Source organism: Aequorivita soesokkakensis (assembly GCF_001641085.1).
GTDB classification, from domain to species: domain Bacteria; phylum Bacteroidota; class Bacteroidia; order Flavobacteriales; family Flavobacteriaceae; genus Aequorivita; species Aequorivita soesokkakensis.
Genome location: NZ_LXIE01000036.1, coordinates 1 through 41,279, shown reverse-complemented (window position 1 = coordinate 41,279; position 41,279 = coordinate 1). Strand labels below are relative to the sequence as shown.

At 36.9% G+C, this 41,279-nt stretch carries 43 protein-coding genes, 1 tRNA gene and 1 pseudogene; 23 read left to right on the top strand and 22 right to left on the bottom strand.

Features of this window, described 5'->3' with window-relative positions; genetic code table 11:
* A pseudogene (locus tag A7A78_RS15315) lies at positions 1-110 on the top strand (anti-sigma factor); the annotation flags it as partial.
* 244 nt (positions 111-354) lie between these two features.
* On the opposite strand, the gene A7A78_RS11775 reads toward A7A78_RS15315, so the two are convergent.
* From A7A78_RS11775 to A7A78_RS11765, 3 genes are all read right to left on the bottom strand, one after another.
* Complete coding sequence (locus tag A7A78_RS11775; protein WP_068762660.1) at positions 355-1,632, bottom strand: tetratricopeptide repeat protein; 1,278 nt, start codon at positions 1,630-1,632, stop codon at positions 355-357.
* Positions 1,633-1,729: 97 nt separating this feature from the next.
* Positions 1,730-2,356: a DUF4331 family protein gene (locus A7A78_RS11770; protein ID WP_242649275.1), complete on the bottom strand. Its 627-nt coding sequence runs from the start codon at positions 2,354-2,356 to the stop codon at positions 1,730-1,732.
* A 27-nt stretch (positions 2,357-2,383) separates the two neighbouring features.
* The gene (locus A7A78_RS11765) at positions 2,384-3,070 is read right to left on the bottom strand and encodes a DUF4331 family protein (RefSeq protein WP_068762659.1); all 687 of its coding nucleotides are present in this window, start codon (positions 3,068-3,070) and stop codon (positions 2,384-2,386) included.
* 146 nt (positions 3,071-3,216) lie between these two features.
* Here A7A78_RS11765 and A7A78_RS11760 point away from each other — a divergent pair, with 146 nt between their 5' ends.
* Positions 3,217-4,440 carry an LETM1-related biofilm-associated protein gene (locus A7A78_RS11760; protein WP_068762666.1) on the top strand — a complete coding sequence of 408 codons (1,224 nt, stop codon included), beginning with the start codon at positions 3,217-3,219 and terminating at the stop codon, positions 4,438-4,440.
* A gap of 3 nt (positions 4,441-4,443) precedes the next feature.
* Here A7A78_RS11760 and A7A78_RS11755 read toward each other — a convergent pair whose 3' ends face one another.
* From A7A78_RS11755 to A7A78_RS11725, 7 genes are all read right to left on the bottom strand, one after another.
* Positions 4,444-5,199, bottom strand: coding sequence for a LytR/AlgR family response regulator transcription factor (locus A7A78_RS11755; RefSeq protein WP_068762665.1), 756 nt, complete (start codon positions 5,197-5,199; stop codon positions 4,444-4,446).
* Positions 5,200-5,253: 54 nt separating this feature from the next.
* Positions 5,254-5,559 (bottom strand): 2TM domain-containing protein, encoded by a 306-nt coding sequence (locus A7A78_RS11750; RefSeq protein ID WP_068762658.1) that lies wholly within the window; start codon positions 5,557-5,559, stop codon positions 5,254-5,256.
* 12 nt (positions 5,560-5,571) lie between these two features.
* The gene (locus A7A78_RS11745) at positions 5,572-5,889 is read right to left on the bottom strand and encodes a 2TM domain-containing protein (RefSeq protein WP_068762664.1); all 318 of its coding nucleotides are present in this window, start codon (positions 5,887-5,889) and stop codon (positions 5,572-5,574) included.
* On the bottom strand, positions 5,889-6,197 hold the full coding sequence (locus A7A78_RS11740; protein WP_068762657.1) for a 2TM domain-containing protein: 309 nt from the start codon (positions 6,195-6,197) through the stop codon (positions 5,889-5,891). The genes A7A78_RS11745 and A7A78_RS11740 overlap by 1 nt, the downstream gene beginning before the upstream one ends.
* Before the next feature lie 98 nt (positions 6,198-6,295).
* Positions 6,296-7,627: a 2TM domain-containing protein gene (locus A7A78_RS11735; RefSeq protein WP_068762656.1), complete on the bottom strand. Its 1,332-nt coding sequence runs from the start codon at positions 7,625-7,627 to the stop codon at positions 6,296-6,298.
* Positions 7,628-7,643: 16 nt separating this feature from the next.
* Positions 7,644-8,303: a tetratricopeptide repeat protein gene (locus tag A7A78_RS11730; protein WP_094746132.1), complete on the bottom strand. Its 660-nt coding sequence runs from the start codon at positions 8,301-8,303 to the stop codon at positions 7,644-7,646.
* 108 nt (positions 8,304-8,411) lie between these two features.
* Positions 8,412-10,565: a TonB-dependent receptor gene (locus A7A78_RS11725; RefSeq protein ID WP_068762662.1), complete on the bottom strand. Its 2,154-nt coding sequence runs from the start codon at positions 10,563-10,565 to the stop codon at positions 8,412-8,414.
* 165 nt (positions 10,566-10,730) lie between these two features.
* Here A7A78_RS11725 and A7A78_RS11720 point away from each other — a divergent pair, with 165 nt between their 5' ends.
* Positions 10,731-11,327, top strand: a complete 597-nt coding sequence (locus A7A78_RS11720; protein ID WP_068762655.1) for a YdeI/OmpD-associated family protein — start codon at positions 10,731-10,733, stop codon at positions 11,325-11,327.
* A 78-nt stretch (positions 11,328-11,405) separates the two neighbouring features.
* Entirely contained in the window at positions 11,406-11,735 is a 330-nt protein-coding gene (locus A7A78_RS11715; protein WP_068762654.1) for a hypothetical protein, read from the top strand.
* Between the two features lie 55 nt (positions 11,736-11,790).
* Here the strand turns inward: A7A78_RS11715 and A7A78_RS11710 are convergent, their stop codons facing one another.
* The gene (locus A7A78_RS11710; protein WP_068762653.1) at positions 11,791-13,065 is read right to left on the bottom strand and encodes an NAD(P)/FAD-dependent oxidoreductase; all 1,275 of its coding nucleotides are present in this window, start codon (positions 13,063-13,065) and stop codon (positions 11,791-11,793) included.
* Between the two features lie 113 nt (positions 13,066-13,178).
* Here A7A78_RS11710 and A7A78_RS11705 point away from each other — a divergent pair, with 113 nt between their 5' ends.
* Together A7A78_RS11705 and A7A78_RS11700 are read left to right on the top strand one after the other, a co-directional pair.
* On the top strand, positions 13,179-13,673 hold the full coding sequence (locus A7A78_RS11705; RefSeq protein ID WP_068762652.1) for an RNA polymerase sigma factor: 495 nt from the start codon (positions 13,179-13,181) through the stop codon (positions 13,671-13,673).
* 6 nt (positions 13,674-13,679) lie between these two features.
* The gene (locus A7A78_RS11700; RefSeq protein WP_068762651.1) at positions 13,680-14,324 is read left to right on the top strand and encodes a hypothetical protein; all 645 of its coding nucleotides are present in this window, start codon (positions 13,680-13,682) and stop codon (positions 14,322-14,324) included.
* An 83-nt stretch (positions 14,325-14,407) separates the two neighbouring features.
* Here A7A78_RS11700 and A7A78_RS11695 read toward each other — a convergent pair whose 3' ends face one another.
* Both A7A78_RS11695 and A7A78_RS11690 read right to left on the bottom strand, forming a co-directional pair.
* Positions 14,408-15,211 (bottom strand): lysophospholipid acyltransferase family protein, encoded by an 804-nt coding sequence (locus A7A78_RS11695; RefSeq protein ID WP_068762650.1) that lies wholly within the window; start codon positions 15,209-15,211, stop codon positions 14,408-14,410.
* Positions 15,212-15,279: 68 nt separating this feature from the next.
* Positions 15,280-15,921: an NUDIX hydrolase gene (locus A7A78_RS11690; protein WP_068762649.1), complete on the bottom strand. Its 642-nt coding sequence runs from the start codon at positions 15,919-15,921 to the stop codon at positions 15,280-15,282.
* A gap of 2 nt (positions 15,922-15,923) precedes the next feature.
* Here A7A78_RS11690 and A7A78_RS11685 point away from each other — a divergent pair, with 2 nt between their 5' ends.
* Together A7A78_RS11685 and A7A78_RS11680 are read left to right on the top strand one after the other, a co-directional pair.
* Positions 15,924-16,637 (top strand): peptidylprolyl isomerase, encoded by a 714-nt coding sequence (locus A7A78_RS11685; protein ID WP_068762648.1) that lies wholly within the window; start codon positions 15,924-15,926, stop codon positions 16,635-16,637.
* 43 nt (positions 16,638-16,680) lie between these two features.
* Positions 16,681-17,103, top strand: a complete 423-nt coding sequence (locus tag A7A78_RS11680; protein ID WP_068762647.1) for a hypothetical protein — start codon at positions 16,681-16,683, stop codon at positions 17,101-17,103.
* A gap of 32 nt (positions 17,104-17,135) precedes the next feature.
* Here the strand turns inward: A7A78_RS11680 and A7A78_RS11675 are convergent, their stop codons facing one another.
* Complete coding sequence (locus A7A78_RS11675; protein ID WP_068762646.1) at positions 17,136-17,762, bottom strand: trimeric intracellular cation channel family protein; 627 nt, start codon at positions 17,760-17,762, stop codon at positions 17,136-17,138.
* Complete coding sequence (locus tag A7A78_RS11670) at positions 17,759-18,484, bottom strand: RDD family protein (protein ID WP_068762645.1); 726 nt, start codon at positions 18,482-18,484, stop codon at positions 17,759-17,761. Before A7A78_RS11670 ends, A7A78_RS11675 begins: the two co-directional genes overlap by 4 nt.
* A 39-nt stretch (positions 18,485-18,523) precedes the next feature.
* Here A7A78_RS11670 and A7A78_RS11665 point away from each other — a divergent pair, with 39 nt between their 5' ends.
* The 8 genes from A7A78_RS11665 (at position 18,524) to A7A78_RS11630 (ending at position 26,316) form a co-directional block, all read left to right on the top strand.
* Positions 18,524-19,498 carry a stage II sporulation protein M gene (locus A7A78_RS11665; RefSeq protein WP_068762644.1) on the top strand — a complete coding sequence of 325 codons (975 nt, stop codon included), beginning with the start codon at positions 18,524-18,526 and terminating at the stop codon, positions 19,496-19,498.
* Positions 19,473-20,399, top strand: a complete 927-nt coding sequence (locus A7A78_RS11660) for a hypothetical protein (RefSeq protein ID WP_068762643.1) — start codon at positions 19,473-19,475, stop codon at positions 20,397-20,399. Before A7A78_RS11665 ends, A7A78_RS11660 begins: the two co-directional genes overlap by 26 nt.
* Entirely contained in the window at positions 20,353-21,117 is a 765-nt protein-coding gene (locus A7A78_RS11655; protein WP_131811138.1) for a hypothetical protein, read from the top strand. The genes A7A78_RS11660 and A7A78_RS11655 overlap by 47 nt, the downstream gene beginning before the upstream one ends.
* A complete protein-coding gene (locus tag A7A78_RS11650) occupies positions 21,107-22,294 on the top strand; it encodes a DUF4350 domain-containing protein (RefSeq protein WP_068762641.1) in 1,188 nt (395 codons plus the stop codon). The genes A7A78_RS11655 and A7A78_RS11650 overlap by 11 nt, the downstream gene beginning before the upstream one ends.
* Positions 22,295-22,298: 4 nt before the next feature.
* On the top strand, positions 22,299-23,291 hold the full coding sequence (locus A7A78_RS11645) for an AAA family ATPase (protein ID WP_068762640.1): 993 nt from the start codon (positions 22,299-22,301) through the stop codon (positions 23,289-23,291).
* 85 nt (positions 23,292-23,376) lie between these two features.
* A complete protein-coding gene (locus tag A7A78_RS11640; RefSeq protein ID WP_242649274.1) occupies positions 23,377-24,711 on the top strand; it encodes a DUF58 domain-containing protein in 1,335 nt (444 codons plus the stop codon).
* 103 nt (positions 24,712-24,814) lie between these two features.
* Complete coding sequence (locus A7A78_RS11635; protein WP_068762638.1) at positions 24,815-25,246, top strand: DUF2141 domain-containing protein; 432 nt, start codon at positions 24,815-24,817, stop codon at positions 25,244-25,246.
* 131 nt (positions 25,247-25,377) lie between these two features.
* On the top strand, positions 25,378-26,316 hold the full coding sequence (locus A7A78_RS11630) for a hydrogen peroxide-inducible genes activator (protein ID WP_068762637.1): 939 nt from the start codon (positions 25,378-25,380) through the stop codon (positions 26,314-26,316).
* Between the two features lie 63 nt (positions 26,317-26,379).
* Here the strand turns inward: A7A78_RS11630 and A7A78_RS11625 are convergent, their stop codons facing one another.
* Together A7A78_RS11625 and A7A78_RS11620 are read right to left on the bottom strand one after the other, a co-directional pair.
* Entirely contained in the window at positions 26,380-26,577 is a 198-nt protein-coding gene (locus A7A78_RS11625) for a hypothetical protein (protein ID WP_068762636.1), read from the bottom strand.
* A 182-nt stretch (positions 26,578-26,759) separates the two neighbouring features.
* Positions 26,760-27,215 carry a DUF4442 domain-containing protein gene (locus A7A78_RS11620; RefSeq protein ID WP_068762635.1) on the bottom strand — a complete coding sequence of 152 codons (456 nt, stop codon included), beginning with the start codon at positions 27,213-27,215 and terminating at the stop codon, positions 26,760-26,762.
* Positions 27,216-27,348: 133 nt separating this feature from the next.
* Here A7A78_RS11620 and A7A78_RS11615 point away from each other — a divergent pair, with 133 nt between their 5' ends.
* The 6 genes from A7A78_RS11615 to A7A78_RS11595 all read left to right on the top strand — a co-directional run bounded on the left by A7A78_RS11615 (position 27,349) and on the right by A7A78_RS11595 (position 31,424).
* Positions 27,349-27,846 (top strand): DUF4870 domain-containing protein, encoded by a 498-nt coding sequence (locus A7A78_RS11615; protein ID WP_068762634.1) that lies wholly within the window; start codon positions 27,349-27,351, stop codon positions 27,844-27,846.
* Positions 27,830-28,015: a hypothetical protein gene (locus A7A78_RS15010; protein ID WP_131811137.1), complete on the top strand. Its 186-nt coding sequence runs from the start codon at positions 27,830-27,832 to the stop codon at positions 28,013-28,015. The genes A7A78_RS11615 and A7A78_RS15010 overlap by 17 nt, the downstream gene beginning before the upstream one ends.
* Positions 28,012-28,350, top strand: a complete 339-nt coding sequence (locus A7A78_RS11610) for a PadR family transcriptional regulator (protein WP_068762633.1) — start codon at positions 28,012-28,014, stop codon at positions 28,348-28,350. Before A7A78_RS15010 ends, A7A78_RS11610 begins: the two co-directional genes overlap by 4 nt.
* Complete coding sequence (locus tag A7A78_RS11605) at positions 28,347-30,101, top strand: PspC domain-containing protein (RefSeq protein ID WP_068762632.1); 1,755 nt, start codon at positions 28,347-28,349, stop codon at positions 30,099-30,101. Before A7A78_RS11610 ends, A7A78_RS11605 begins: the two co-directional genes overlap by 4 nt.
* 19 nt (positions 30,102-30,120) lie before the next feature.
* A complete protein-coding gene (locus tag A7A78_RS11600) occupies positions 30,121-30,840 on the top strand; it encodes a head GIN domain-containing protein (protein WP_094746131.1) in 720 nt (239 codons plus the stop codon).
* Between the two features lie 152 nt (positions 30,841-30,992).
* On the top strand, positions 30,993-31,424 hold the full coding sequence (locus A7A78_RS11595; RefSeq protein WP_068762631.1) for a hypothetical protein: 432 nt from the start codon (positions 30,993-30,995) through the stop codon (positions 31,422-31,424).
* Between the two features lie 75 nt (positions 31,425-31,499).
* Here the strand turns inward: A7A78_RS11595 and A7A78_RS11590 are convergent, their stop codons facing one another.
* The 5 genes from A7A78_RS11590 to mqo all read right to left on the bottom strand — a co-directional run bounded on the left by A7A78_RS11590 (position 31,500) and on the right by mqo (position 40,951).
* Complete coding sequence (locus tag A7A78_RS11590) at positions 31,500-35,354, bottom strand: fibronectin type III domain-containing protein (RefSeq protein ID WP_094746130.1); 3,855 nt, start codon at positions 35,352-35,354, stop codon at positions 31,500-31,502.
* 156 nt (positions 35,355-35,510) lie between these two features.
* On the bottom strand, positions 35,511-36,665 hold the full coding sequence (locus A7A78_RS11580; RefSeq protein ID WP_165593567.1) for a tetratricopeptide repeat protein: 1,155 nt from the start codon (positions 36,663-36,665) through the stop codon (positions 35,511-35,513).
* A gap of 20 nt (positions 36,666-36,685) precedes the next feature.
* Entirely contained in the window at positions 36,686-38,242 is a 1,557-nt protein-coding gene (locus A7A78_RS11575) for a helix-turn-helix domain-containing protein (protein ID WP_068762627.1), read from the bottom strand.
* Between the two features lie 129 nt (positions 38,243-38,371).
* A complete protein-coding gene (gene trxB, locus A7A78_RS11570; RefSeq protein WP_068762626.1) occupies positions 38,372-39,334 on the bottom strand; it encodes a thioredoxin-disulfide reductase in 963 nt (320 codons plus the stop codon).
* Between the two features lie 93 nt (positions 39,335-39,427).
* The gene (mqo, locus tag A7A78_RS11565; RefSeq protein ID WP_068762625.1) at positions 39,428-40,951 is read right to left on the bottom strand and encodes a malate dehydrogenase (quinone); all 1,524 of its coding nucleotides are present in this window, start codon (positions 40,949-40,951) and stop codon (positions 39,428-39,430) included.
* A gap of 146 nt (positions 40,952-41,097) precedes the next feature.
* Here mqo and A7A78_RS11560 point away from each other — a divergent pair.
* A tRNA-Pro gene (locus A7A78_RS11560) sits at positions 41,098-41,171 on the top strand.
* The last annotated feature ends 108 nt before the right edge of the window (positions 41,172-41,279 follow it).

Genomic DNA, 41,279 nt, shown 5'->3' with positions numbered 1-41,279 from the left:
TCGTAAATTTCCCAGACCCGGAAGCCTTCGGAATAACGTTAGAGCCTGAAGGCGGAAGCGAAACTCCTACGCTATCACAACTATATACTTTAGTAATGATTACAATTTAAAAAGCAAAGTTTTAAATTAAAAACCTGTACTCAATTAATGTACAGGTTTTTTTATTTTTGAATAAGATGAAGCCTTTTCAAAATTCTTATATATAAAAAGCGCCCGCATTTTGCGGGCGCTTCAACTAACAAAAAAACTCTGAAAAACCGGATATTTCCGGTTTTGTAAAATCTATCAATCTCTTGATAGATAACCAACCTCAACTAAACTTACGTAATAGTTGAAGACTTGGTTTTCAATTTTTTATAATTTTTCAATTTCTTTTGCCTTTACAGGGCCTAATTCATAAAAAGCACCCATAAGCTCTTCTTTTAATGGCGCCACCTTGTCTTCCATTCCATTTGCTTTATATACTAAAGCGGAATGGAAAAGCGCCTTTGGCTCTGAAGTTTTTCCGGCTACGTGTTCTTCAATTGTTTTTAAAGCGGCTTCCTTTTCTCCTGCTTTCAATTGTGAATATGCCAGCAATTGATATGTTTCGGGAGTAGCGCGATTTGTGATTTCCTTTTCGGCTAGAGCCAACGCTTTTTCAGGTTCTGTTTCTGCATACAGGCTAATGAGATAGGTATTGTACATGCCACCATAACTTGGATTATCAGTTGCCTTTAAAAACATATCGTACTGTTTTTTTGCTTCAGAAGTATTTCCGTCAAATTCCGCCATTTCACCTATCAAGAGATAATAATCCGGCGCTTTGTGGTTTACCATTACAGAATCCAAAATGCGGTTCGCTTCTTCGGTATTTTTTTCAGAGGAATAGACCATCCATGCAAGTTGTTTTTTTACATAATGATTGTCGGGTTCAATTGCCAAAGTTTTTAGGTAACTATCATACGAATCCTTTATTCTTCCGGCGTGCCCGTAAAAATCACCAATATTGCTATAAACCCATAACTTCAAGCCTTTGTTATCGCGATCTTCAGCAATTTGCTTGGCCTGTTCCATATATTTTATGGCAGCATCAAGATTGCCGTTGTGATCGCTCCATTTTGCCAAACGAATTAAATAATTGAAGTCTTTTGGATCTTTTATGTTACCCAAAAGGGTGTCTGCACGATCATATTCACCCAATTCCATTGCCACATCAAAAAGCATCATTTCGGTTTCCTTTCTGTTGTCTTCATAGGTATATGCGCTGTCCAATAAAACTTGTGCTTCCTTAAAACGGTGTTGCGAAATATAGTTATGCGCCAAACTGCGCAAATAGGAATCCTTATTTCTAGCTGAAACGTTGTGTGCTTTTTTAATCAACATTTCCGAAGTTTTCAATTCTGAAATATCCCCCGTACTTCCAAAAAGCGCTGCGTGTATTCCAGAGAGACGGCTCATTTCCATTAAATGTGTAGAATCATTGTTGAAACGTGCTTTCCAAAATTCTAAATCTTTATGGATGGCATCTTTTCCGGGAGTTTTGTTTGTGACCAAATATTGATCGTAATCCTTACTGTCAGTTATTCCTTTTGGTTTTTCCTGACATCCAAAAAGAACTGCAATTGTGAGTATTGTTATTATTTTTTTCATTGTAAAAGTATTTTGTTAGTTGTATTTTTTTAAAATTGTGTTTAAACCAAAAAAGAGAACCCAGACGGTTCTCTTTTCTGAATTAAAGCTGTGTTTATTAAAACGGGCCAGCCAAATACGGGAAGCTGCTTGAAAAAGCAACATCGTTTGACGGCACACCATCACTTGTCAAACCTGGGTTTTCAGTTCCGTCAGGTCCGCCAAAGATTAATAGCAATGATACGTCTATCACATCATCACTCAAGGCTCTACCTGTCAAAATCTCTGTGCCGTTAAAATAAGTAGTGATACCTGTTTTACCCAACCACAATACATCATTAGAAAGTACAGTAGTGAAAGTTGCAGCGTCAAGACCAAGTGCATTAGTTGTATAACCTGCATTTAGAGCAAGTAACTTATCTTGAAACTTAGTTTGAAATGCAGCTTGCATTGCTGAGGGAACTGTAGCATTAAAAGAATCTTTAAAGCCAGTAGTTCCAAAAACGGTATTTATACCTGGACGACCCATTTGATCTTCCTGTCTGTAAGTTCCGCTAAAATCAAGTACTTGTCCGCAAGGTGCACAAGAAGTTCCACCGCAATCCACTCCAGTTTCATCACCGTTCATAATTCCGTCTGTACAAGTTTCTTGTATTATTACGTTATCGTCGTCATCTTTACACTGCACAAACAATAATGATGTTGAAATTGCAGCAAAAAGGGTTATATATTTTAATGTTTTCATCTTTTTAAATTTTTTCAAGGTTAGCAATTATATTTTTCTTTTGGCTTCAACCCACACATTGTATATAGGTGTGTTTGGAGCAAATGGATTTACACCAGCAACTCCACCGGGAATCATAGATTTTGGAACTTCAATTACAATACTCAATACGTTTGTTCCTGCAAAAGTGTCTGCTCCTGGGTTATTAAAACCACCAGCTGTTCCTGCAAGTATTGCATTGTATTGATTAAAATCAAAGAAGAAAGGATCTTCCCGCGGGCCTGCAAAAAACTTCATTCCGTCTTTTTCAGTAATTTGAACGTCATCTTTAGTAGAAATTTTCACGCTTCTTCTGGCTGAAGTTGCGATAGTACTCTCCAAACCTTGCATAGCTGGCGCAGAAGGACCAAAGAAATACATAGAATCCCCACGTTTAATGGCTTGTATCACCAAGTCTTCCTTTAAGTCATTGTTATTATCAATGTTTATTTCTACCAATACGGTTTCATCAAACACAGCTTGACTTGTGGGTTGTCCGGGTGCCAATAACCCTTGTACATTAGCGGCAAAAACAAAATTGCCATTGTTCTCGCCCTGAAAGGCGTAAAAGTCTGTAATATCTGCGGTTGTGCCGGCTACAGCTGGCGCGTCAATGTGATCCGCGGATATTAAAAATATCGATAGTGCGGCTACGCCTATTCCACCGATTACTGCAAAAAATTTTGATTTTTTCATCTTTTTTGTTGGTTTTTATTATTTATTTTTACTTATTCGCCTATACTTACGCTTAAATGTAACTGCATGGTTTTTAAAACAACGTTAATCTTTTGTTAACGTCCAAAACAAGGGCTGAACACCCAAAAATAATCATAAATAATACGATGAACCCGTCCGCAGCAGATTGGATTTTAAAATTTTTAAATCATTTTGAAAGAAAAGATCTCATCGAGCCCTTTGAAAATGACAACACTTTTTATGATGCGTTAATTCAAACTGGTTTTATTTATGGTGTATCGGTTGCGGCAGTTCCAAAAAAATCTCTCGGAAACCTAAAACTTACTGAAGAGGAACTTGCAAAGATAAATCTGTTTCACGCGCTGCTTTTTCAATATTTTAAAAAGAATGAATCCGGCACCAATGAAGAAGCTATTGCAGATATTCTTTCATTTTACAATCACCTTGAAAAAAGAAAGACCGGGTTCTTTCAAAGGTTTTCACTTTCGCAAAGCCCTGCAAACACGCTGGAACATATATTTTCCGCAAGATTGCAGGATGCCAATACATTATTGAAAAAAAATACGGTTTCCCTGCTTACGCATGCGCTTTTATATTTGGATGTTTTGGCCTATAAACAATGGCAGGCAGAACCAAATACTGCAAAAAAATATTACAAACAACTGGAAACAATTGTTTTAACGGGCTGTTTTTACACCCTAAAGTCGAAAAAGAAAAAGACTAAATATGACAAACTTTTAATAGAATTATTCGAAACCTCATCCGAATATATAATAGATGATGCTGATGGCGGAGCAGCAACTTTTTTGGAAAGCATCAACTATATGAATAAAAGCGAAAATTCATTGGAAAAAAGATATATGCTTGATCTTTGCTGTTTGACCGTCTTTGAAGATTTAACTCTGGATGAGGCCGAACATCAATTTCTGCAGCAAATGTTGGTAACGCTCGATTTTTCTGAAGAAGATTTAAACAAGAGTCTGTCCGCTTTAAAGACGTTTTCAGAGAAGTACACAAAAAAAATTCTTCTTTTTGAATATTCACATCCGGTGAAACAGTTTTATAAACAGTCTGCTTCCACGGTAAAATTATTGATCATTCGCAACAAGGATCGCTTGGCGCGCGAATTGGATGAAAGCGGGGAATTAATTGTATTATTGGGCCAATCTACACTTCGCGATCTTTCTGCTGAAGAAAAGACTAAAGTAAAGGAACAATTGCTGGATATTTGCAAAACCATTCCGTCGCTCACCATATTTCTGCTGCCCGGCGGAACCGTCCTTTTGCCGCTTTTAGTGAAATTTATTCCGAAACTTTTGCCTTCTTCTTTTCAGGACAATAGAATTGAAGCTGCCAAAAAGAAAGGCTAAAAACTATTCAATCCACAATTTAAAATCCTTTACCCGCTCACGGGCAACTATCACTTCCTGTTCTTTATAACTGTTGAGCTTTAACTGAAGACGCGAATTTGTGTAGGAAATTATATCTTTTATTGAATTAATATTTACATAATATTTTCTGCTTATCCTAAAAAAAGTTTCGGGTGAAAGTTCCTGTTCCAACTGTTCCAAAGTGGTTTCCAACAGATAATCGCGGCCATCTACCGTGTGTGCGTATGTGCCTTTGTTTTCAGAATAAAAACATTCAATTTCATCAACGGAAATCATTTTTATATGCTGCCCTATTTTGGTAGTAAACCGCTTTTTGTAATCGCGTTCCACGGGATTTACGAGCAGTTTTTTAATATCCTCAAAATTGAACTGTACATTTTGGACCGCAGGTTTTAAGGACTTATATTTTTTTACAGCGGTATGCAATTCATCTTCATCAATTGGTTTCAATAAATAATCGATACTGTTCAATTTAAAAGCCTGCAATGCGTATTCGTCAAAAGCGGTGGTGAAAATAATAGCGCTATTCACTTCAACAGCATCAAAAATCTCAAAAGAAAGTCCGTCGCTCAATTGAATATCCAAAAAGATCAAATCTGGATGCGGATTGTTTTGAAACCAATTCACTGCTTCTTCCACACTGTGGAGCATTTGGTTTACAACAACATCCTGTTTTTCCAACATCCGTTGCAGATAGCGGGCAGATGGTTTTTCGTCTTCAATGATTAATACGTTCATTTGGTTGGTTTCAGGTTTCAATTTCGATTTTAATTTCGATTTCGATTTCGATTTTTAAATTTCTTCATCCAAAAATTGGTTGATTTTCTTCTCTTCCCAGCGTTTTAAAAAATTGTTTCGCACCTTCAGTACAAAGAACGCATAAATAGCGTGCGAGACCAATCCGATGCCCCAGAAGAATAAGGTGAAATAATTGCCCCAATCTTCAAAATTGGTCGGCCCCTTTCCGAAAACATTTGCATTTATTACTATAATTCCTGTATTGATTATAACAAATACTGCCAAATGGCTGTAAAAACCTTTTAATGTTTCCACTTTTTTCTTTGCTCTTAAATAAGTCAGGCTTCTCTTCGTTTCCATTTTTTGATTCTTTTAATCTTCGTCCATAAATCTTTTTATCTGCCTATCTTCCCAATTTTTAATGAAGGGAAAATTATATTGAAATACTTTTGAAGCGTGAAACAGTAAACCTATTCCCCAAAAAATAGGGACTATCAAAGTATTCCAATTTACCCATTCTATGAAATTTTTATCGGGGGACTGGTTTTGAAAAAACTCCAAAACATTCCCTCTCACTATAAAAATAGCGATGTTCACAACAATATAAACTAACAAGTGTTTGTAAAATCCTTTTAGCGCTTCCAGCCTCTTTCGGGCCTTTCTCAATTTTGTGCTTTCTGAAAATTCCATTATTCCCAACGGTTTTGGTTGTGTTTTTCCTCTTCTTCCATAAATTGCTTCATTTTTCTATCTTCCCAATCCTTGCCAACAAAAGGCATCCATTGGAAGGTTTTGATGGCTTGAAAAAAAATTCCTATACCCCACCCGAAAGCTGCCCATAAAAACCAAGGTGATCTCCATTGGTTGGTGTAATAGTTTATACCGGCAAGCATGCTTATAAAAATGATATAAAACATTAAGCTGCTGTAGAATTTCTTTATTTCGGCAACACGTCTTTTCGCTTTAAAATACTTGCTGTCTTTCTCGTTAGGTTCCATAATTAAAATTGTTTTTTAAATTATAGCATAAAATTACAGAAGGAAGACCCGAATATAAAATTGAAACTTCCGAACCGTAATTTTTGAGGGATGAACTGTTAATCCTCTTTATCCATCAATTCCCTAATTTTACGTTCCTCCCAGTTTTTTCCGAAGAAAGGATTGTAATTAAATGTTTCCGAAGCGTGGCTCGTAACGCCAATGCCCCAGCCCACAATGGGGAACAGTGCCCACGGAAATCCCGCTCGCGAAAGAAAATTAAGGTAAATAAATACGGGCACACAAATACAATAAATAGCAAAATGTATATAAAACACCTTTAATTTTTCCACCCGTTTCTTGGCGAGTTTGTATCTTTTTTCTGAAATAAATGTATCCGTTGTATTCATAATTTGAATGTTTTCTCCCAAAACGGGAATTGCAATTCGGAACTCTTTTTGGGTTTCGTTAATAAGTACCGGACGTTTCGTTAAAAGCGCATATCGGTCGCGGATATTTCGCAAGCCAACACCCGTGCTTTCCTTTAAAACCTGCTTTGGCTGACTGTTGTTGGCCACAACCAAATTGCCGTTTTCCTCGGAAATAGTTATGTGAAGTTTCTTGGAAGGCATAACCTGATTGTGCTTCACTGCGTTTTCCAACAAAAGCTGAAGCGATAAAGGAACCACCTTTGCTTGTGGGTTTTCCAATTTTGAAGGTGTTGTAAAAACGATACTGTCCTCAAAACGAACGGCCAAAAGTGACATATAGAGTTCCGCAAATTTCAATTCTTCCTCCAACGTAACCAGCTCCTTGCTTTTCTGTTCCAAAACATACCGATACACCTTTGAAAGCGAAGTAGTGAAACGCGTTGCGGCTTCGGGGTTTTCTTCAATCAAACTGGTCAAAACATTCAAACTGTTGAAGAGAAAATGTGGATCCAGTTGGTTTTTTAACGCATCAAACTTTGCCGATGCCGTGCCCGCGATTATCTTCTGCTCGGTTACCTTATTTTCCTGTTTGAACTTGTAATAGTAGGCAATGTAAAAAATAATACTTACCACCATTGCAATTATAAAGGCAACGTAGTAATAATCAATTTTCTGTTCGGAAAGGAACTTTAAAAAATCCTCTCCTTCAATGATTACATTTAAAAAAACCTGAAGCACAAAAAGCCCTACTAAAGTTGAAAGAATGGCCCCAAAGAAGCTTTTTAGCAGATTTTTTAATTTGAAAAATTCACCTTTATGGGTTTTAATGAAATACCGAAACAACGGCACGTTCACCAAATAAAGTACTACGGAATAAAGCTGATTATAACCAAAATTCACAAGAATTTCGCGCGGCGTTCCCAAACTGCCGACTGAAATATAGGTGATGGCCATCAAAACCAAATAGATGAGAAAACCTATAAAAAAAGCCTTGCCGAATTCTTTTAAAAAAAACTTCATTCCTAAAATTTATATTTTATTTACAGCTTTCCGCCTGTATCTGCTTTGCCCGTTCTTCGCCGTAGGTTGGGTAAAATTCACCCGCTGGTTTAAAGGTAGCGAAAAGATCTATGGCGCGTTGAATGTCTTTGCAATAAGGCTCCACGGACTGTCCAAAATATTTGGCGCCACCCATATCCCATTCGGCTTTGGCCAAAATAATCCGCGGATTGTTGGGCGCTAATGCCAACGCTTTGTTGTAAAGTTCAGAAGCTTTCGCGGAATAGGTCATTCCATATTGTTGGCCGTCAAAAACAATCCAGGCCGTATATAATTGCGCCTGCAAAACCAATAAATCTGGGTTGTCTTTTGAAAGGGTGGTTGCTTGGTTTAAAAAATCCTGTGCTTTATCCAATTGCGCCTTCAACTTGGTTGCGTCTTTTTCCGTAAAACTATTGATTACGTTAATTTGGGCCACGTAATAAAGCGGAAGCCAATTGTCCGGTTCTGCTGAAGCGATGCGCTCAAACACATTTGCGGCATCCCAGGATTTATCTTCCTGCCACAATTGGAATGCTTTGCGCATGCCTTGTTGGTATTTTGTAGGTGCGGCATCTGCATTTACCGTGTTTTCAGTTTGGGCCTGCATCACGATGGCTGTGAAAAAAATTATTAAATAAGTGACTACATTTTGCATGACTTCTATTTTTAGTTAGTATTAATTGATATTCAAATTTCCTATAAAATGTTTTCCTATTAAAATTGAAAAAACTGAACTGTTGAATTTTACTGCTGAAATGTAATCTTAAAGATTATCCAACTGATTGTCCTTTCCATCATCGCTAATCGTCCAGAAAAAGCCAACAAAAAAGAACTGATCAGCCGCCGGGCGCAAAGCTCTTCGCGCAAAATTTCCGTTGGCATCAGGCGTATTTGCATATTGATAACCATTTATATTTTTTGTGGCAAGTGCATTATTTACGGATACATAAAGGATTTTCTGTTGCGAAATTAAATATGCCCAATTCAAACTTAAACTATTGTAGCTTTTTGTTTTTTCCTGAAGAAAACCAGGCTTGTTCAAATCTGTATAAGGCCTGCCACTGGCAAATTGATAACTAAACCCAATCTGACTTTTCCAATCGTTGATCCAATATTTTGCAACCAATGAAAGATTGTGTGTGTTCGCAAAGGAAGGAGTGGCTTCTATTGGATAATTTCGGTATTTGCGCTCCGTATCCAAATAGGAATAACTTACCCAGTAATCTATATTTTTCAAGGTTTCGTTATCGCGCCAAAATAGATCCAAACCTTGCGCGTAACCGTTTCCATTGTTGGAAAAGGAGGTGTTTACATCAGGAAATTCGTCATTATAACTTACCAGATTACTGTATTGTTTTCTGAAAACTTCCGCTCGAAAAATACGGTTATTGGCCGAATATTGATAATTCATAATATAATGTTGCGTGTGTTGCGCTTCAACTTTATCGGTGAATTTCAAAATCTCGTTTTCTGGCTGTTGGAAAAAATCTCCATAAGCCAATGATAGTTGACTACTTTTTCCAGTTTTATAAGCAAAAGAAGCTCTCGGTGAAATTGTAAACTCTTGAAACAATTCACTGTATTCTCCGCGAACGCCCAATTTTAAAGCAAGTTTTCGAGAGAAAATAATATCGGCTTCCGTAAATGCCGCTGAAATATTATTGTTGAAGCCAAGCTTTGCGGCAAAATTTGGTTCGTTATAATTTTCGTTGAAATCGGTTACAAACTGTTCCGCGCCAAAATTCAGTTTAAAGCGGTTGCTGAAGCGTTTGTTCAGCTTCATTTTAAAATGTGCCGAATTTTCCACATCTTTTATATCGGCCTCATCAATGCCAACTTTTGTATTTCCGTAAGTATAACTTCCTCCGGCAAATAGGGTCCAATCATTATCAAGGGTTTCACTAAAACTCGCATTTGTATAAAAGTTTTTGTTGTTTAATTTAAAACGTGTTCCTTCGGGTTGGTTGATGTCTTCCTGCGTAAGTTCAAAATCGGAAGTGTCAAAAGCACCGTAAATTTTCAGCAGCCCATCCCCTATTTTCTGACGGAAAACGGCTTCGCCCGAAGCTGTTTCAAAAGGTTTTTGCCAATCATTTCTATCGGGAAGAATCGCTATGTATGGCGCCAAATTTATATAGGATGCATTCAAGCTCAATGAACTTTTTTCCCATTTTTCGGTGTGTCCCAACGCACCGCCCACACTCATAATGCCAATATCCGTCTTTTCCTGTGTGGGCTCGTCAATAGTATTCAAAAGCAAAACCGAGGAAAGTGCCTGCCCATATTCTGCGGAATAACCGCCTGTGGAAAAAGTAATACCGTCAAAAAGAAACGGACTGTAACGCCCGCGCGTGGGAACATTATTGGTTGTTGGGCTGTAAGGTGTAAAAACGCGGATGCCATCAATAAAAATCTGCGTTTCGCCCGCATCACCGCCCCGAACAAAAAGACGGCCGTCTTCCGCGACAGTTGTTGTTCCGGGAAGTGTTTGCAAAGCGCCAACAAAATCGCCCAAAGCGCTTGCTGTTGTTACAATATCCAAAGGTTTCAAAACCGAAATTTTACTGTTGTCTCCCGCAGAAAAGGAGCCTGCGGAAATTGTAACAGTTTCTAAAGAATTTACATCTTCGCGAAGTTCGATTTTTAAGTTTTTCATTTTTGAAACATCATCTGTAAGCTTGAAGGGTTCAAAAGAAACGTATGAAATGGTTAGTGTTTGGGTGCCCGTTTCAGAAGTTTCAAAAGAAAACATTCCGTTATCATCGGAAGTGCTTCCGTCATAAGTTCCTTCAAGATATACATTGGCGCCAAATATTGGGGTACCGTTATTATCTTTAACTGTTCCCGAAACCGTGTTTTGACCAAAAAAATGAAAGGGTAAAAGGATTGCTAAAAAAGTAATTGTAAAAATTTTCATGGATTGGTTGGTTTTTAATTTCAGGTCAAAGGTGAAATTTCGGTACATTTTTTCAGAATAAAACAAACCGAATTGTAAAAATGGATTACTCAATTGTAATTTTAGGACATTCACTAAAATAAATTTATTTCGAAAAATTGTATCTTCGGAAGAAAACAAAGCAAAATGACCGATTCCCAAAAAATAGATGCTTTTATAGCAAAGCAAACAAAGTGGAAAGGAAAATTGCAGCAACTGCGTGCGGTTTTTCAAAAAACAGAATTAAAGGAAGAAGTGAAATGGGGCAAACCCACATATACATTGGACGGAAAATTAGTGGCTGCAATGGCAGATTTCAAAAACCATATGGCACTTTGGTTTCATCAAGGTGTGTTTTTAAAGGACAAACACAAAAAACTCATCAATGCCCAAGAAGGTGTAACCAAAGCACTGCGCCAATGGCGTTTTGAAGAGGAAGATGAAATTGATTCCGCTCTTGTTTTGGAATATATTAATGAAGCCATCGCAAATTCCAAAGCTGGAAAAGAGTTGAAGAAAAGTCCAAAAAAGCCAGTTGAGATTCCAAGTTTACTGAAAGAAGCCTTGAAAGATGATAAACAACTTTCCGAAACATTCAGTGCGCTCAGTCCAAGTTGCCAGCGCGAATATGCCGAATATATTGCCGAAGCGAAACAGGAAAAAACCAAACTGAGCAGGTTGGAAAAATGTATTCCTATGATAAAAGACAAAAAGGGACTTCACGATAAATACAAAAACTGCTGATGTTTCAGTGGTCAGTAGTCAAAATATCTTAACCAAACTTTCTAAACTCATAAACTTCTAAACTTTTAAACCTTAATTATGAAAACAGACAAGTACACAAAAACAATCTTGACCATCATAGCAATTTGTTTAACCATCAATTTAATGAAGGATTTTGAAATTATTCCTTCGGCCCACGCCTCAGAAATTGTGGGGAATAAACCGGTAAGCGAAGTAATGGACGTTCGTTTGGTAGATATCAGCACCTATGATGAGCTAAATGTAAATTTAAAAAGTGTTGATACTTATGACGAAGTGAAAGTGAATTTAAAGAAAATTGAAACCACTGACGAGCTTGATGTAAACCTTGATGAAATTGGCGGTGGCTGGGTTTCAAACGGAGGGCCTATTTCTGTGAAAGTTCAATAAATTTCTGGTTTCTGGTTAATTTCTTTCAATAATCTCAAACTTCTACTTTGAACTTTCAACTTTTTTTAAATGGACGTATAATCAATCGTGCAGCGCGATCATAATTGATGTAACTGTATGTCCAATTGAAAAAAGTAACCACTCTATTTCGGAAGCCAACTAAAAACCAAAGATGGACAAACATCCATAAAAACCAGGCAATTGCGCCACCAAAGTGCATTTTCCCAATATCAACAACGGCTTTGTTTCTGCCCACGGTTGCCATCGTCCCTTTATCAAAATATTTAAAAGGTTCCATTTTATCACCTTTTAGCATTTTTCTGAAATTTTTTCCCAAATTTTTTCCTTGCTGAATTGCCGGCTGCGCAACTTGTGGATGCCCTTTGGGAAATTCAGTTGTTTCCATTAACGCAATATCACCCAAAGCATAAATATTTTCAAAACCCTTTATTTTATTGAAACCATCAACTTTATATCTATTCGCTCTTTCAACCAATGCTTCACCATCTATACCTTTAATTGGCGCTCCGGTAACACCTGCAGCCCAAATAAACGTTGCTGTTTCAAACTTTTTACCGTCTTTGGTCGTGACTATTTTTCCGTCGTAATCACTAATAAAAGTTTCAAGATGCAATTGCACGCCAAGATCTTGGAGAAATTTTTGTGCCTTCTTTGAAACGGTTTCACTCATTGGCGGTAAGACCCTGTTTTGGCCTTCAATGAGGTGTACCTGCATTTCATCTTCGTCAAGTTCGGGATAATCATTTTCCAAAATTCCCTTTCTAAATTCTGCCAAAGCACCGGCAAGCTCTACTCCCGTTGGTCCTGCGCCAGCAATTACGAAATTGAGCAAACTTTTTCTTTCCCTTTCATCTGCAGTGATATCGGCCTTTTCAATATTCTGAAGTATCAAACTTCGGATATTCAAAGCCTGCGGTACCGTTTTCATTGGCATGCTATTTTCTGCAATGCTTTTATTTCCGAAGAAATTGGTCCGCGTGCCCGTGGCAATTACCAAATAATCATACCGCAAGCTCCCAATGGAAGTGGAAATTGTATTGTTTTCCGTATTAATGCTTTCCACTTCAGCCATTCTAAAGTGGAAATCTGTATTTTTTCTGAAAATCTTCCGAAGCGGATATGCTATGGAATCGGGTTCCAACCCAGCAGTGGAAACCTGATATAATAAAGGCTGAAAAGTGTGGTAGTTATGCCTATCAAAAAGCACAATCTGCACCTTTTGTTTTTGAAGCTTTTTTATGAAGGAAATACCAGCAAAACCACCACCTATCACAACAATTCGTGGCACGCCGGTTTCAGGAATATTCATCGTTTTTTTATATAGTATAAAAGTACGATTTGTATATTGAGTTACCTTATTTTTTAGGATTTTTGTAACAAAGCAATTTTAAGGAACACTAATTAAACGCTAACAAAAAACCATTGAACAAAGAACTGGAACATAGTTTTGTGACCCAATTGGAGGAAAACCAAAACATTGTACACAAAATCTGTAGGTTATATACAAATGACAGTGACGCGCACAACGATCTGTTTCAGGAAATAACCATTCAGCTTTGGCGTGCATTCCCAAAATTTAGAGGGGAATCCAAATTCAGCACATGGATGTATAGAGTAGCGCTAAACACGGCAATCACCCTTTACCGAAAATCAAAAAGAAGAATACAGACACAAGATTTTGAAGGGGTAAGTTTTAAAATTTCCTCGGTGCCTTATGATGATACCGAAGAACAACAATTAAAGTTGATGTACAGTGCCGTAAAAAATTTGAACGATATTGATAAAGCCCTTGTTTTTCTTTATTTGGAAGACAAAAACTATAAAGAAATTTCCGAAACCCTTGGTATTACTGAAGTAAACGCACGCGTGAAAATGAACAGGATAAAGGAAAAATTACGAACTATTTTAAATCCGTAACCCATTATGGATGAACTGGAATTATTAAAAAAACAATGGCAAACCCGCGAGCAGGAATTGCCCCATCTGTCTTATTCAGACATTTATAAAATGCTGTTGAAAAAATCCTCTTCAATCGTAAAGTGGATTTTCTATATAAGTATTGCTGAAATCCTTTTTTGGACTTTACTTTCCTTTTTCGTGCCAGAATCCAGCACCAAGTTTAGTGATGATATTGGGTTGCACAATATTTTGTTGGGCGTTAATATTCTGAACTATTCCGTTTTTGCCGTCTTTATTTATCTATTTTATAGGAATTACAGAAAAATTTCAATGACGGATTCCGTTAAGGAATTGATGGGAAATATTTTACGCACACGAAAAACAGTGAAATATTTTGTAATCTATAATGTTGCAACCTCCATTTTAATTGTGATTTGTGTCAACTTTTATTATTATTTCAACCAAGATTTGGTTTTTAAATATATGACTGAAGATTACGGTATCACAAACCTGTCACAGGAACAGTTTATGAAAATGTTCTTCCTAATACAAATCCTTTTTGGGATTGTAATGATTGGCTTCATTCTGTTATTTTATAGAATTGTTTATGGAATTTTATTGCGACGACTTCACAAAAATTATAATGAATTGAAAAAGATAGAAATGTGAAAAAAGTCGTGTTTTTCAGTCGCAGTAGTCAGTTTTGGCCCCCTTTAAATTACTGAAAACTGCCACTGCGACTGCAGACTTTTTTAATAACGCCATTGTCGCTCTTTGTTGAGCTCTTCCTCACTTTGTATTTCGGAAGCAGGAATTACTTTTAGAAAAGACGGATGTTGTTCGATAGCATATTCAAGCTTTTCAACAATCTGGTCCATTGTTTCGTTTTCATAATCAATATCCAGCGGGGGTTTAATTTCCATGGATTGAAGAATGCCCCGTTTTTTAATTCTAATCCCTTTTTTGTCAAAAGACCTTCTGAAACCGTCAATAACAATGGGCACTACAACAGGTTTATTCTTTTTGATAATATGCGCAGTTCCGCGTCTAATTGGTTTCCAAGGTTTTGTAGTTCCCTGTGGAAAAGTGATTACCCAACCATCATCAAGTGCTTTTGTAATGTTGCTAACATCACTCATTTTTACTTGCTTGTTAATATCCTTCCCCTTTTCGCGCCATGTGCGTTCTATGCTGATAGAACCTGCGTAGGCTAATATTTTGGGAAGTAAACCCGCTTTCATAGTTTCCTTTGCCGCTACAAAATAGATGTTAAGTTTTGGGCGCCACAAATAACCCACATTCTTTATGCTGTCATCCCTTCCGCTTAAACTGGCGTTAAAAACATGGAGCATTGCAGCAACATCCGCAAAATAGGTTTGATGGTTGCTTACAAAAAGTACATTTCTTTCAGGAAGTGTTTTTAAAATCTCGCTTCCGTGAATCTGTAAATCATTAAAACCCTTAAAACGCCGATGCGTTAAAAGCCCGGCAATGCGTATTAGCCAGAGTTTTAAAAAAAGGATATGTCCGAAAGGATTTTTTTTGAAAAGACTCATTTTCAGTAGTCGGTATTCAGTGTTCAGTATTCAGTGTTCTGTTGGGACAAATATACTAAATTAAGCATTTACAGTACCATTTTCAGTAATTCGCGCACTTCGTTGAGCATCATTGCAGTAGCTCCCCAAACTATATGTCCGTTCAACTTGAAAGCAGGAACATCAATACTTTCGGCATAAGATGTGGAAAGTGTTTGGGTTATTACATTTACGTCATCCATAAAGTCGCGCAAGGAAACTTCAATCAAAGCTTCCACTTCTTTTTCCTGTGGAACAAATTTTGGCAGTTCTGTTGTTATTCCCAAGAAAGGTTGCACAAAAAAGTTACTCGGCGGAATATAAATTTCCGTGAGTTTCTTTAAAACCGAAATAGTTTCGCGCGAAATGCCCACCTCTTCCTCTGTTTCACGGAGCGCCGTATCCTGGATGGTTTCGTCCCCGTCTTCCAGTTTTCCACCGGGAAAGCCCACTTGTGCGGAATGCACGCCTTTGTACGTTTTCCGAAGAATCAAAATGAGTCGTGTTTCATAATCTTCCGAAGGATAAAAAAGCGACATCACCCCTGCCTTTTTCGCAGTGTTTTTTTCGCGGGCAACGCGCTTCAATTCCTGCAAGCGTTCAATGGGCGCCATTTTAAATTGCACCGTTTCGCCGGGAAGTTCCATTTTTGTTACTTTTACAATCCGTTTTTCAAAATCGCGAAAATCCATTTATGATGAAGTTGTTTATTTATTTGTTCGGAATTGTGCTATTATTCGGAAGCTGTGAAGATAAGAAAAAGGCTTCCCAAACTGAAACTGAAATCGAAAACGAAATCAAACCGGAGAAAGAAATAAAAATTAAACCGGAAAAAGAGAATCCCCAAAATTATCCCGAAATCACAAATGAAAACGTGGTTCAATTTCTAACCGAATACGGCGAGAAAAATCCTGAAACCAAGGTTTTGATAAGCAGTTCTTTTGGAGATATTGAAATTGAACTTTATAAAGACACACCTTTGCACCGCGCTAATTTTATCTATTTGGTGAAGCAGCATTATTTTGATGAAACTTTTTTCCATCGCGTGGTTCCAAATTTTATAATCCAAGCCGGTAATAGTGATTTGGTTTCAACACAGAAAAAACGCGCGGAACTTGGAAAGGAATATTTACTTCCCTCAGAAATAATTCCGGGCCGTGTGCACGAATATGGAACTGTTTCCGGCGCTAAGGAATATCGTGAAAACCCTGATAACAGAACAGCGCCTTATGAATTTTTCATATTCCTCGGGCCAAAAACTTCAACTACGCATTTAAATGGAAACTATACCATCTTCGGAAAAGTTACAAAAGGAATGGACGTGGTGGAGGAAATTTCAAAAGTGAAGGCGGACGATGGGGATTGGCCGTTGAACAATATTTATATTTCGGCAAAAGTTTTGGAGTAAAATCTCTTCTTTTTAAAAAAAGTGAAAAATAAAATCTACTAATATGTCAATAGGAAAAGATAAAAGCGCTATTAAAGTAGTATCAATTAAATTAAAGCTGACTATTCTTTTCGTAGACTTTGCAATCTTTGGTTTGTTAATCTCTCTATTGGAATATACTATTTATTTTCAACTTGATCTTGCTAGAGATTTTCCTTGGCTATTTCTATTTTTTATTTATTTTATTTTTTTTACACTATCAGAATTTTTTTTTAATAGGACATTAGGTATGAAACTTTTTAAAGTTTCAATAACCTATAAAAATCATAAAAAATTGAATAAAGCATTTGTAATTTATTCAATCTTAATTATGTTAGATAGATTTTTATTTTTATTAATCATTTATTTTTTTAGAGTTTTTTTTCACAGTAAAAACAATCTGCTTTTGAGCGAGAAATACAGTGGTATAAGATGGTCTAAAGAATAAATTAAAGTGGAATAAAGTATATTTTCGTTTCTTCAACTCATAGTCTCATCAACTTCCTTCCTATAAATACTCGGCAACGAAAGATTAAAATATACCGCCAACAACCGAACTATAATCACAATAGAACCCGAAATAATCACGATAAAATCTTCAGAAATTGGAGTATTGTGCAATAAGAAATACGCCGAAGCTCCCAAAATACAAGCCGTGGCATAAATTTCCTTTCTGAAAATAATCGGGATTTCATTGCAAAGAATATCGCGAAGCACACCGCCGAAGCAAGCAGTCATTGTTCCCAAAGCCACGCAAATTATAGGATGAAAACCTGCTGCAATCCCCTTTTCCACGCCAACTATTGTATAAAGCGCAATTCCAATGGTATCAAATAAAAATAAGGAACGGCGAATATAGCCAAGCCTTTTTCTGAAAATTACCGCAAAAATGGTAGAACCGAAAATTACATATACAAACGTGAGATTGCGCATCCAGGCTACGTTTGCGTCAATGAGAATGTCGCGTAATGTTCCACCACCAACTGCCGTTACGAAAGCAATGATTAATATCCCGAATGGATCCAAACGTTTGTTGAGCGCGGTAAGCACTCCTGAAATGGCGAACGCGATGGTTCCCAGAATATCTATGATTAAAATTAGCTTCACATGTTCTGTGTAAAATGGTTATAATCGCGCAAAACGGTGTCTATATATTGTTTATCATATAAATCTGAAGAAGTTTCCAAAACACTTTCCACTTTCTTCCGAAGTGTATGTAATGTTTTGAAATCATTTGATTTTATTGCGATAAGATAAGTTTCTTTTATAAGTCTGGCATCTTTGTCGCTCAGTTTAATCACATTCAAAAACTTCGGTTGATAATCGTCTGCTATTTCTTCTAAAATGGTGTGGCTTATTTTCACTTTATTTTTTGTGCTTATCACTACAGTTCCAGCGGCGTGATCACCAACCCGCTGTCTTTTTTCAGAAAAAATAATGGAAAGTAATCCGATCGATCCCAAAAAGATCCAAATATCAACTAAACGAAGCATCCACAAAACCATATAATCGCTCCACCGTGCTGGGCTTCCATCAACCTTAACAACACGCGTTTTCATCGCCATCTTCCCTACCGTTCTTCCGTTGAAAAGTATGTGCATGTAAAGCGAATAAAACATTACCGGCACTAGCATTAATTGTTGTAGGCCGAAAACGGCCCAGTTGTCGCTAAAAGCCATATTCATTGCTTCCGTGGCTAATTCAACAATATAGAAATACACGAAAAACAGAAATAGGTCTATTAAAAAAGCTAGAATACGTTCGCCTACACTAACTATTTTATAGTCTAGGTTTACGTTTTGGGTTGTATTGATTTCTAAGTTTGCCATGTAAAAGCAAGTGGTTATATTTATCGAAAATTTCAACAGATGCGCGAAGCAGCATTCGTCAAGCAAAATAAGGAAAAATGGATTGCTTTTGAAAAGGCAATCACACTTAATTCAAAAATAAGTCCAGACCAGCTTGCCGACCATTACATCCAACTTACCAATGATCTTGCCTATGCGCAAACCTATTATCCTGACAGCAAGGCGCTTCAGTATTTAAATTCGTTGGCTTCGCAGGCGCACCAAAAGATTTATAAAAACAAAAAAGAGTCGAAAAATAGAATCGTAAGTTTTTGGAAATATGAATTTCCGCTTTTTTTTCGTCAGCATCAGCGCATTTTGCTTTTTTCGTTTTTAATATTTGCCGTAGCAACCGCAATTGGGGCAATTTCAGCACTGAATGATGACTCTTTCGTTCGGTTGATTTTGGGAGATGGCTACGTAAACGAAACCTTAAACAATATTGACAAAGGCGACCCAACCGCTATTTACAAAAGCGGCAGCGAGATCGGCACTTTTCTCGGAATCACGATTAACAACATTCGCGTGGCATTTTTGGCCTACGCTTTCGGAGTGATTACTTCTTTGGGAACAGCTTATTTGCTTTTCAGCAATGGTGTGATGCTCGGGGCATTTTTTACGTTTTTCTATAATCGCGATTTGCTTTTTGAAGCTTCAAAAAGCATTTGGCTGCACGGAACTATTGAAATTTCAGTAATCGTAATTGCTGGTTGTGCAGGAATGGTGATGGGCAACAGCATTCTTTTCCCAAAAACATATTCACGGAAAATTTCATTTTTAAAAGGCGCAAAGGACGGCCTTAAAATTGTGGTTAGTACAATTCCTTTTTTCATCATTGCTGGCTTTATTGAAGGATTCATAACCCGTTACAGCAATATGCCGGTTTGGTTGGCAATGACTATTATTTTTAGTTCCTTGGCACTTATTATTTTTTATTACGTTATTTATCCAATTATCCTCAACAAAAAGCATGCAACACAAACATATACCGCTTAAACAACAACGCGATATAGGCGAAATAATCACAACCTATTTTGAGTTTTTCAAAAAGAATCTTAAGCCTTTTTTAAATATTTTCATAAGCTATAACGGTCTTTTTATTCTCGGTTTTTTGGGGGTAAGTTATCTTTTGGTAACTGGTTTCGTCGGTAGTTTTGTAAACACTCCAGTTTATGGAATAGAAGCAGATAATTCAAATTACGAAGCCTATTTTATTGCCGGCGCCGTAGGTTTCTTAATTCTTTTTATTATTACGGCAGTGCTAAATTATAGTCTTGCGGCAGTTTATATGATTCAATATGAAAAAAATAAAGGCGAAGCTGTAGAAAAAAGAAAAGTCTGGGATGTTGTTAAACAAAACCTCGGAAAAATAGTCCTATTCATCATTTTAGCAATGTTTATGTATGTTGTGATTATGATTATTGGCGTGGTTATCTCTTTTATACCACTATTGGGTAGCATTGCATATTATATAATTCTTTTGGCTTATATGAGTTGGATGGGTCTTTCATTTATGGCAATGATAAACGATAATAAAGAGGTAACCGACGCATTTGGGGAAGGTTGGAAGTTGATGAGAAAGTTCTTTTGGAAAAGTGTGCTTTCAAATCTTGTAATCGGGATGCTCCTCGGAATTTTAATGATGGTCGTTTTAATGGTTCCGGGAATTTTAATAGGTATTTACGCCTTCCATTCTTTGGAAACAGGGGTTGATCTCGCCAATTCACCAGTAGCAAACGTGGTTTGGACGCTTGCCGTTTCGGTATTATTGATACTTTACACCCTAAACCAATCCCTCTCGCAGTTTGCGAACGGAATTCTCTATTATTCCCTTCACGAGGAAACGTATAATGAAGCCACGCGTGAACGAATTGATAATATTGGTGCGGGTGAATAGATTTCTTTTCATATCATTTTTCCTATTGAATACTTTTTTTGCAACTGCAAATGTGAAAGATAGTCTTGCAGTTTCAATTGATAGTAGCAAGGTTGCTCAAAGGCATTTTTCGGAAAATTTATCCGAAAAATATTCTGGGACCGACTTTGATTACGATGCTATGGAAGGCGAAGCAGAAAATTTTCTGGGGCGTGCAATCAATTGGTTTTTCAGCAAGCTTGGGGAAATTTTCGGAATAAATCTTTCGCCCGAAATGTACCAAATTATCAAATTCATTATTTATGGGTTGCTTATCATTTTTGCGGTTTATATTTTGGTGAAACTGCTCGTGGGCGATAATGCTTCGTCATTTTTCAGTAGAAAAAGTAAAATGGTCGCGCCGCTCAATATTCAAGAGGAACACATTGAAAACGTAGATTTGGACAGCTACATAAAAAATGCTCTAAAGGAAGAAAATTACCGATTGGCTATTAGATATATGTATCTAAAATCACTGAAATTGCTATCGCTGAATAATATAATCGATTGGCATTTTGAAAAGACAAATAGCGATTATTACCGCGAAATTGCAAGTGAAAGTTTGAAGGAGAACTTCAAAAAAACTTCCTATTTGTACGATAATATTTGGTACGGCGAATATGCGCTGGACAAAGCAGGATTTGAAAACGCCAAAAAAGATTTTGAACGACTGAACCAAAACCTAAAAAATGCTGGATAAACGTTCAAAAAGAGTACTGTGGATTTTTGGGATTGCGCTGCTAAGCATCGTGATTACAGAGCTTGTGCGTCCAAAACCGATTGATTGGCGTGCAAGTTATATTTCTACTGATAAAATTCCGTTTGGCGGATTTGTGCTTTTTGAGGAAGCACCTTCCCTTTTCAAAAATGTGAAAATCGAAAAAATTGACAAAGATCCCTATGAGTTTTTGACGGATGGCACCTATGCGCAAAATTCGGCCTATATTTTTATCAATGACGAAATATTCTTTGATGAAAGACAGACCGATAAAATTTTAAAATATGTGGAAAACGGAAACACAGTATTTATCGCTTCCCGTAGCATTGGTTACATTCTGCGGGATTCCCTGGGCATCGAATCCACGGCCAATTACAATATTTTGGAAGAAGAAATTCGCCCTCAATTTTTCTCGCCTTCTCTAAAGCAGGATTCGCTTCCCGCTTTCAAAAAAGGGGTTTTTAAAGCTTCATTTAACGAAATTGACACCTTAAAAACCACGGCCCTGGGATATTATGAAAATGCCGAAAGTGTATTGGGAGATTTGAATTATGTGAAAGTAAACTTCGGAAAAGGACAGTTTTTATTGCACAACTTGCCCGAAGCTTTTTCAAATTATTATTTGCTAAAAGGCAACGAACAATACGCCGCCAACGTACTTTCATACATTGATGCCGATAAAATCTATTGGGATGAATATTTAAAATCAGGCCGAAAAGTGGTCACTTCGCCCATGCGGTTTGTTTTGGACCAAGCGCCGCTCACTTGGGCATATTATGTTTTGATTGGCGGATTGTTGATTTTTGTACTTTTCAAAGGAAAACGCGAACAACGAATTGTGGAAGTTATGGAACCATTGGAAAATACTTCGGTGGAATTCACGAAAACAATTGGCGATCTGTATTTTCAGCATAAAGATTACAGCAATATTATTGCGAAGAAAATCACCTATTTTATGGAAACACTTCGCTCAAAATATTATTTAAATACAACTGAAATTACAGAAGATTTCATAAAAAAACTGGCTTTAAAAAGTGGTAACACTTTGGAAAAAACGCAGAAATTGATGCATTTAATAAAACATTTAAAAGAAAAATCTGTTCACAGCGAAGCCGATTTGCTGGAACTGAACAAACAAATAGAAGTATTTAGATTATAAAATTATGGAAGAAACACAGGAAAATCCGTTGGAATTCAATTCACGTTTAGATTTAAAAAATCTGCAGGAAGCTGTTGAAAAAATAAAAGCCGAATTGGGGAAAGTAATCGTTGGGCAACACGATATGCTGGAAATGCTCATCATTTCAATACTTACAGACGGCCATTCGTTGATTGAAGGCGTACCCGGCGTTGCGAAGACGTTGACTGCAAAATTATTGGCAAAAACATTGGCGGTAGATTTCAGCAGAATCCAATTCACGCCAGATTTAATGCCGAGCGATATTTTGGGGACTTCAATTTTCAACGTAAAAACGAGCGAGTTTGAATTCAAGCAAGGTCCCGTATTTTCAAACATAGTTTTGATTGACGAAATAAACCGTGCGCCAGCAAAAACGCAAGCTGCACTTTTCGAAATAATGGAAGAGCGCCAAGTAACAATGGACGGAACCGAATATAAAATGCAACCGCCATTTTTGGTTTTCGCAACACAAAACCCTGTGGAACAAGAAGGAACTTACGCTTTACCCGAAGCGCAATTGGACCGTTTTCTTTTCAAAATAAACGTGCCTTATCCAAGTTTGGAAGAGGAAATCCACATTCTTGAAAACGAACACCACCGGAAGGATGCTTTCGTTTTGGATAGCGTGACACAAGTGCTGAACGCAAAACAGATTGCGGAATATCAGCACACCATTAAACAAATAATTATTGAAAGTAATTTGCTGAAATACATCGCCGCAATTGTAGATAACACGCGAACAAATGCAAATCTATTTTTGGGCGCATCGCCACGTGCGTCATTAGCAATTATGAACGCTTCCAAAGCTTTGGCAGCAATGAATGGACGTGATTTTGTAACTCCGGATGACATTAAAAAAATTGCTCCGTCGGTTTTAAGACACAGAATTATGCTCACGCCAGAGCGCGAAATGGAAGGAATTACAGCCGATAAAGTGGTGCAACAGATTATTGAGACTATTGAAATTCCGAGATAGTGAGAAGTGAAAAGTGAGAAGAAAAAATAAATTATAATTTTTAAAACTTGAAACCAGAAACAATAAACTTGAAAAAAATTTTAAATTGAAGAAATTCCTTAAAAGCCTATACTTAAAAAAGCGATTTTTCATCGTGATGTTCTCGCTTGCGATTCTGTTTGTGGTTTCGTACTTCTTTCAGGAACTGTTTGGCGTGGCAAAGCTTTTGTTTTATTTGCTTTTGGGAGTTTTTGTTTTTGATGTTTTCTTATTATATCGAAATAAAACTGGAATTCAGGCACAGCGAATACTGCCCGAAAAACTTTCCAACGGTGATGATAATTCCATTGAAATTAAGGTTGTAAATAGGTTTCAGTTTAAAACTTCCGTGAAGATTATCGACGAATTGCCCATTCAATGGCAGATTCGTGATTTTAAGATTGAAGCTATTTTGAATGCTTCCGATGAAAAGAAATTTACATATCAAGTCCGGCCAACGGAGCGCGGGGAATATCACTTCGGAAATCTGAATATTTTTTCATCAACTATTTTGGGATTGATTGCCCGGAAACAACAGTTTTCCGCGGAAGCGATGGTGCCAAATTATCCTTCGTTTCTTCAGCTTAAAAAATATGATTTCCTCGCTTTTACCAATAGATTGAAGCTTTTCGGACTTAAAAAAATCCGAAGAATCGGCCATACAATGGAGTTTGAGCAAATAAAAGATTACACATCGGGCGACGATGTGCGGAACATAAATTGGAAAGCCACGGCGAAACGAAGCAGCTTGATGGTGAACCAATTTCAGGACGAAAAATCGCAGCCAGTTTATGCCGTGATTGATAAGGGAAGGGTGATGAAAATGCCTTTCAACCAATTGAGTTTGCTGGATTATGCGATTAATGCTACGCTTGTTATTTCAAACATAGTCCTCAAAAAACACGACAAAGCGGGAATGTTCACTTTTTCCAGAAAAGTGGATGATCGTGTAATTGCGCAAAGGCGAAGTGCACAAATGCACTTAATTTTGGAAACACTTTACAATGTGGAAACCGACTTTTCGGAAAGTGATTTTTCGCGTTTGTATGTTGATGTGAAGCGACACATCAAGCAACGAAGCCTGCTTTTGCTATTCACAAATTTTGAAACTATGGATGCCTTGCATCGTCAGTTGCCCTATTTACAGGCAATCAATAAGACACATCTTTTGGTGGTTATCTTTTTTGAAAATACGGAGTTGAAATCTTTTATGAATAAAAAAGCTAGCACGACCCATCAAGTTTTTGAGAAGACGATTGCCGAAAAATTCATTTATGAAAAGAAACTGATAGTTAACGAACTTCACAAATACGGCATTCAATCCATACTTACCGCGCCGGAAAATCTCACCGTGAACACCATTAATAAGTATTTGGAAATAAAGGCTAGAGGGCTTTTATAACATTTCAGCATAAAATTTCGACAGTTGGGATATTGCTTTTTCTTTCAAAAGCGAAGTTTTTGGACATTTGATTCATAATTCAAACACACTAAAACGTATTCTTATGAAAACAATCATCGCATTAATTGGTATCACATTTTTCACACATTTTGTAAATGCCCAAAACGACACGGCCTCAACTTCCGAAGGAACAACCATAACCGTAACGGTTCCGGTAACTAGTGACGAAGGCAACGTGCTGGTTGGTCTTTATACGGAAGACATATTTTTAAAAGCCGCTCCAATGAAAAGAGCAATTGCCGAAATTGTTGATGGAAAAGCCATTGCAACTTTCGAAAATGTAGTCCCCGGAACTTATGGCATTTCATTGTTTCAGGATAAAAATGGCAACAAACAAATGGATTTTGATGTAAATGGAATGCCGCTGGAGCCTTACGGAATTTCCAATAATATAATGAGTTTCGGCCCTCCACAGTGGAGCGATGCAAAATTTGAGGTTGGGAATGAAACCATTGAGATGGAAATTAGAATGTAAAACTTTAGAAATAGAATTTGAAAAGCCCGAACTAAAAATCGGGCTTTTTGTTATAAATAAAATCTTCGCTTTTAAATATTGTGATAGTTTTTTCTGATATAAAAACTATCTTTGTTTAAATATTTAATGAAATGACAATCACCCAACTTAAATATGTTCTGGCCGTGGCTGAACATCAAAACTTCACGAAAGCTGCAGAAAAAACCTTTGTTACACAACCCACTTTGAGTATGCAAATTCAAAAGCTGGAAGACGAGCTTGAAATCCAAATTTTCGATAGAAGCAAAAAACCAATTGAGCTTACCGGCGTTGGAAAAAAAATTGTGGAGCAGGCCCGAAACATCGTCAATGAATCGGAACGGATGCAAGATGTTGTGGACCAAGAAAAAGGATTTATTGGCGGTACTTTCAAACTGGGTATAATTCCTACGGTAATGCCAACATTGCTCCCCATGTTTTTAAAGAATTTTTCAAACCGTTATCCAAAGGTGCAATTGAAAATTGAAGAACTTAACACCGATGAAATAATAACTAAAATAAACGATGGCTATTTGGATGCCGCCATTGCAGCTACACCGCTTGGCCATGAAAAAATTAAAGAACGGGTTTTGTATTATGAACCTTTTGTGGGCTATATTCCAGAAAGCCACAGGTTGTTTTCAAAAGAAAAATTGGAGGTAAATGATCTTGATATTGAAGACATTCTTCTTTTGGAAGATGGCCATTGCTTCCGCGATGGAATTATAAATCTTTGCAAAGCTTCAAAAAATGGGGGAAGTGAAAAATTTCAATTGGAAAGCGGCAGTTTTGAAACGTTAATAAAACTTGCCGACGAAGGTTTAGGAATGACGCTTCTGCCCTATTTGCATACTTTGGATATACTCCCTTCCCAAACCAAAAATATAAAATATTTTAAGGAACCGTCTCCAGCCCGTGAGGTGAGCCTTATTTACAGTAAAAGCGAATTGAAAATGCAAATTATAAATGCATTGCACGATATAATTTCCGGCGTTATCCGTGGTGCGATTGCATTTGAGGATGTGAAAATAATTAGCCCAATAAAAAAATAATCGGCTAAACTATCCAATAACTCAATAACTAAAAAATCCCCCTGATTGCTCAGGGGGATTTTTTTATGGGTTTAGATAGATTAGACATTGATTTAATTGGGGGTTCTGCTTGATAAGTGAGTCAATCCAGAGTTTAAGTTCCTCTACTTCGTAGGGAAGCAATCTGGTTAACGCTTTTTTCAATTCCTTGCAGAACAAATTGACGTCAAAACTTACTTTTGAAAGTACAGCTTTGGTGTAATCAAACATTGCTCTTGCCATAGCTAATTGAGGTTTAGTAAAAATTAAGTAGCTTTTTAATAATAGGCGAAGTTTTATGGATTAATCTGATTTAAATATAACAAATAAATGTCAATTAAATTCTCTTTGAGTTCTTTTAAAACCTGTTAAAAATTTGTTAATGCACCAAATCCCCCTTTATAACTATTAAATACATTGAAAATTTATTTCTTAATCTTCACAGTCCATTCAAATTCAAACACAGAAACAACCTCACCCATACTATCTTTTCCTTCAGATTTCATCCAGCAAGTTTGTCCCTCCCCAGTGCTTATTGTTTTTTTTATAGCACTATCTATTAAATCTCCGTCATTACAAGCAAAAGTAATTCTGCCCTTTGCTTTTTTTGAAAATGTACCTTTATTATTAGCAACAAGCATCGATATTTTTTGATCGGTTTCTTTAATTTTGGCCATAACCATTGCGCCGGTACTGAGTTCAGCAGCCATCCCTTGTACCGCCCAAAACATGGATTTAAACGGGTTCTGATTAATCCATCTGTGCTTCACAGTTGTTACGCAAGTAGTTTCTGAAATGGATTTTACCCTTACGCCAGTAAAATATGCGGAAGGTAATTTAAACAATAAGAAAGTATTGATTTTACTTGGGCTGAGTTTCATTTCTAAGAAATATTTCACGAAGATATTCAATAAATCACATACTTCCTATTCGTTAAAAATATGTTAATTTTAGTACTATGTGTAACACACTACTATCTTTTAGACATATATTTGTATAAGAAAATAATTAGCTATGGAAACTACAATTTCAGAAAATCAAAAAAACGTAAGTGCATTTATTCACTTATCTACCTTTTTAAAATACTTTTTCCCGTTTGCGAATTTTATCGCTCCATTATTGATTTGGAATTTTAATAAAGAAAAAGCTTTTGTGGACGAACACGGAAAACAAGCTATCAATTTTCAGTTGAGCGTTTTGATCTATACTATATTAATAGGTTTAATCTGCCTTCCGTTTTTTATCATTTTCGCAACAGATTTTATTTCATTGATAGAAACGATTGATCATAGCGCCGGACATTTTTCAATGAGCAATATTCAAAATCTTTCGGGATATATTTTATTATTTGGTTTAGCAATTTTGTTGCTGGTTGCACTGTTCGTTTTCGAGCTTTACGCAGTAATCAATGCTTCCATCCACGCTTCGCGCGGGCAGCTTTATAACTATCCACTTTGTATTAAATTTATAAAAACCAATCTAAACCCTATTCAAAATGAGCACATTAGTTAGTTACCTATTGGCTGCCATTTTGCAGTTTATAGGCGCAAGCATGCCGCAGGAACAGGAAACTGTTAGCGTATTGACTCATCAACAATGCGAAGAAACCGCAAGCGTGCTTCCTTATTCATTCATCATCAATAACGAACAGGAATTAAAAACAAGTAAAGAACAATTATGAAAATCGAAAACACAAAAGCGCAGATGCGAAAAGGGGTTTTGGAGTTCTGCATTCTTTCCGTTTTAAAAGACGGTGAGGCTTACACTTCAGACATTCTTGAAACCCTTAAAGACGCAAAAATGCTTGTCGTGGAAGGTACAATCTATCCGCTGCTCACAAGGCTTAAAAATGCGGGATTGCTTTCCTACCGTTGGGAAGAATCTACCAGCGGACCGCCACGAAAGTATTATGATCTTACCGACACCGGTAAATTATTTTTAACCGAATTGAACGATACCTGGGCAGAACTGCAACAGGCCGTAAACAAAGTAACCAGCGAAAAAAACACAAAATGAACAAGACAGTAAATATAAATTTGGCAGGCACTTCGTTCCACATAGATGAAGATGCCTTTGGGAAACTTTCGCGCTACCTGGACGCCATCCGTAAATCGCTAAAAGGTGCTGACGGAAGTGAAGAGATAATGCAGGATATTGAAGCCCGCATAGGCGAACTTTTTTCTGAAAAAATTGAAAGCCCATCCCAAGTAATAACCTTGAAGAATCTGGACGAGGTGATTGCTGTTATGGGACAGCCGGAAGATTATGAAGTTGATGACGAGATTTTTGAGGATGCCCCTTCTTCGTCAAAAACATATTCAAAATCTCGCGGAAATGCTTCACACAAACAACTTTTTAGAGATATTGACAACAAATATATTTCAGGGGTTTCCTCTGGTCTGGGCCATTATTTTGGTATTGATGCAATCTGGATCCGTCTTCTGTGGGTACTGTTGATCGTTGCTGGATTTGGTTCTCCAATTGTTGTTTATATATTATTGTGGATTTTGGTTCCGCCAGCACTTACAACTTCAGAAAAGTTGCGAATGACTGGCGAACCGGTCAACATTTCAAACATAGAACGGAAATTTAAAGAAGGTTTTGACAATGTTGCAGACCGTGTAAAAAATGTGGATTATGACAAATACGGCAATAAAATAAAAAGTGGCGCTTCAGGTTTCTTTGATAGCTTGGGAGAATTAATTATAGGACTGTTTAAAGTGTTCGCAAAAATCATTGGTGTACTTATAATTATCGTTTCCCTTTCAATCATTATTGGATTGGTCGTGGCATTTTTCACTTTCGGTTCCATGGATTATTGGGCCAGTAACGAAATAGCCGAAAAAATTGCTATGGTTGATGTAACCAATGTACCTATATGGCTACTGGCTTTATTGGGGTTATTCGCCATTGGCATCCCGTTTTTTGCATTGTTTGTATTAGGGCTGAAACTCTTGATAAGCAATTTGAAATCAATGAGCCCTACCTTGAAAATATCCTTGATTGTTGTTTGGGCTTTATCAATAATAGGCTTGACCATTTTGGGAATCAAACAGGCTACTGAAGAAGCTTATGACGGTAATTATATTGAAGAGCAAGCATTGGCAGTTCGAACTGGAGATACTTTACAGATCTCGATGCGTGCTGACAAACAATTTAGTTACAGAGTGAGCCGGGATAATGCGCTGCAGTTGAAATATAACGCCAATGAAGAAAAGGTAATCTATTCCAATGATATTATCCTGAACATAAAATCTTCAAAAGACTCAATTGGCAAAATTGTCATTGAAAAATCTGCCGAAGGCAATAACCAACTGGAGGCAAAAAAACGTGCTGAAGCCATTGAATACAAATATTCTTTTGAAAATAGCAGTCTAGTGCTTGATGGATTTTTCATCACCGATACTAAAAATAAGTACAGGGACCAGCAAATAGAAATAACGGTTTATTTGCCTGAGGGAACCGCTATTTATTCAGATGAAAATGTAAACTCTTATTATAACTACAGTTCAAATTTTGCTGAATTGAGCGATTATGACAATGATGCGCACCATTACAGAGTGTTGAAAAATGATTATGAATGTCTGGATTGTAAAGAAAAAGAGGAAAATTTTCAAGAAATGGATTCCTTGGAAATTATAAACTCTGAAAAAGTCATAGATACCATTAAAACCGAAAGCTGGGAAGAAGAGGTGAAAAATGATTTAAAAAATGTTGGAGAAAACACCAAACGCTCCCGTAAAACAGTAACAGTAACTATTGATTAATAACCAAAAAACCAATATCATGAAAACTACAAAATTTATTATGGCCATTGCCGGAGCTCTTCTTTTAAGTGCTTGCCATTTCAATATTAATACAGGCGAAAACGGAAACGGAAATGTTGTTACCGAAGAACGTACCGTTTCTGCAGATTTCACAGAAGTACGCGGTAGCGCTGGTCTTGATGTTTACCTTACGCAAGGTGATGAAAACAAAATAGTTGTGGAAGCTGATGAAAACCTGCTTCAATATATTGAGACCGACGTAGAAGACGGAAAACTGCACGTTACCACTTCAGAAAATATTGGCCACTCAAAAGCAAAGAAAGTGTATGTTACTTACAAAGAACTGACCAACGTTGAAGCAAGCAGCGGAGCGGATGTAACAGTAAACTCTGTAATTAAAAGTGAACGACTTTCCCTAAAAAGCAGCAGTGGAGCAGATTTAAAAGTAGAGGTTTTTTCAAAGGAACTTTCTGCAAAATCCAGCAGTGGTTCAGATTTAAAAGTCTCTGGAAAGGCTTCCTCATTCACTGCAGACGCTTCAAGCGGCAGTGAAATTGATGCGAAGGAATTATTTGTAGCCACCTGTAATGCCGAAGCTTCCAGCGGTGCAGAAGTGACTGTTAATGTAAAAGATAATTTGGAAACACACGTTAGTAGTGGCGGTAATGTAAATTACTACGGAGATCCTATTTCCGTAAATTCAAACAAAAGCAGTACGGGGAGCGTAAAAAAAATGTAAAGCTATCGACACTCTTTATTTTTAAAATTTACCCCGAATTGCAAAAAAAGACTTAACACTATCATAAATAGCTGTTAGGTCTTTTTTCATTTATCATAATTTTAAGAACCATCTATTACAAAAAAGCGATATTGAAGATAAAACCTTACACTATGAAAAAACTAATTTTAATTTTATCATTAATATTTATAGCCTCTTGTAGTTCCAATGATGATGCTGGAGATGTCCGTAACAATCAATTTGAAGACATACAAACAATACTTCCGCAGGGAACTTGGGCAGTGAGCTCCTACACTGAAGGCGGAATTGATGAAACCGTAAACTTTGAGAGTTTCATTTTTACGTTTAATGAAGATGGAACTGTAAGTGCAGAAAATGATCTTTTTGCAGAAAGTGGCACTTGGGAATATGACAATGTTTCCAGTGAAGATGAAAAATTCAATTTACAGTTTAACCAAACCACCCCGTTTGATTTAATTACTGAAAATTGGACGATTGTTTCTACCAATAACACACAAGTAAGTTTGGAAGTAAATAGCGGAAACAACGGTGAGCCTGAAACGCTTACGTTCACCAAATTATAAATTACTCTTTAAATAAAATTAAAAACCCCTCTCAAAAAATTTTGAGAGGGGTTTTTGCTTTACTAACTATAAAGATTAATTAACTACTACTTTAAATCTAATAACTTCTGAATCTACTTTCGCCTCAACCAAATATAAACCTGAAGCCAAATGGGCCATATTTATCTCACCTGAAGTATTATTTATTTCAGTGTTATAAACTTTTTGCCCTGCAAGATTATAAACAGTGACCTGTTTAATCAATCCTTTGCAAGAAATATTCAAAACATCTTTTACAGGGTTTGGATAAAATTTAAACGAAGCGGTTTCGTGATCAGTAACTCCCGCCGTTGCCTCGGTTGTAAATAATATTGGCCCTTCCCAAGCACTTCCATTGGCGCTGCAAATTGATTTTACATATACTTCATAATCTGTATCTGGCATTAAATTATCCAATGCTACTTGTGTTTGAGAGGTTGGAACTCCTGTTCCTGCTCCTGGGTATCCAGTTCCTGCCAATTGCACAATGTATTGATAACCACCGGTAGGTGCTGGAGATGGTGCAGTCCAAGTTAACAATGCAGTTGTCTCAGTTATTTCGTCAACTGAAATATCAGTTGGAGAGGCACAAGTTGGCGAATCATCATAAGCAGCTATTTTAAAATAGCCATATGTTCCGGCATAACCCCAAGCTCTCACCAAAATTTCAGTTCCCGGTTCAAGATTATCAAGTTCAATATAATTAAAGAATCCCTCTCCTTCATCTGAACTACAGTAAAGAGAACTCAAAGACCCACATATACCTGTATAAGCTTGCAAGCCCATATCTGATAAATATGGATCGTTGTTTGTTCTGGTTTCCAATTTCAATCTTCCTGAATCTGGAACTGTTACAGTATACCAAACATCTTTACCTTTTTCAGCAAATTCAAGTCCATCACAACTAACCAATGGATCATTTACATTACGGGTGGAAGAAGTACTATTTCCAATAATATAACTAGTTTCAAAATCAGTACCTACGGTTAATTCAACACCTCCCGAACATTCATCATTTACAGGCGGTGGAGGGGAAGGATAGGCACAAATAGTAAAATAGATAGCCCTAGAACTTAACGAACTTGAAACGGAAATGTAATATGTTTCCCCTGCTGTCAAATCTACTCTTTGTAAGTAAGTAGTACACTCATCAGATATGCGTGTTAAACTTCCAGGTGCTCCTGAATAAACAGCAACGTAAGTTGGAGCTGTTCCATTAACAAGCGTTTTTCTAAAAGTATAATTTGCAGTTTGTGTAGGCACAAAAGTGTACCAAACATCTAAGAAATCTACACCGCAATCTACATCTATAGAATGGGTTGCGGAAGCAGTATAGCCCTCTAATCCATTATTACAACTATCATCGTCTGATTCTGTAAGCATGATAGCTCCAGTTGGCTCATCGTTTACAGGAACTTCAGGAAATTTATATACACAAAGCGAGAACTGCGTATTTGGTTCTGGGCTAGAAATAGAAACAAAATATGTTTCACCCCCGTTAAGTTCTGGTGCCGTATATCTTGTACTGCAACCAGCAGATATTGGTTGTAAATCTACCGAAGAGCCTTCAAATATAAAAATATTTACATCTTCGCCTGTTAAGCTTTCAATACTAAAAGCATATTTTCCAGATTCGGTAGGCGTAAAACGGTACCAAAGATCCTTATACGCATCATAAGCTGGATTCGTGCAAGGATAATTTGTAGTACGGGTGGCACCTACAAAATCTCCCGTTATGGCATTGTTGCACATATAGTCATCAGATGCTGTCAATATAGCCGCATTAACCGGTTCATCGTTTAAACCTTGTGGTAAAACATATTCATAATGAAACTCATCCATATAAACATTCTTGAAGTTACTACCATTCCCAGAATGTTGTGGCTTGAAAGCAATATATGTATGGTTTAAACTAGTATCATAGTTTGAAAAGTCTATGGTGAATTCCGTCCAAGTTTCTGCTACAATACTGGTTTCATTAAGAGTTGTATCATCCAATACTACAAATGTTGAAGCATCCAGTGGGTCTGACATTGTACCAACAATGATGTTAAAACCTTCAGTAGTTGAAGCGCTTTTATTCATTTTGAACCTAATTTGCTTATCAGCATTCAAATCTAAAGTTTCAGGAGAGCTTAAAATTAATCCTTCCGGATCTGAACTTGTACTGAAAAACATACGCAACATTAAATTGCCGTCAGAAGGTAAAATATTGTTTTGTGATGCGTAGGTTTTAAAATCTCCCGTAGTTGTATCTAAAATTGACCAGCAAGGCTTAACATCTTGACCATTTTCATTAAGTCCTTCAAAACTATCACTGTATTCTGCAACTTTAGTATCGCAAGCTGTTGTAAATAAATCAGAAGCAATCCAAGCGCCATAATCTGAGACATCACACTTTGCACGAACATACGCAATATATGCTGTGTTTTGATCCAAAGAAACAGTAACAGAATTGGTCCCTGTTTCGGTACCATTTGCAGTAGGCTCTGGCGCAGGTAGAGTACTTTCCTGCACTAAGTATTCCCAAGTTGTTTCCCCAGAACCGCTTGTAGTCCAAGATATATTTGCTGAATTGTATTGAATGTTAGTTGCAGTAACATCTGTTACTTCAAGACAAGAAGGAATGTCTTCCACACAAACGGTGTTTATCCAAATAAATTTGTTTACAGCTCCACCGTGCTTGAAAGCAAATTTTGAGTGTCCGTTGTTAGGCAAATCTACAAGGTAAACGGCATTTCTATCCGCGGTTAGTGTAAGTGAAGTAAATTGGATAAAAGTACCTGACCCATCAATAGTACCTATCTGCAAAATATCTGCCGGGCTTCCACTTGATGCCCCTGCCTGTAATCGCAAACGGTGCGTTCCATCTGTTGAAAAAGTTGCTTCGGGTGAAATTGCAATAATGTCACCTGTAGTTGTACTGGTATAATACAATTCAAACATATTTTTACCGTAGGACCCTATATAATTTACATAAGCCCATCCACCAGCAGGCTCATCAACAACACTCCAGCAAAAAGGAACTGTATTATCAGGTATTCCTGCAAAATCATCACAAAAATTATCAGTAAATGCACCACATAATGTTCTAAGGGTATTGCCCGCTTTTATCCAAGCGCCATAGTCACCTCCACCACAATTAGCTCTCACATATGCTTCATAATCTGTATCAAAATCTAAATTATCAACTGTTACCAAGAGGTTTGTGTCTGTTGATGTATATTCCGTACCATTAGTAGTTGGTTCGCCACCTCCTACTTCTTGTACCACATACTCCCAGTTGTCTTCGCCAGTACCGCTTTCGGTCCAAGTTAAATCTACCGTTGTTTGGCTTGGGTTTGATAATGCTACATTGGTAACTTCCAAACAAGTTGGAATAGTTTCCAAGCAAACGCTATCTATATTAACTTGGTCAAACGTTGAGCCAAGGTTATGCTGAAAAAAAATGTATTGGTCTGTTCCTGCTGGAATATTAACGTCCTGTGCTACCCAGTCTGAATTTGTGGTACCAGTTAAAGCTATTGTTGCAACGGTGGTAAATGTTCCCGTTCCATCACCAACATTTGTTGTGCCCACAATCAAACTAGATTCTACTGAGCCCTGTGCATAAAACTTTAAACGGTGATTTCCATCAGAAGTAGTCGCGTTCATTGGTGATATAAAAATTAATTCTCCAGTGGTGGTGCCTGCATTATACATCCTAAAATATTTTGGAGGAGTTGGTGCTGCAGGGTTACTCGTAACCTTCCCATATGCCTGTGAATCACCTGTGGTGTTTATCATCGTCCAATCAGTTGGCACCTCATTATTCTCGTAAGAATCGAAATTCTCAGAGATGTCACACTGCGAATTTGCGTACTGCCCCACACATAGTAATAAGAACAGTAAAATTTGTAATGATTTTTTCATTTCTAAAGTCTTTAATAAAAATTAATATTTTGAAGCGTAAACCTACAACGCCATATACTATAATAAAAGGAAAGGTTTTTTGATTTTCGTGAAATTTCACGAAATTTAAAAAACAAAAAATAATCATAACTATTTAAAAAACAATCAATTAACTTGTTATTTTTTATTTTTGGAAGATTTTTTCAATTCTTCTTTGTGAAGGAAAATTTTTCGTCTTTTAGCAATGATTTTTTTCACCACGATGAGAATTACAAGCAGTAATACAATTCCAAAAAACAGAAAAAGGTAATTGTATTTGTCTTTTTGCCTCTCACGCTTTTTTACGTTTTCTGAAGACAAATCGTTTACAACTTTATTTAGCGATTTCTTTTCTTCGGAAAGTAATTTATCTTGTTCCGCTAAATATAGCGATGTGTATTTATTGGCATTTTCAGCATTGCCAATTGCAGCATAATTTTCAGAAAGCGATTTGTAAATTTCACTATTTATACCAATATCATTCACATTTTCAATAGAGCGGATTGCTCTTTCAAGAATTTGAATGGCTTCACCATTTTTCCCTTCCGTTGAGAGAATATTCGCCAGACCAAGCTCAGAATAGGCAATATTCTTAGTTGCATTTATCTTTTTGGCATAGACAATAGCTTCTTCATAATTTTCCTTCGCTTTTTTGTAATCTTTCATTTCAAAATTACAATCGCCTATTTTGTTACTAGCTATGGCAACGCTAGCATTTATGGCATTGCTTGAAATATTATTCTTAAAAACTTCCTCAGCTTGTTTAAAATATTGCAAAGCATACTCACAGCCCAAATTGTCTTTTTGGATCAACCCCTTAACAAAAAGTATATTTCCTTGAAGAAATTTTAAGGAGTCTGGCAATGGGTGACTCACTGATATTTCATAAGCTTGATCTAAATAATTCAACGCTTTGCTACTCAAATTCAAACGTTGATATTCACCGCCAATAAAACCCAGCACCCGTATTCTGTCTGTGTAAATTTTACTGTTTTTTGCAATAGAATCTGCCTGAAAAGCATATTCTAGAACTTTATCATGATTCTTCAAAACCGCATATCCATTGGCGACAATTATTAAAGCTCCAATTTGTGTTGAAGGATCTTTCTTGGCCAATTTATAAAGGCTTAAACCTTTTTCAATAGCAAGTTCAGGATTGTTATAGGTTATAGTACTTGCTTCTGAACGTAAACTGTCCAATTCTGCTCTGGTCTGTGCAAACGATGAAAAAGACCCGCCAAAAAAAATAATAGCGCAGGAAAAAAGGATTAACTTATCTGTGAATTGTTGCATTTTCATTAAAACGAAAGGTACTAAAAAGTTGCCGATTTCTCCTTTTTGCTTTTCTTTAAAAAAGCAATAAACTGCTTGGGCGTAAATCCTGTAATAGACTTGAAAACTACAGTAAACGCGCTATGCGAAGAAAAACCGCAAGTTTCGGCCAGATAACTTACTTTGTAGTTTAAGTAGGCTTTATCGGTTTTCATCAAATGGATAATATAATTTACGCGAAGCTCGTTGATGTAGGTGTTGAAATTTTTCTGTTTGTGGGTATGTATAATTTCTGAAATATATTTAGAATTTGTCTTCATCTGTTTTGCCAACAGGCTTAAATTCATATTGCTGTTCGCAAATTTTGTTGTTGCCTCAAATTCTTCCAAACGCTCTAAAATATTTTTTTCGGTTTCTTCAGGAATTACAATGCCTTTGGATGGTTTTAAAGAAGTGTCATCAATACTGAAAGGCGCTTCCAATTTTTCGTCTTTTTCTACTTGGGCAATTACTTTTTGGAAACGTTGGTATTCTCTGTTGAGTTTTCTGTTGTAAAAATAATAGCCAACGAATATCAGTAAAAAAAGAACGGCAAGCCCAGCACCCCATTTGTAATAGTTCTTTTTGTCGTCAAGCAAATTATTTTGCTGCTCCGCATCGATGTGTGAAATAATAACGCTCCGCACGTTTCGTTCAGAATCGAGCATTGATGCATTTAGCAAAGCTTTTTCGTTATAAAACTTTTGCGCCAGCGATATGCTGTCCGTTCTTTTATATAACTCAGATAGATTATCAAACATTTCAATTTTGATCGGGTTCTCAACAAAAGGAATTTTTAGGGCACTTTTATAATATTGAATTGAAGTTTCCAAATTATCCTTCAACAAATAAACCTTTCCCAAACCTTGCAGCGCAACACTTTCAATAGAAGAATCGTTTAACTCTGAGCTGTTTAAAATTGCAATTGATTTCTTAAAATGTACTTCGGCGCTGTCAAGTCTTGAACTATTCAAATAGTAATTGCCAAATTCATTCTGTGTAATTGCCCGCAGTGCCGGAACCTCATTATTTGATAAATTTTCAGCTTGTTTTAATTTCTGGAATGTTTTTTCATAATTCTTGCTTCGCGCAAAAATCTTGGATTCTTCCTGAAAAATCACTGTGTTGGCTATTGCCAAATCTTTTTCGGAAATGATTTCTTTTGAAAGGTTTATCGCTTTCTGTAAATCAGTTGAAGCTATATCTTCAACTCCAGCCATTCGGCACTGTTCGGAAAGTGCCGCCAAAACTAATGAAGCAATAAAAGGGGATTCGTTTTCCTTTAAAATTTCCTTCGCACGAAATAAATCCTCAATCCCTTCGGAAGTAGCTCCGCTGAGAATTTTTCCTTTTGAAAGTAAATAAAGTGCTTTCGCTTTTTCAGAATTTGAAGTTGCATTTTCTAAAAGATAATCTGCAACTTTAATGGTCTGCTCGGGATTTTGATAGACTGAATTGAGGTTTTTAATAAAAATTTGTTCCCGTTCCATAATTTCCTGTGCGCTTGCAGTCACAGAAAATAATGCGATAAAAGCAAATAGGAAGAAACGGATTTTCATTGATACCACTGGTTTTCCTGCAAATATAATTTATTAGAAACGGAGAATGTTTTGAATTTTCAATTTATTGGAAAATAAAAAGCATCTGAAAAATTTCAGATGCTCTCTTTATTTTTTAAAAAGCTTGAATTATGCGGTAACTTCAGTCTCAATTGTTGCAAGATAACGCTCTGCATCCAGTGCAGCCATACAGCCAGTTCCCGCAGCGGTTACCGCTTGACGGTATTCTTTGTCCTGTACATCGCCGCTTGCAAATACGCCAGGCTTATTGGTTTTTGTAGATTTTCCTTTGGTGATAAGATACCCTGTATCATCCATATCCAGCTGACCTTTAAAAATATCAGTATTCGGTTTGTGGCCGATTGCAATAAAAAGACCTGTAATTTTTATCTCTTCCTTTTCGCCCGTTTGGTTGTTTACCATTCGCAAACCTTCCACTACCATATCTCCCAAAACCTCATCAACTTCGGTATTGTAAAGTACTTTTAGGTTTTTTGTGTTATTAACGCGATGTTGCATAGCTTTACTAGCTTTCATGTAATCTTTACGAACAAGCATAGTTACACTTTTACAAATATTTGCCAAATAAGTAGCTTCCTCAGCAGCAGTATCTCCTGCTCCAACAATTGCAACATCTTGATTTTTATAGAAAAAACCATCACAAACAGCACAAGCGGAAACGCCACCACCACGCAACTTTTGCTCACTTGGCAATCCTAAATATTTTGCGGTTGCACCAGTTGAAATAATAACGGTTTCAGCTTCAATTTTAGTAGAGTTATCAACAGTTACTTTGTGGATTCCACCAACTTCGTTGCTAAATTCAACGTTGGTAACCATTCCAATTCTCACTTGCGTTCCAAAACGTTCGGCTTGTTGTTGCAGTTGCACCATCATTGTTGGACCGTCAATTCCTTCGGGGTAGCCGGGAAAATTATCTACTTCAGTGGTAGTAGTCAATTGTCCGCCCGGCTCCATTCCTGTGTACATAACAGGTTTTAAATCTGCACGCGCAGCGTAAATTGCCGCTGTATATCCAGCTGGCCCTGAGCCAATGATAAGGCATTTTATTCTTTCAATAGTTTCGCTCATGATATTTTCTTCAATAATGATTTTCGAATGGCAAAAATAGCAACTTTCAAAGGAATGTGCCTCTAAAAGTTATGAAGAATTGTTATTAAAGTATTAAGCAAGCCTATCGTTTTTCTTCGGAAGATTTATTTGAAGTACTTCAGAACATTTGATGCGTATATTTTTAAATTCTTCGGGATTTTGTTCTATTTCTTTGTTCCAAAACGGAATCATTTCAGAGAATTTTTGTTGCCAAGCTTCAGATTTTGCTTTTTCAGGATACGCAAAATGCAAAAGATCAATCATAATATCCACTGCAACAGAAGCGCCAGGCGATGCGCCCAAAAGTGCTGTGATTCTTCCATCTTTACTGTGAACCACCTCAGTTCCAAATTCAAGCGTACCTCCCTCCTCTTCATCGCGTTTTATTATCTGCACACGCTGTCCTGCAACTTTCAAATCCCAATCTGTGTTTTTTGCGTTTTTTATAAACTTTCGAAGTTCTTCCATTCTATCCTCATGGCCCATTCGCACTTGCTCTATAAGATATTTTGTGAGCGGAATATTATGCCAAAAAACACCCCACATAGATGGAATATTGTCCCATTTAATGCTTTTGAAAAGATCAAAGAATGATCCTTCCTTTAAAAATTTAGTGCTGAAACCCGCAAAAGGGCCAAACAAGAGTTCCTGTTTCCCGTCAATATAACGAGTGTCTAAATGCGGCATGGACATTGGTGGGGCGCCTACTTCGGCTTTGCCGTACACTTTTGCGTGATGCTTTTCAATCACTTCGCGATTGTTGCAGATTAACCATTCCCCGCTTACCGGAAAACCGCCGTAACCTTCCTTTTCATCTATTTCCACTTTTTGGAGCAACGGCAATGCGCCACCGCCGGCGCCAATAAAAACATGCTCAGCATCACAATGGATTTTTTCCTTCGTTTCGAGATTTTTAATCTTTACTAACCAATCTTCATCCTTCGTGGGATCTACATCTTCAACTTCGTGCTGGGTGAAAACTGGGGTGTCAAATTTTTCTTCCAAAATTTTGAAAAAGGTTCGGGTAAGTACACCGTAATTTACCTCTGTGCCTAATTCCATTCGGGTTGCCGCTATTTTTTCCGAAGTACTTCTTCCAGTCATCATCAACGGAAACCACTGTTCCATTTCATTAAAATCTTCTGAAAATTTCATTCCCTCAAACATAGGATGCTTTGTCATTTCGGCTACGCGTTTCTTCAGAAATTCAACATTATCTTCTCCTTCCACCCAACTATGGTGCGGAACAGGGTGAATAAAATCTTTTGGGTTTTTAATTAAATTATTATTTATCAAAAAGGACCAAAACTGTTTCGATTTTTCAAATTGGGTGCAAACTTTTATTGCTTTTGAAACATCGATGGAACCATCTTCGTTTTCGGGTGTGTAATTCAACTCGCAAAAAGCGGAATGTCCCGTTCCCGCATTATTCCAAGCTGCGGAGCTTTCCAAAGCCACCCTGTCCAACCTTTCGAGTATAAGTATTTTTTGATTTTTATCTATCAGTTTCAGCATCAACGCGAGTGTGGCGCTCATAATTCCGCCTCCAACACAGATTAGGTCGTAATGATTTTCAATTTTCTTCACGGTGGTCATTTTTTTACTTTTATCAAAAATAAACAATGAAAAAAGGAATATGGCTTAAGAAAATACTAATAATCATTAATGGATTTAAGTATGTCATTTAAACAAAAATCTACTTGCCAAACTTTATAATTTGGTTATTTTTGCATTTCAAAATTCGGGATGTAGCGCAGCCTGGTAGCGTACACGTCTGGGGGGCGTGGGGTCGCAAGTTCAAATCTTGTCATCCCGACTTAGTTAAAAGCATCGAGAAAATCGGTGCTTTATTTTTTTGGGTGGTACGCGAAGCGTGCCGTACGGCGATTTACTAAAAAAGTTCAAATCTTGTCATCCCGACTTA

Bases quoted from the DNA above. Each gene is read 5' to 3' on its own strand.
- A7A78_RS11750 (WP_068762658.1), bottom strand. From the start codon at position 5,559: ATGGAAACGAAGAGAAGCCTGACTTATTTAAGAGCAAAGAAAAAAGTG.
- A7A78_RS11690 (WP_068762649.1), bottom strand. From the start codon at position 15,921: ATGGATTTTCGCGATTTTGAAAAACGGATTGTAAAAGTAACAAAAATG.
- A7A78_RS11730 (WP_094746132.1), bottom strand. From the start codon at position 8,303: ATGCAAAATGTAGTCACTTATTTAATAATTTTTTTCACAGCCATCGTG.
- A7A78_RS11665 (WP_068762644.1), top strand. From the start codon at position 18,524: ATGCGCGAAGCAGCATTCGTCAAGCAAAATAAGGAAAAATGGATTGCT.
- mqo (WP_068762625.1), bottom strand. From the start codon at position 40,951: ATGACCACCGTGAAGAAAATTGAAAATCATTACGACCTAATCTGTGTT.
- A7A78_RS11635 (WP_068762638.1), top strand. From the start codon at position 24,815: ATGAAAACAATCATCGCATTAATTGGTATCACATTTTTCACACATTTT.
- A7A78_RS11610 (WP_068762633.1), top strand. From the start codon at position 28,012: ATGAAAATCGAAAACACAAAAGCGCAGATGCGAAAAGGGGTTTTGGAG.
- A7A78_RS11725 (WP_068762662.1), bottom strand. From the start codon at position 10,565: ATGAAAATTTTTACAATTACTTTTTTAGCAATCCTTTTACCCTTTCAT.
- A7A78_RS15010 (WP_131811137.1), top strand. From the start codon at position 27,830: ATGAGCACATTAGTTAGTTACCTATTGGCTGCCATTTTGCAGTTTATA.
- A7A78_RS11620 (WP_068762635.1), bottom strand. From the start codon at position 27,215: ATGAAACTCAGCCCAAGTAAAATCAATACTTTCTTATTGTTTAAATTA.
- A7A78_RS11580 (WP_165593567.1), bottom strand. From the start codon at position 36,665: ATGCAACAATTCACAGATAAGTTAATCCTTTTTTCCTGCGCTATTATT.
- A7A78_RS11760 (WP_068762666.1), top strand. From the start codon at position 3,217: ATGAACCCGTCCGCAGCAGATTGGATTTTAAAATTTTTAAATCATTTT.
- A7A78_RS11710 (WP_068762653.1), bottom strand. From the start codon at position 13,065: ATGAATATTCCTGAAACCGGCGTGCCACGAATTGTTGTGATAGGTGGT.
- A7A78_RS11595 (WP_068762631.1), top strand. From the start codon at position 30,993: ATGAAAAAACTAATTTTAATTTTATCATTAATATTTATAGCCTCTTGT.
- A7A78_RS11615 (WP_068762634.1), top strand. From the start codon at position 27,349: ATGGAAACTACAATTTCAGAAAATCAAAAAAACGTAAGTGCATTTATT.
- A7A78_RS11660 (WP_068762643.1), top strand. From the start codon at position 19,473: ATGCAACACAAACATATACCGCTTAAACAACAACGCGATATAGGCGAA.
- A7A78_RS11775 (WP_068762660.1), bottom strand. From the start codon at position 1,632: ATGAAAAAAATAATAACAATACTCACAATTGCAGTTCTTTTTGGATGT.
- A7A78_RS11655 (WP_131811138.1), top strand. From the start codon at position 20,353: ATGAAGCCACGCGTGAACGAATTGATAATATTGGTGCGGGTGAATAGA.
- A7A78_RS11765 (WP_068762659.1), bottom strand. From the start codon at position 3,070: ATGAAAAAATCAAAATTTTTTGCAGTAATCGGTGGAATAGGCGTAGCC.
- A7A78_RS11695 (WP_068762650.1), bottom strand. From the start codon at position 15,211: ATGAGTCTTTTCAAAAAAAATCCTTTCGGACATATCCTTTTTTTAAAA.
- A7A78_RS11650 (WP_068762641.1), top strand. From the start codon at position 21,107: ATGCTGGATAAACGTTCAAAAAGAGTACTGTGGATTTTTGGGATTGCG.
- A7A78_RS11715 (WP_068762654.1), top strand. From the start codon at position 11,406: ATGAAAACAGACAAGTACACAAAAACAATCTTGACCATCATAGCAATT.
- A7A78_RS11590 (WP_094746130.1), bottom strand. From the start codon at position 35,354: ATGAAAAAATCATTACAAATTTTACTGTTCTTATTACTATGTGTGGGG.
- A7A78_RS11740 (WP_068762657.1), bottom strand. From the start codon at position 6,197: ATGGAACCTAACGAGAAAGACAGCAAGTATTTTAAAGCGAAAAGACGT.
- A7A78_RS11605 (WP_068762632.1), top strand. From the start codon at position 28,347: ATGAACAAGACAGTAAATATAAATTTGGCAGGCACTTCGTTCCACATA.
- A7A78_RS11575 (WP_068762627.1), bottom strand. From the start codon at position 38,242: ATGAAAATCCGTTTCTTCCTATTTGCTTTTATCGCATTATTTTCTGTG.
- A7A78_RS11680 (WP_068762647.1), top strand. From the start codon at position 16,681: ATGTCAATAGGAAAAGATAAAAGCGCTATTAAAGTAGTATCAATTAAA.
- A7A78_RS11700 (WP_068762651.1), top strand. From the start codon at position 13,680: ATGGATGAACTGGAATTATTAAAAAAACAATGGCAAACCCGCGAGCAG.
- A7A78_RS11630 (WP_068762637.1), top strand. From the start codon at position 25,378: ATGACAATCACCCAACTTAAATATGTTCTGGCCGTGGCTGAACATCAA.
- A7A78_RS11755 (WP_068762665.1), bottom strand. From the start codon at position 5,199: ATGAACGTATTAATCATTGAAGACGAAAAACCATCTGCCCGCTATCTG.
- A7A78_RS11645 (WP_068762640.1), top strand. From the start codon at position 22,299: ATGGAAGAAACACAGGAAAATCCGTTGGAATTCAATTCACGTTTAGAT.
- A7A78_RS11735 (WP_068762656.1), bottom strand. From the start codon at position 7,627: ATGAAGTTTTTTTTAAAAGAATTCGGCAAGGCTTTTTTTATAGGTTTT.
- A7A78_RS11600 (WP_094746131.1), top strand. From the start codon at position 30,121: ATGAAAACTACAAAATTTATTATGGCCATTGCCGGAGCTCTTCTTTTA.
- trxB (WP_068762626.1), bottom strand. From the start codon at position 39,334: ATGAGCGAAACTATTGAAAGAATAAAATGCCTTATCATTGGCTCAGGG.
- A7A78_RS11770 (WP_242649275.1), bottom strand. From the start codon at position 2,356: ATGAAAACATTAAAATATATAACCCTTTTTGCTGCAATTTCAACATCA.
- A7A78_RS11745 (WP_068762664.1), bottom strand. From the start codon at position 5,889: ATGGAATTTTCAGAAAGCACAAAATTGAGAAAGGCCCGAAAGAGGCTG.
- A7A78_RS11670 (WP_068762645.1), bottom strand. From the start codon at position 18,484: ATGGCAAACTTAGAAATCAATACAACCCAAAACGTAAACCTAGACTAT.
- A7A78_RS11720 (WP_068762655.1), top strand. From the start codon at position 10,731: ATGACCGATTCCCAAAAAATAGATGCTTTTATAGCAAAGCAAACAAAG.
- A7A78_RS11685 (WP_068762648.1), top strand. From the start codon at position 15,924: ATGATGAAGTTGTTTATTTATTTGTTCGGAATTGTGCTATTATTCGGA.
- A7A78_RS11625 (WP_068762636.1), bottom strand. From the start codon at position 26,577: ATGGCAAGAGCAATGTTTGATTACACCAAAGCTGTACTTTCAAAAGTA.